Origin of the sequence: Mesorhizobium sp. 1M-11 (assembly GCF_001303895.1) — a bacterium.
Classification (GTDB): Bacteria; Pseudomonadota; Alphaproteobacteria; order Rhizobiales; family Rhizobiaceae; genus Mesorhizobium.
Map to the genome: position 1 here is coordinate 287042 of NZ_LJSD01000075.1, position 56574 is coordinate 343615.

At 61.7% G+C, this 56574-nt stretch carries 57 protein-coding genes (1 of these 57 running past the window's edge); 26 read left to right on the top strand and 31 right to left on the bottom strand.

The features are described from left to right. Positions 1-42 precede the first annotated feature (42 nt). Positions 43-651: a polyhydroxyalkanoate synthesis repressor PhaR gene (phaR, locus tag AO692_RS30820; protein ID WP_054313828.1), complete on the top strand. Its 609-nt coding sequence runs from the start codon at positions 43-45 to the stop codon at positions 649-651. 31 nt (positions 652-682) lie between these two features. Here the strand turns inward: phaR and AO692_RS30825 are convergent, their stop codons facing one another. Next, on the bottom strand, positions 683-2203 hold the full coding sequence (locus AO692_RS30825) for a malonyl-CoA synthase (RefSeq protein WP_054313970.1): 1521 nt from the start codon (positions 2201-2203) through the stop codon (positions 683-685). Positions 2204-2354: 151 nt separating this feature from the next. Here AO692_RS30825 and AO692_RS30830 point away from each other — a divergent pair, with 151 nt between their 5' ends. Then, positions 2355-3422, top strand: coding sequence for a dipeptidase (locus tag AO692_RS30830; RefSeq protein WP_054313829.1), 1068 nt, complete (start codon positions 2355-2357; stop codon positions 3420-3422). Between the two features lie 10 nt (positions 3423-3432). On the opposite strand, the gene AO692_RS30835 is transcribed toward AO692_RS30830, so the two are convergent. Further along, positions 3433-3678 (bottom strand): hypothetical protein, encoded by a 246-nt coding sequence (locus AO692_RS30835; protein ID WP_054313830.1) that lies wholly within the window; start codon positions 3676-3678, stop codon positions 3433-3435. A 211-nt stretch (positions 3679-3889) separates the two neighbouring features. Between AO692_RS30835 and betI the strand changes: the two genes are divergently transcribed. From betI to AO692_RS30865, 6 genes are all read left to right on the top strand, one after another. Then, positions 3890-4582: a transcriptional regulator BetI gene (gene betI, locus AO692_RS30840; protein WP_054313831.1), complete on the top strand. Its 693-nt coding sequence runs from the start codon at positions 3890-3892 to the stop codon at positions 4580-4582. Positions 4583-4686: 104 nt separating this feature from the next. Next, positions 4687-5739 (top strand): extracellular solute-binding protein, encoded by a 1053-nt coding sequence (locus AO692_RS30845; protein ID WP_244483570.1) that lies wholly within the window; start codon positions 4687-4689, stop codon positions 5737-5739. Then, positions 5739-7031 carry a flavin monoamine oxidase family protein gene (locus AO692_RS30850; protein ID WP_054313833.1) on the top strand — a complete coding sequence of 431 codons (1293 nt, stop codon included), beginning with the start codon at positions 5739-5741 and terminating at the stop codon, positions 7029-7031. The genes AO692_RS30845 and AO692_RS30850 overlap by 1 nt, the downstream gene beginning before the upstream one ends. 79 nt (positions 7032-7110) lie before the next feature. After that, positions 7111-8175, top strand: a complete 1065-nt coding sequence (locus AO692_RS30855; RefSeq protein ID WP_054313834.1) for an extracellular solute-binding protein — start codon at positions 7111-7113, stop codon at positions 8173-8175. A gap of 174 nt (positions 8176-8349) precedes the next feature. After that, positions 8350-9099 (top strand): YebC/PmpR family DNA-binding transcriptional regulator, encoded by a 750-nt coding sequence (locus AO692_RS30860; protein WP_054313835.1) that lies wholly within the window; start codon positions 8350-8352, stop codon positions 9097-9099. A gap of 150 nt (positions 9100-9249) precedes the next feature. Next, a complete protein-coding gene (locus AO692_RS30865; RefSeq protein ID WP_054313836.1) occupies positions 9250-9543 on the top strand; it encodes a SelT/SelW/SelH family protein in 294 nt (97 codons plus the stop codon). Positions 9544-9661: 118 nt separating this feature from the next. On the opposite strand, the gene AO692_RS30870 is transcribed toward AO692_RS30865, so the two are convergent. Both AO692_RS30870 and AO692_RS30875 read right to left on the bottom strand, forming a co-directional pair. Next, entirely contained in the window at positions 9662-10141 is a 480-nt protein-coding gene (locus AO692_RS30870; protein WP_054313837.1) for an anthrone oxygenase family protein, read from the bottom strand. 13 nt (positions 10142-10154) lie between these two features. Further along, the gene (locus AO692_RS30875; protein WP_054313838.1) at positions 10155-10994 is read right to left on the bottom strand and encodes an NAD(P)H-binding protein; all 840 of its coding nucleotides are present in this window, start codon (positions 10992-10994) and stop codon (positions 10155-10157) included. Positions 10995-11117: 123 nt separating this feature from the next. On the opposite strand from AO692_RS30875, the gene AO692_RS30880 reads away from it, so the two are divergent. Further along, positions 11118-11750 carry a TetR/AcrR family transcriptional regulator gene (locus AO692_RS30880; protein ID WP_054313839.1) on the top strand — a complete coding sequence of 211 codons (633 nt, stop codon included), beginning with the start codon at positions 11118-11120 and terminating at the stop codon, positions 11748-11750. On the opposite strand, the gene AO692_RS30885 is transcribed toward AO692_RS30880, so the two are convergent. Continuing rightward, complete coding sequence (locus AO692_RS30885) at positions 11736-13052, bottom strand: MFS transporter (RefSeq protein WP_054313840.1); 1317 nt, start codon at positions 13050-13052, stop codon at positions 11736-11738. The two genes, AO692_RS30880 and AO692_RS30885, sit on opposite strands and share 15 nt — an antisense overlap. A 120-nt stretch (positions 13053-13172) precedes the next feature. Next, complete coding sequence (gene rpmE / locus AO692_RS30890; RefSeq protein ID WP_054313841.1) at positions 13173-13394, bottom strand: 50S ribosomal protein L31; 222 nt, start codon at positions 13392-13394, stop codon at positions 13173-13175. 174 nt (positions 13395-13568) lie between these two features. Here rpmE and AO692_RS30895 point away from each other — a divergent pair, with 174 nt between their 5' ends. Continuing rightward, entirely contained in the window at positions 13569-15368 is a 1800-nt protein-coding gene (locus tag AO692_RS30895) for an ABC transporter transmembrane domain-containing protein (RefSeq protein ID WP_054313842.1), read from the top strand. Here AO692_RS30895 and AO692_RS30900 read toward each other — a convergent pair whose 3' ends face one another. From AO692_RS30900 to AO692_RS30915, 4 genes are all read right to left on the bottom strand, one after another. Next, positions 15369-16517, bottom strand: a complete 1149-nt coding sequence (locus AO692_RS30900; protein ID WP_054313971.1) for an amidohydrolase — start codon at positions 16515-16517, stop codon at positions 15369-15371. It lies immediately after the preceding gene. Positions 16518-16616: 99 nt separating this feature from the next. Next, the gene (locus tag AO692_RS30905) at positions 16617-17300 is read right to left on the bottom strand and encodes a nitroreductase family protein (protein WP_054313843.1); all 684 of its coding nucleotides are present in this window, start codon (positions 17298-17300) and stop codon (positions 16617-16619) included. A 77-nt stretch (positions 17301-17377) separates the two neighbouring features. Next, entirely contained in the window at positions 17378-18040 is a 663-nt protein-coding gene (locus AO692_RS30910; RefSeq protein ID WP_054313844.1) for a GntR family transcriptional regulator, read from the bottom strand. 34 nt (positions 18041-18074) lie between these two features. Beyond that, positions 18075-19562: a carboxypeptidase M32 gene (locus tag AO692_RS30915; RefSeq protein ID WP_054313845.1), complete on the bottom strand. Its 1488-nt coding sequence runs from the start codon at positions 19560-19562 to the stop codon at positions 18075-18077. Between the two features lie 135 nt (positions 19563-19697). Between AO692_RS30915 and AO692_RS30920 the strand changes: the two genes are divergently transcribed. After that, on the top strand, positions 19698-20051 hold the full coding sequence (locus AO692_RS30920; RefSeq protein ID WP_054313846.1) for a DUF1304 domain-containing protein: 354 nt from the start codon (positions 19698-19700) through the stop codon (positions 20049-20051). An 81-nt stretch (positions 20052-20132) separates the two neighbouring features. On the opposite strand, the gene AO692_RS30925 is transcribed toward AO692_RS30920, so the two are convergent. Both AO692_RS30925 and glmM read right to left on the bottom strand, forming a co-directional pair. After that, entirely contained in the window at positions 20133-20975 is an 843-nt protein-coding gene (locus AO692_RS30925; protein WP_054313847.1) for an outer membrane protein, read from the bottom strand. Between the two features lie 222 nt (positions 20976-21197). Next, positions 21198-22550, bottom strand: a complete 1353-nt coding sequence (gene glmM, locus AO692_RS30930; protein ID WP_054313848.1) for a phosphoglucosamine mutase — start codon at positions 22548-22550, stop codon at positions 21198-21200. A 250-nt stretch (positions 22551-22800) separates the two neighbouring features. Between glmM and AO692_RS30935 the strand changes: the two genes are divergently transcribed. Further along, positions 22801-23823, top strand: coding sequence for a hypothetical protein (locus AO692_RS30935; RefSeq protein ID WP_054313849.1), 1023 nt, complete (start codon positions 22801-22803; stop codon positions 23821-23823). Positions 23824-24057: 234 nt separating this feature from the next. Beyond that, the gene (locus tag AO692_RS30940; RefSeq protein WP_244483559.1) at positions 24058-24603 is read left to right on the top strand and encodes an antifreeze protein; all 546 of its coding nucleotides are present in this window, start codon (positions 24058-24060) and stop codon (positions 24601-24603) included. 51 nt (positions 24604-24654) lie between these two features. Here AO692_RS30940 and AO692_RS30945 read toward each other — a convergent pair whose 3' ends face one another. Next, complete coding sequence (locus AO692_RS30945) at positions 24655-25716, bottom strand: SO2930 family diheme c-type cytochrome (RefSeq protein WP_200911811.1); 1062 nt, start codon at positions 25714-25716, stop codon at positions 24655-24657. After that, positions 25713-26948, bottom strand: coding sequence for a parallel beta-helix domain-containing protein (locus tag AO692_RS30950; RefSeq protein WP_054313852.1), 1236 nt, complete (start codon positions 26946-26948; stop codon positions 25713-25715). The genes AO692_RS30945 and AO692_RS30950 overlap by 4 nt, the downstream gene beginning before the upstream one ends. Before the next feature lie 84 nt (positions 26949-27032). On the opposite strand from AO692_RS30950, the gene AO692_RS30955 reads away from it, so the two are divergent. Beyond that, positions 27033-27704, top strand: a complete 672-nt coding sequence (locus AO692_RS30955; protein WP_054313853.1) for a TetR/AcrR family transcriptional regulator — start codon at positions 27033-27035, stop codon at positions 27702-27704. On the opposite strand, the gene AO692_RS30960 is transcribed toward AO692_RS30955, so the two are convergent. From AO692_RS30960 to AO692_RS31025, 14 genes are all read right to left on the bottom strand, one after another. Then, the gene (locus AO692_RS30960; protein WP_054313854.1) at positions 27673-29244 is read right to left on the bottom strand and encodes a sodium:proton antiporter; all 1572 of its coding nucleotides are present in this window, start codon (positions 29242-29244) and stop codon (positions 27673-27675) included. The genes AO692_RS30955 and AO692_RS30960 overlap by 32 nt on opposite strands. Before the next feature lie 189 nt (positions 29245-29433). After that, a complete protein-coding gene (ftsH, locus tag AO692_RS30965) occupies positions 29434-31368 on the bottom strand; it encodes an ATP-dependent zinc metalloprotease FtsH (protein WP_054313855.1) in 1935 nt (644 codons plus the stop codon). 102 nt (positions 31369-31470) lie between these two features. Further along, positions 31471-32838 carry a tRNA lysidine(34) synthetase TilS gene (gene tilS / locus AO692_RS30970; RefSeq protein ID WP_054313856.1) on the bottom strand — a complete coding sequence of 456 codons (1368 nt, stop codon included), beginning with the start codon at positions 32836-32838 and terminating at the stop codon, positions 31471-31473. After that, positions 32838-33941, bottom strand: coding sequence for a tol-pal system protein YbgF (gene ybgF, locus AO692_RS30975; RefSeq protein ID WP_054313857.1), 1104 nt, complete (start codon positions 33939-33941; stop codon positions 32838-32840). The genes tilS and ybgF overlap by 1 nt, the downstream gene beginning before the upstream one ends. Before the next feature lie 274 nt (positions 33942-34215). After that, a complete protein-coding gene (gene pal / locus AO692_RS30980) occupies positions 34216-34719 on the bottom strand; it encodes a peptidoglycan-associated lipoprotein Pal (RefSeq protein ID WP_054313858.1) in 504 nt (167 codons plus the stop codon). 324 nt (positions 34720-35043) lie between these two features. Next, entirely contained in the window at positions 35044-36363 is a 1320-nt protein-coding gene (gene tolB / locus AO692_RS30985; protein WP_054313972.1) for a Tol-Pal system beta propeller repeat protein TolB, read from the bottom strand. Positions 36364-36397: 34 nt separating this feature from the next. After that, positions 36398-37549 carry a TonB family protein gene (locus tag AO692_RS30990; protein WP_054313859.1) on the bottom strand — a complete coding sequence of 384 codons (1152 nt, stop codon included), beginning with the start codon at positions 37547-37549 and terminating at the stop codon, positions 36398-36400. Positions 37550-37551: 2 nt separating this feature from the next. Further along, positions 37552-38010 carry a protein TolR gene (gene tolR / locus AO692_RS30995; RefSeq protein WP_054313860.1) on the bottom strand — a complete coding sequence of 153 codons (459 nt, stop codon included), beginning with the start codon at positions 38008-38010 and terminating at the stop codon, positions 37552-37554. Positions 38011-38022: 12 nt separating this feature from the next. Further along, positions 38023-38736 (bottom strand): protein TolQ, encoded by a 714-nt coding sequence (tolQ, locus tag AO692_RS31000; protein ID WP_054313861.1) that lies wholly within the window; start codon positions 38734-38736, stop codon positions 38023-38025. Between the two features lie 276 nt (positions 38737-39012). Then, positions 39013-39474 (bottom strand): tol-pal system-associated acyl-CoA thioesterase, encoded by a 462-nt coding sequence (gene ybgC / locus AO692_RS31005; protein WP_054313862.1) that lies wholly within the window; start codon positions 39472-39474, stop codon positions 39013-39015. Positions 39475-39477: 3 nt separating this feature from the next. After that, the gene (gene ruvB, locus AO692_RS31010) at positions 39478-40518 is read right to left on the bottom strand and encodes a Holliday junction branch migration DNA helicase RuvB (RefSeq protein ID WP_054313863.1); all 1041 of its coding nucleotides are present in this window, start codon (positions 40516-40518) and stop codon (positions 39478-39480) included. A gap of 43 nt (positions 40519-40561) precedes the next feature. Then, on the bottom strand, positions 40562-41182 hold the full coding sequence (ruvA, locus tag AO692_RS31015; protein ID WP_054313864.1) for a Holliday junction branch migration protein RuvA: 621 nt from the start codon (positions 41180-41182) through the stop codon (positions 40562-40564). A 13-nt stretch (positions 41183-41195) separates the two neighbouring features. Then, positions 41196-41702 (bottom strand): crossover junction endodeoxyribonuclease RuvC, encoded by a 507-nt coding sequence (gene ruvC / locus AO692_RS31020; protein ID WP_054313865.1) that lies wholly within the window; start codon positions 41700-41702, stop codon positions 41196-41198. A 90-nt stretch (positions 41703-41792) separates the two neighbouring features. After that, the gene (locus AO692_RS31025) at positions 41793-42326 is read right to left on the bottom strand and encodes a DUF1465 family protein (RefSeq protein WP_054313866.1); all 534 of its coding nucleotides are present in this window, start codon (positions 42324-42326) and stop codon (positions 41793-41795) included. A 553-nt stretch (positions 42327-42879) separates the two neighbouring features. Here AO692_RS31025 and AO692_RS31030 point away from each other — a divergent pair. Then, positions 42880-43257: a hypothetical protein gene (locus AO692_RS31030; RefSeq protein ID WP_054313867.1), complete on the top strand. Its 378-nt coding sequence runs from the start codon at positions 42880-42882 to the stop codon at positions 43255-43257. Positions 43258-43324: 67 nt separating this feature from the next. Here the strand turns inward: AO692_RS31030 and AO692_RS31035 are convergent, their stop codons facing one another. Both AO692_RS31035 and AO692_RS31040 read right to left on the bottom strand, forming a co-directional pair. Beyond that, positions 43325-44965: an acyl-CoA synthetase gene (locus AO692_RS31035; RefSeq protein ID WP_054313868.1), complete on the bottom strand. Its 1641-nt coding sequence runs from the start codon at positions 44963-44965 to the stop codon at positions 43325-43327. Between the two features lie 62 nt (positions 44966-45027). After that, positions 45028-45795: a sulfite exporter TauE/SafE family protein gene (locus tag AO692_RS31040; protein ID WP_054313869.1), complete on the bottom strand. Its 768-nt coding sequence runs from the start codon at positions 45793-45795 to the stop codon at positions 45028-45030. Between the two features lie 375 nt (positions 45796-46170). Here AO692_RS31040 and AO692_RS31045 point away from each other — a divergent pair, with 375 nt between their 5' ends. Next, positions 46171-46629 carry a GNAT family N-acetyltransferase gene (locus AO692_RS31045; protein WP_054313870.1) on the top strand — a complete coding sequence of 153 codons (459 nt, stop codon included), beginning with the start codon at positions 46171-46173 and terminating at the stop codon, positions 46627-46629. Between the two features lie 39 nt (positions 46630-46668). Here the strand turns inward: AO692_RS31045 and AO692_RS33270 are convergent, their stop codons facing one another. Then, a complete protein-coding gene (locus AO692_RS33270; protein WP_161808155.1) occupies positions 46669-46806 on the bottom strand; it encodes a hypothetical protein in 138 nt (45 codons plus the stop codon). Between the two features lie 193 nt (positions 46807-46999). Between AO692_RS33270 and AO692_RS31055 the strand changes: the two genes are divergently transcribed. From AO692_RS31055 to serA, 10 genes are all read left to right on the top strand, one after another. Continuing rightward, complete coding sequence (locus tag AO692_RS31055; protein WP_054313872.1) at positions 47000-47647, top strand: thiamine phosphate synthase; 648 nt, start codon at positions 47000-47002, stop codon at positions 47645-47647. Positions 47648-47895: 248 nt separating this feature from the next. Further along, positions 47896-49017, top strand: coding sequence for a tetratricopeptide repeat protein (locus tag AO692_RS31060; protein WP_244483571.1), 1122 nt, complete (start codon positions 47896-47898; stop codon positions 49015-49017). 134 nt (positions 49018-49151) lie between these two features. After that, on the top strand, positions 49152-49718 hold the full coding sequence (efp, locus tag AO692_RS31065) for an elongation factor P (RefSeq protein WP_054313873.1): 567 nt from the start codon (positions 49152-49154) through the stop codon (positions 49716-49718). A gap of 52 nt (positions 49719-49770) precedes the next feature. Next, positions 49771-50571 carry an inositol monophosphatase family protein gene (locus tag AO692_RS31070; protein ID WP_054313874.1) on the top strand — a complete coding sequence of 267 codons (801 nt, stop codon included), beginning with the start codon at positions 49771-49773 and terminating at the stop codon, positions 50569-50571. 185 nt (positions 50572-50756) lie between these two features. Beyond that, complete coding sequence (locus AO692_RS31075; RefSeq protein ID WP_054313973.1) at positions 50757-51449, top strand: hemolysin III family protein; 693 nt, start codon at positions 50757-50759, stop codon at positions 51447-51449. Positions 51450-51540: 91 nt separating this feature from the next. Next, positions 51541-52563 (top strand): MotA/TolQ/ExbB proton channel family protein, encoded by a 1023-nt coding sequence (locus AO692_RS31080; protein WP_054313875.1) that lies wholly within the window; start codon positions 51541-51543, stop codon positions 52561-52563. After that, positions 52564-53595, top strand: a complete 1032-nt coding sequence (locus tag AO692_RS31085; RefSeq protein ID WP_054313876.1) for a peptidoglycan -binding protein — start codon at positions 52564-52566, stop codon at positions 53593-53595. A 153-nt stretch (positions 53596-53748) separates the two neighbouring features. Next, positions 53749-54708, top strand: a complete 960-nt coding sequence (locus AO692_RS31090) for an outer membrane beta-barrel protein (RefSeq protein ID WP_082407683.1) — start codon at positions 53749-53751, stop codon at positions 54706-54708. A 202-nt stretch (positions 54709-54910) separates the two neighbouring features. Further along, positions 54911-56086 (top strand): phosphoserine transaminase, encoded by a 1176-nt coding sequence (locus AO692_RS31095; protein ID WP_054313877.1) that lies wholly within the window; start codon positions 54911-54913, stop codon positions 56084-56086. A 125-nt stretch (positions 56087-56211) separates the two neighbouring features. After that, on the top strand, positions 56212-56574 hold the 5' end (the start) of the coding sequence (gene serA, locus AO692_RS31100; protein ID WP_054313878.1) for a phosphoglycerate dehydrogenase. 1239 nt of this gene lie beyond the right edge of the window; 363 of the gene's 1602 nt are visible here — the first part of the coding sequence; its start codon is at positions 56212-56214; its stop codon lies beyond the right edge, outside the window.

The window sequence follows — 56574 nt, forward strand, 5'->3', positions numbered from 1 at the left end:
CGGCTGCTTACCAGCATGCCGGTATCCGCGGGAGGATGCTGAATGGCGGCGAAAGACGAACCGGTGGTCATCAAGAAATACGCCAACCGCCGGCTCTACAACACAGGTACCAGCACCTATGTGACCCTCGAGGACCTCGCCGAAATGGTGAAGAAGGGCGAGGAGTTCACAGTTCAGGATGCCAAGACCGGTGACGACATCACGCACCCCGTGCTCACCCAGATCATCTTCGAGCTGGAGAACAAGGACGGGCAGAACATGCTGCCGATTCCTTTTCTGCGTCAGCTCATCGCCTTCTATGGCGATCAGATGCAGATGATCGTGCCATCCTTCCTCGAACAGTCGATGATCGCCTTCTCCAAGGAGCAGGAGCGCTTTCGCGACCAGATGAAGTCGGCGCTCGGCAAGACGCCGATGGACATGATGAAAATGCCGACGCCGATGAAGGCGCTGGAAGAACAGACGCGGCGCAACATGGAAATGTTCCAGAACGCCATGCGCATGTTCACGCCGTTTCCAGGCGCAGGATCGGCCTCGCCGAACAGTGCCCCCGAGCCGGCGAAACCCGAACCTTCGGAAAAAGGGGACGATCTGCAGGAACTGAAGGAACAGATCGCCGCCATGCAGCGCAAGCTGGACAAGTTGTCGTAAGCGGCGCCTTCTCTCCCGGCAGGGAAGACCCCTATCCTTTCGCCGTGAAGGTCTCGGCAAAGCGCTGCCGCAAGAGGTTCTTCTGTACCTTGCCCATGGTGTTGCGCGGCAGTTCGTCGATCACGAAGATGCGGCGCGGCTGCTTGAAGCGGGCAAGCTTCGACGCCAGTCCATCAAGCAGGCGGGTCTCATCCAGTATCGCTCCCTTGCGCGCGGTGACGACACCGACCACGCCTTCGCCGAGATCCGGATGGGGCACGCCGATCACCGCCGATTCCTCGACGCCTGGAACCTCGTCGAGCAGCAGCTCTATTTCCTTCGGATAGATGTTGTAGCCGCCGGCGATGATCAGGTCCTTGGCGCGGCCAACGATGGTGACGTAGCCGTCGGCATCCTGCGTGGCGAGGTCGCCGGTGATGAAGTAGCCGTCCGCGCGGAATTCCTGCGCGGTCTTTTCCGGCATGTTCCAGTAACCCTTGAAGACATTGCGGCCCTTCACCTCGATCACGCCGATTTCGCCTGTCGCAACAGGCTTGCCTGTATCGGGTTCCGCAATCCGCACCGAAACACCGGGCAGCGGCTGGCCGACCGTGCCGGCGCGGCGCTCGCCGTCATAAGGGTTCGACGTGTTCATGTTGGTCTCGGTCATGCCGTAGCGCTCGAGGATGCGCATGCCTGTGCGCGCCTCGAAATCCCGGTGCGTTTCGGCCAGCAGCGGCGCACTGCCGGAAACGAACAGGCGCATATGCCGGACCAGGTCCCGCGTCAGCCGGGGGTCGGCGAGCAGCCGCGTGTAAAAGGTCGGCACGCCCATCATCGTGGTCGCGCGCGGCATGTTCGCAACCAGCTCGTCAATGTCGAGGCCGGGCAGGAAGATCATCGATCCGCCGGTGAGCAGGATGACGTTGGTGGCCACGAACAGACCGTGCGTATGGAAGATCGGCAAGGCATGCAGGAGCACGTCTTCCTTGCTGAAATGCCAGGCCTCGACGAGCGCCTCCGCATTCGAGAGCAGGTTGTCATGCGTCAGCATCGCGCCCTTCGAACGCCCGGTCGTGCCGGAGGTGTAGAGAAAAGCGGCAAGATCGTCCGGCCCGCGTTGGGCTGGCGCATAAATCTCAGGCTGGCCGGCGGCGCGCTCGGTCAGCGTGCCCGAGCCGTCGCCGTTGAGGGTAAGCAGCACTGCCCCGGCCTTGTCTGTCACCGGCCGCAGCGCCGAGGCGCTGGCACTGTCGCAGATCAGAAGTTTCGCGCTGGCATCGCTGACGAAATAATCGACCTCGGCAGCGGTATAGGCGCTGTTCAGCGGCAGGAACACCGCCCCCATGCGCATGGCGGCCGCATAGACGGCCAACGCCTCCAGTGATTTCCTTGCCTGCAGCGCCACCCGGTCGCCGGGTTGCACACCGGCGCCGGCCATCGCATGCGCGACGCGCGCGGACAGTTTCAGAAAGGCGGCATAGGAAACCTCGGAGCCATCTTTCAGCACAAGAAAAGTGCCTTCATTGGCTTCGTGTGGCCGAAACAGCGCGTCGTAAAGCGTATTCGTCAAGGGTGGCTCCGGCGGTTCGAAACGTATGCCCTCTTCCAGCATGGCTGGAATGCAGTGACAAGCACAAGCGGCTTGCTGGCATTTGCGCGCATGGGCGACGCGCCGTAAACAGGGTGCCTCGTCTTCCATGTCGACAGCCGAAAGTCCCCAAATGACCGAGACCGATCTGATCCCCGTCTTCGACGGCCACAACGACACGCTGCTCAAGCTTTATCAGTCCAGCGAAGCCGACGTCGAAAAACTGTTCATCGAAGGGTCGCCGGCCAGCTGGCATATCGACCTGCCGCGCGCCAGGAAGGGCGGGCTTGCCGGCGGCATGTTCGCCATCTTCCCGCCGCCACGGGAAGAGCGCAGGGCCAAGGATGATGGCGTGCCGGCCATGCCGTCCGACAACGAACCACTGCCGCCGGAACTGTCGCGCGAGTTCGCCCGGGAAACCACGCTTGGCATGGCATCGGTCCTGCTGAGACTGGAGCGAGCCGGCGCGCTCACCGTTTGCCGCAGCGCCGCCGACATTCGCGTCGCCATGGAAAAGAAGTCGATCGCGGCGGTCTTTCACATCGAAGGCGCCGAGGCGATCGACACCGACCTTGCCATGCTCGACGTGCTTCATGCCGCGGGCCTGCGTTCGCTCGGCATCGTCTGGAGCCGCCCGAACGCATTCGGCCACGGCGTACCCTTCCGCTTCCCGTCCTCGCCGGACACGGGCGACGGCCTCACCGATGCCGGCAAGGCGCTGGTCAAGGCCTGCAACAAACTCAGGATCATGATCGATCTCTCTCATCTCAACGAGAAGGGTTTCCGCGACGTCGCCAAGCTTTCCGATGCACCGCTGGTCGCCACTCACTCCAACGTGCATGCGCTTTGCCCGCATTCACGCAACCTCACCGACTGGCAGCTCGGCGCCATCCGTGACACCGACGGTATGGTTGGCCTGAACTATGCCACCGGTTTCCTGCGTGAGGACGGCCGCATGAATTCCGACACGCCACTGGAAGTCATGGTGCGCCACGTCGACTATCTGGTGAAGGCGCTCGGCGAAGATCGCGTCGGCCTGGGCTCCGACTTTGACGGCGCCATGATCCCGGCCGCGATCGGCGACGCCGCCGGCCTGCCGAAGCTTCTCGAAGCATTGGCCAAACATGGCTATGGCCGCGCCCTTATCGAAAAGATCGCCTATCGCAACTGGCTGCGCGTGTTGGAAAAATCGATCGGATAATCGGTCCTGTCTACTCGCCGCCAACCCGTTTCAGCCATGCCTTGCCGACACCGCGATCGCGGATGATCGGCAAGGGATCTTCCGCGTCCAGCCTGGAGCAGATGCGGTAGACCTCCAGGGTCTCGGCGTTCATCTCGCCACGCTTGTAGAAATACATGGCGGCTGCATAACGCGCGCGGCCCGACCAAAGCTGGCCGAGCGGCATGTTGATCAGCGCCCACTGTTCCGCCGCTTCCGTCTCGTCCTGTTCGGTCATCGTCGGCAGCCCAAGTTAATGACCTGTCAGAGCGGGCCATGGCCCGTCGTGGATCTTGGCACGGTCGTTCCCATCTTGTCCATATTGAATGAATGTTCAGCAAATTATATTGCGTTTTCACACTGACCCGCTAGGCTTTGATGCATCAGACTTTTCGGGCAAAGACTATGCGATAAAAACGATGAGATAGCGTGCCGGAGATGTTTCGCCGATGAAGACAATCGATCTCGAAGACGAGCCCATTGAGGCGGAGCGGCAAAGCAGCCCGGAAAAGCGTGGCCGCAAGGCTTCCAAGGAGGTGCGCCGCCAGCAGCTGATCGAGGCAACGATCGATTCACTTGCGAAGCGCGGCTATTCCGAAACGACGATGGCGGATGTGGCGGATGGCGCGAAACTGTCGCGCGGCATCGTCAACTTCCATTTCGAGAGCAAGGAAAAGCTGCTCGTCGCCACGCTGCAATATATGTACGACGAATATTCGGCACATTGGCGCAATGCCTACGACAAAGCGGGCGTCAACGCAGGCGACCAGTTGAAGGCGCTGGTTACCGCGGATTTCGACCGCGCCGTCTGCAACAAGCGCAAGCTGGCGGCGTGGTGCGCCTTCTGGGGCGAGGCGAAATCGCGCCCCACCTACCAGGCGCTCTCTGGCGCCCGCGATACCGATTATCAGAACCTCCTGTTCGACCTGTGCAGCCGTTTGAAGGCAGAGGCCGGCTACGGATTCGACCCTCACCATCTGGCGCTGGCGCTCAGCGCGCTGTTGGAGGGACTGTGGCTGCGTTTGATGATGGGGTTGGAAGACGTCACCCGCGAAACTGCATTGCAGGCGGCCAACGAATTCCTGCTGACGACATTCCCCAAGCACTACACGAGAGAGGCGAACGGCATTCGGAGACTTTGAGAGCAGAGGAGCGCTTCTCGAGGAACGAAGCGAACGACACAACAGACGGGCACCAGCCCGCGCAACCAAGGGGAACTGAAATGAAGACCAAGATCAGCCATTGGATGACTGCACTGGCCCTGGCGAGCACATTGATGACACCGGCAGCCGCGCATGCTGCCGGAAGCGATCTCATCATCTTCGACTGGGCCGGCTACGAGCTGCCGGAATTCCATCCGAAATACACGGAGAAGTATGGCGATGCTCCGACCTTCTCTTTCTTCGGCGACGAAGATGAGGCATTCGAGAAGATGCGCTCCGGCTTCAAGGCGGATCTTGCACATCCCTGTTCGCAAAGCGTTGTGAAATGGCGCGACGCCGGCCTGCTGCAGCCGCTTGACACATCGAAGATCGCGGCCTGGAAGGACCTCAACCCCGGCATCATGAAGATGAAGAACCTCGCCACCTCCGAAGATGGCACTGCCTGGTTCATGCCGTGGGACTGGGGCAATTCACAGCTCACCTACAATTCCGAAAAGGTGGACGAGAAGGACATCCAGTCGCTGAAATCCCTCGCCGATCCGAAATTCCAGGGCCGTGTCTCCATTCCCGACAATGTCGACGACGCCTATGCATTGGCCTCCCTGGTCATCGGGCTCAAGGACTGGACCCAGATGACCGACGAGCAGTTCAAACAGGCATCGGATTTCCTGCGCCAGGTGCACAAGAATGTCCGTCTCTACTGGACCGACACCACCAACATCGTGCAGGCGCTGACCGGCGGCGAGATCGATCTGGCCTGGGCCTGGAACGATGCCACCGCGCAATCGGTGCTGGCCGGCGCGCCCATCAAAGCCAAGCCCGACGCACAGGAAGGCATATCGACCTGGGTCTGCGGTTATGTCCGCCTGAAGGATGCGCCGGGCAATGCCGACCAGGCTTATGACTATCTCAACGCCATCAATGAGCCCGACGTCGCGAACGTGCTGGTGAAGGATTGGGGCTATGGCCAGGCCAATACCAAAGGGATGGCCGCTGTGGATGCGAAATTGCTGAAGGACAAGGGCTATGACGACGTCGACAAATTCGTCGACAAGACGCTGTTCCAGTCGCCCATTCCGACGGAACTCAAGCAGAAGATGATCGCCGAGTTCGAGAAGATCAAAGCAGGATATTGATGGTTCACGACGTCATCGTTGTCGGCGCGGGTTTTGCTGGCCTTTCAGCGGCGCTTGTCCTGCGCGATGGCGGACTGGACGTGCGGGTGCTGGAAGCGCGCGACCGCGTCGGCGGGCGGGTCGAGGCGCAGACCGATGCCCTTGGTGAACGCTACGACAGCGGCGGCCAGTTCCTGTGCGAAGACATGCCGGAGGTGATGGCGCTGGCGAAGCGCCATGCCAGGACATTGGTGCGAACACCTGTCGACGGCACCTTCACCTTACAGCCGGAAATGTCGGAAGAAGACGGCCAGGCGCTTTGGGACGCCAATGTCGCCATACGCGATCGGATGAATGCAATCGATCCGGCTGATCCGGCTGTTCGAGACCTCAGCGTGTGGGATTGGCTGCAGCGACAACCGGATGATGTCCACGCCAAATCGGCGTTTCGTTCAACGGTCGAAGGCCTGTGGTGTCAGCCGATCGATGCCATTCCGGTCTGGTACCTCATCGACAATGATCGCCGGATCACCAATGAGGTCTCGGAACTGCAGTATTTCCTCGGCGAGACGATGCATGCGCTGGCCGAAGATCTGGCCGCAGCCCTCGGCGACCGCATCCGGCTTTCGACGGCTGTGCGGCAAGTCCGACATGGTGGGAATGGCGTTACCGTGGTGACGGCTGAAGGTTCGTTTCAGGCAAGGCATCTCATCATCGCAGTGCCACCGGTGATGGCAGACCGCATCGTCTTTTCACCGCCGCTGCCGGCGACGCTCGCCAGGGCGCTTGGCGCCTGGCGCAGCGGCACGGTCATCAAGATGCGTATTCGCTACGCCCATGCTTTCTGGCGCGACCGAGGCCGCAACGGCATGGTTTTGTGGCGTGACATCCATGGTCTGTTTGTCTGCGATACCAGCAGGGACGACGCCCATCCGACGCTTGTGGTATTCGCCGGCGGTCCGTTGGCTTTACGGTTCCGCGCGATGGGGGATGCGAGTTTGCGTGCGGAAGTACTCGATCGGCTTGCCGCCGCACTTGGGCCGCAGATACTTGAACCACTCGACTTCGTCATGCGCGACTGGACCGACGACCCGTGGAGCGGCGGCGGCTACAGCGACATCGTCGCCGATCTTTCCGCGTACGACGCTGAGACTGTGCTTCGTGCCGGCGCGCCGCCCATTCATTTCGCCTGCTCCGAGCTCTCGCCTTCATTCCCCGGCTATGTCGAAGGCGCCATCATCAGTGGCCGCGTCATCGCGGAAACGGTTCGGAAAATGTTCGACCAGCCTGTCGGGCCTGGCTCGCGAGTATAATGAGCGACGCCCCTCGTCAGCCAGCGAAAACTGCTCTACCGTCCAACGTGCCGTCTTGCGATCGGGGAGCTCTCGCGTCATGGCCTTCAGTTTTCGCCGCATCGTCCTGGCCACAACGGTGGCCTGCACCGCTACCGCCGCGCTTGCCGCCGGCGGTGACCTCGTCGTCTTTGACTGGTCAGGTTATGAAGACCCGCTGCTGCACGCCGACTACACCGCCAAACAGGGCGCCGAGCCGAGTTTTTCCTTCTTTGGCGACGAAGACGAGGCCTTCGAGAAGATGCGCGCCGGCTTCAAGGCCGATGTCGGCCATCCTTGCGCGCAGAGCGTGGTGAAGTGGCGCGAGGCCGGTCTGTTGCAGCCGCTGGATACGTCGAGAATCACCGGCTGGAACGACATCAATCCCGGCCTGATGAAGATGAAGGATCTTGTCACCACGGCTGATGGCAAGGCCTGGCTGCTGCCGTTCGACTGGGGCACCTCGTCCCTTATCTACCGCACCGACAAGGTCACGCCCGAGGACGCGAAATCGCTGCGCATCTTCGCCGATCCGAAGTTCGAGGGGCGTGTCACCATCGGCGACAACGTCGACGATGCCTATGCGCTTGCCTCGCTCGTCATCGGGCTGAAGGACTGGACGCAGATGACGGATGCACAGTTCAAGGAGGCTTCCGACTTCCTGCGCCAGGTGCACAAGAATGTCCGCTTCTACTGGACCGACGACACCTCGATCAATCAGGCCTTTACCGGCGGTGAGATCGACCTCGCCTGGGGCTGGGCCGAGACCTATGTCACCCTGAAAGGCCAGGGCGTGCCCCTGGAAATGAACCGCGACACCAAGGAGGGCCTGTCCACCTGGGTATGCGGTTATGCGCTCCTGAAGGACGCGACGCATGTCGATGAGGCTTATGATTTCCTCAACGCCGTCAACGCGCCCAATGTGTCCAACCACCTCGTCACGACCTTCGGCTATGGCCATGGTAACGCCGTCGGCATGGCCGCGATCGACAAGAAGGTGCTGACCGAGCGCGGGTTCGACAATCTCGATGCCTTTCTGGACAAGACGCTGTTCCAGCAGCCGCTGTCGGCGGACCTGAAACAGCGCATGGTCGCCGAATTCGAGAAGATCAAAGCGGGATACTGATCCCGCGCTGTTCGCTCGTCTTGGCGTATCTGGACGTTTTGAGCCGATTTATTTATAAGCCCGCCATCCCGGCATCGGATCGCAACCGCTGCCCTATCAAATGTGTCAGATCGTTTTTGGCGCGCCATTCCGGCGCATGACGGTTCGACAGCCGCAAACGACCGCAGGGGTGCCATGGCAGGCCATTCACAGTTTAAGAACATCATGCATCGCAAGGGTCGCCAAGATGCGGTCCGCTCGAAGATCTTTTCCAAGCTGGCGCGCGAAATCACCGTCGCTGCCAAGCAGGGTCTCCCCGATCCCGCGATGAACCCGCGCCTTCGCCTGGCGATTCAGAATGCCAAGGCCGAGTCGATGCCGAAGGACAACATCGCCCGCGCCATTTCCAAGGCTTCCGGCGGCGATGCCGAGAACTATGAAGAAGTGCGCTACGAAGGCTACGGTCCCGGCGGCATCGCTCTCATCGTCGAGGCGCTGACCGACAACCGCAATCGCTCCGCCTCCAACGTGCGTGCCGCCTTTACCAAGGCGGGCGGTGCGCTCGGTGAAACCGGCTCCGTTTCCTTCATGTGGGATCGCATCGGCGAGATCGTCTATCCGGCCAAGGTCGGCAGCGACGACAAGGTGATGGAAGCCGCGATCGAAGCCGGCGCCGACGACGTCGAGACCGACGAGGAAAGCCACACCATCTACTGCGCCTTCGAAAATCTCGGCGAAGTATCGAAGGCCCTCGAAGGCGCTCTCGGCGAAGCGGAGTCGGTGAAAGCCATCTGGCGGCCGCAGAACAACATTCCGGTCGACGAGGAACGCGCACAGTCGCTGATGAAGCTGGTGGCGACACTCGAGGACGACGACGACGTCCAGAACGTCTACGCAAATTTCGAGGTCGACGACGCGACCCTTGCCAAGCTCAGCGCGGCCTGATTCAAAAACGCCCCGCACGCCGGGGCGTTTTCTTTTGTCGCGTCCAGCGCATCGGCCCGAAAGTCGGAACCGATTTTCGGAAAGCATGGTGCGCAGCTTAAAAGTGTTAGAGCGCGTCCGAGGGACGCGCGGCGCTCTACGAGGTTTTCAATGACCGACGCTCCCCGTCCTCGCATCGTCATCACCTATTGCACACAGTGCCAGTGGCTGTTGCGTGCAGGCTGGATGGCGCAGGAACTGCTGTCGACTTTCGCCACAGATCTCGGCGAAGTGGTTCTCATACCGGGCACGGGCGGCATCTTCACCATCACATGCAACGACGCGCTGATCTGGGACCGCAAGCGCGACGGTGGTTTCCCGGATGCAGCCAAGTTGAAGCAGCTTGTGCGCGACGTGATCGACCCCGAGCGCGACCTCGGCCATTCCGACCGCAAGAAGATGTGATCTACAGCATTCCCGGACTGATTTGCCTGCGCGGTCTTGGCAAGTCGCCGTGGGTAACCGCAACAAAAATCCGCCGCCTCGACCAGAGACGGCGGATACCCTAGCCAGCACCATATGCTTACATCAGCGCCGCGATGAAGGCGGCCAACGCGCCGGTGCATGCAAAGGCGCGCACATGGTTCCAGAACACCCAGCGATCGAGATGGATGGCCCACTGCTGCGCCGCGGCCTGGGTGTCGGGTGCGGTGGCCGCCAGCGCGTCGTTCATCGGCACGTTGATGACCATGGTGACGACGATGTTGCCGACCACATAAAGTGCCGCACCGATCAGCACCCAACTGGGACGTGCGACGCCCCAGCCGAGGAAGGCCGCCAGCACAAGGAACAGCGCCAGCAGCGCAGTGCCCATGAAGATGGACAGGAACAACGGGTTCTGGATCACCGTGTTGATGGTGTTCATAACCAACACGCCTTGCGGCACTGGTACCTGTGACAGCGACGGCATCACCGAATTGGAGTAGGCGAAGAAAAGCCCCGCCATGAGGCCGCTGCCAAGCGCGGCAATGAAAGTGATGGCAATCACGATTTGAGCAAGCATCTTTCTCTCCCTCTCAGAGATCCGCGTTCCACACGCCGGTGGCGGCAGTTTCGCGCACATAGATTGAAAAGTCTTTGGGCTCACGGCCGAGAGCCCGCTGGACACCGTCGGTGAGATATTCGTTGCGGCCGTCGAGCACTCGAACGAACAATTCGTCAAGCAGCCACACGATATCGGCCGGCGTTCCATACGCCGCGAGTTCGGCCTTGAACTCTTCAGGCGAGACGCGGCTGTAGGCAATATCCCGACCAGAACCGCGGGCAATCTCCGCGACCGCCTCGCGGAAGGTCAGGAGCCGCGGTCCGGTCAGTTCATACAACTCACCGATATGACCCTCGTTCGACAGGACCTCGGCTGCCACATCGGCGATGTCGTCGGCATCGACAAAGGGTTCGCCGATCTCGGCGGCAGGGACGGATATCTGCCCGGCCAGCACGCCGTCCAGGAAGGCGCTTTCGGAGAAGTTCTGCGCGAACCAGGAGCAGCGCAGGATCGTCCAGTCTGCGCCGGTGGCCTTCACCATCTCCTCCGCGCGCTGCGCTTCCGGTTCGCCGCGGCCGGACAGAAGCACCAGCCGGCGCACGCCACGGCTGACGGCCAGCATGGCGAATTCCTCGATGGCTTCAGCCGCGCCCGGCACTGTGAGGTCGGGATAGTAGTTGATGTAGACGGCGCCGACGCCTTCGAGAGCGCCTGCCCAGCTTGCCTTGTCGGTCCAGTCGAAGGCCGGGTTCGCCGAGCGAGAGCCGATGCGGACCGGGATGTTCCTGGCCTCGAGCCGCTCGGCCAGCCTGCGGCCGGTCTTGCCCGTGCCACCAAGGATGAGGACCGGCTTTGATGTCGTGTTGGTCATGTTTCTCTCCATGTCACAAACGTGAGCAATCCTCGCGTTTGCAAAATGTGATAAATCCTCATATTCTTTGAGTCAAGCAGGAATTTTCAGACAGCCGCCCGGCAAGCATTCGAGGAAACGATCATGGAAAGCGTATCGGCCATTGTTCAGGACACTCCCGGTCCGCGTCGTGAGCCGACGCAGAAACGCAGTCGCGAGCGGGTGGAGCGGATGCTCGCCGTCGCCTCGGCACTGATCGCGGAAAAAGGCAGCGACGCCTTGCGCATGGGCGAAGTGGCCGAGAAAGCCGGTGTTTCGATCGGTTCGCTCTACCAGTTCTTTCCCGACAAGAGCGCCATCATCCGGGCCCTTGCCGACCGCTACCAGAAGGAGAGCGAAGCGTGCATCGCGGAAGCTCTCGCGAGCGTGAAGGACCGGAAGGGTCTGGAAAAAGCCTTCTCGGAACTGGTCGATACCTATTACGGGATTTTCCTGGGCGAGCCAGTGATGCGTGACATCTGGTCGGGCACGCAGGCCGACAAGGCGCTGCGCGAGTTGGAGCTTGCCCACAGCCGCGCCAATGCCGGCATGCTGCTTGCAGTCCTCCTGCGTCTGCATCCGGACGAAGATCCGGCCTCGCTCGAAACCTCTGCCTTTCTGATCTGGCAGCTCGGCGAGGCGACGATGCGGCTTGCGGTTTCAGTCGATCGCGCGGAGGGTGACCGACTGGTTACCGCATACAAACGTATGGCATTGGGCGAATTAGCGCGCGACTGAAGCCGCGCGCTCATCCATTGCCGAGGCATGCTTGGTGTCGCGCATGGTCGAATAGACCAGCAGCGAAACGAAGATGACGCCGGCCAGATAATAATAGAACCACTGTTCGTGGCCCTGCTGTTTGAACCACAGCGCGATCGCCGGTGCCGTGCCGCCGAAAATCGATACCGTCAATGCGTAAGGTACGCCGACGCCGGTGGCGCGCACCGCGGTTGGAAACAGCTCGGCTTTCACTACGGCATTGATCGAGGTGTAGCCGGCGGTGAAGATCCAGGCGCCACAGATCAGCAGGAAGGCGACGAAGGGCGATGTCGTGGATGACAGCATCGTCAGGATCGGCACCGTCAGGATGGTACCGGCAACGCCGAAGAAGATCAGCAGAGGCTTGCGCCCGATGCGATCGGAAATCAGCCCATAGATCGGCTGCAGGATCGCAGCGAAGATCAGCGAACCGGCGATCACATAGGTCGTGGTGAGGTCAGACAGGCCGACCGTCTGCTTGACGAAGGTCTGCATGTAGGTCGTGAACGTGTAGAAGGCGGCTGTACCGCCGGCCGTGAGCCCAACCACGATCGCCACTTCACGCGGGAACTTCCTCAGCCCGCGCAGCGAACCTTCGCGCTTCTCCGTTGCCGTCGTCGCCACGAAAGCCTCTGTCTCGTGCAGTTGCCGGCGCATCACCGCCGAGAAGATCGCAAGCAGCGCACCAATGACAAAGGGAATGCGCCAGCCCCAGGCGACCAGTTGCTCATGCGTCAGGAAGACGTTCTGCAGGAGCAGCAGGACCAGGATGGCGCACAGCTGGCCGCCGATCAGCGTCACATATTGGAAGCTGGAATAGAAACCGCGATGGTTGGGATCGGCGACCTCGCTGAGATAGGTGGCGCTGGCACCGTATTCGCCGCCAAGGCTGAGACCCTCGATGACGCGAGCCAGCGCCAGAAGCACCGGCGCGGCAAAGCCGATCGTTGCGTAGGTCGGTGTGAACGCGATGATCAGCGAACCGAAACACATCATCAGAACGGAAATGGTGAGCGACAGTCGACGCCCGTAGCGGTCGGCAAGATGACCGAACAGCCAGCCACCGAGCGGCCGCACGATGAAACCCGCAGCAAACAGGGTCGCGGCGTTCAGTTGCTGGATGACAGGATCGTGCGATGGAAAGAAGGCCGGCGCGAAATAGAGCGCAAACGCTGTATAGGCGTAGAAATCGTACCATTCGACCAGATTGCCGATCGAACCGATGAAGATGGCTTTGATCCGGCGGCGAGCATCGTCGAAATGGAGAGCGGTATCGGACACATGACCTCCCTGCCCCCGATGGTAGGATCGGCCAGTTCACGTCCCGATGCAACCCGCGCATACACGCAACAAAAAACCCGCCTTGAAGGCGGGTTTTTCGGATCGTATCGCGTTTCCGGCTTAGATGCCGAGATTGGCGAACTTGTTCTTGAACTTCGACAGACGACCACCGCGGTCGAGCAGCGTCTGCTGGCCGCCGGTCCATGCAGGGTGCGTGGAGGGATCGATGTCGAGGTTCATCGTGTCGCCTTCCTTGCCCCAGGTCGAACGGGTCTGGTACTCGGTGCCATTGGTCATGACGACCTTGATGGTGTGGTAATCGGGATGGATTTCAGCCTTCATCGCTCTTGTCCTGGCTAGCTGGGACGGCGGCCCTGCGGCGATGCGCCCCTTTTTAAAACTCGAAGCCGCAGCTATTGAGGAGCCACGGCTTCAAAAACGGTCGGCGTGCCTATACAACAGGCGAAATTGAATCACAAGGCCGCGCCGGAGCCAATTCGGACAGGAACCGGGACGATGGCGGACCCTATCAGCGCCGACGAGCGCAGACGCTCGCTCAAGCCGCTCCGGCGCGTGTTTCCCTATATCACCCGCTATCGCGGCCTGGTGATTGGCGCCGGCATTTCGCTGGTGTTAGCGGCCGTCACAACCTTGGCGCTGCCGCTTGCCGTGCGGCGCATGATCGACAACGGCTTCTCCACCTCAGACTCAGCCTTTATCGCCAGCTATTTCGGCATGCTGATGATCATGGCGGCCGTGCTCGCACTGGCATCCGCCGGCCGCTACTATTTCGTCATCACGCTTGGCGAACGCGTCGTCGCCGACATCCGCCGCGACGTATTTTCGCATGTCACGACTTTGTCGCCGGCCTTTTTCGATACGTCGCAATCGGGCGAGATTGTCTCGCGTCTCGCCGCCGACACCACGCAGGTGAAATCGGCAGTGGGTGCGACGGCTTCGGTGGCGCTGCGCAATGTCATCCTCGGCCTCGGCGCGCTGGCGATGATGGTGGTGACCAGCCCGAAACTCTCCGGCCTCGTCATTGCGGCCATCCCGGTCATCGTGCTGCCGCTGGTCGCCTTCGGCCGCTCGGTACGCCGCCGTTCCAGGCAGGCGCAGGATACGCTGGCCAGTGCCACCGCCTATGCCAGCGAGCAGATCGGCGCCGTGCGCACGCTGCAGGCCTTCACCAATGAAGGCTTGGTCACCGGCCGCTTTTCTGCCGCGGTCGAGGCTGCCTTCGCCGCCGCCCGTGCCTCCGTGCTTGCGCGGGCGTTGCTCACTTTCTTCGCCATCTTCATGGTGTTCTCCTCGGTGGTCGCCGTTCTGTGGTTCGGCTCGCGGGATGTGCTCGACAGCACGCTGTCGCCCGGTACGCTTGGCCAGTTCCTGCTCTATTCGGTCTTTGCAGCCGGTGCCCTCGGCGCGCTTTCGGAAGTGTGGGGGGAATTGTCGCAGGCAGCCGGTGCTGCCGAACGGCTCACCGAAATCCTCGCCGAAAAACCTGGCATCGAGGCGCCGGCCCAGCCGCGTGCCTTGCCTGCCAAGGCCAAGGGCGCGATCGAGTTCGACGATGTCTCCTTCTCCTATCCAGCGAGGCCAGACCGCGCCGCGGTGCATGGCCTGAGTTTCTCGGTCAAACCCGGTGAAACGGTCGCCATCGTTGGCCCCTCGGGCGCCGGCAAGAGCACCGTGTTTTCGCTGATCCTGCGTTTCTACGATCCTGAGACCGGCGCAGTGAAACTCGACGGCATCGATCTGACGGAGACGGATCCGCTCGCGCTGCGCCAGCGCATCGCCATTGTGCCGCAGGACGTCACGATCTTTGCCGCCAGCGTGCGCGACAACATCGCCTTCGGCAGGCCCGGCGCCACCAGCGCCGAGATCGAGGCGGCGGCCAGGGCAGCCCTTGCCGAGGAATTCATCTTCAAGCTGCAGAACGGCTATGATACGCCAGTCGGCGAGCGTGGCGTCACTCTATCCGGAGGACAGCGCCAACGCATCGCCATCGCCCGCGCCATTCTGCGCGACGCGCCCATCCTGCTGCTCGATGAAGCGACCTCCGCGCTCGACGCGGAAAGCGAGACGCTCGTGCAGGAAGCGCTCGAACATCTGATGCGCGGCCGCACGACGCTGGTCATCGCGCACCGGCTGGCGACCGTGCTGAAAGCCGATCGCATCCTCGTCATGGACAGCGGACGCATCATCGAGGAAGGCACGCACAAGAGCCTCGTCGCCAAGGGCGGCATTTATGCCAAGCTCGCCAAGCTGCAATTCGAAACCGGCGCCAGCGCCTTCATGGGCGCGGCGGAATAGTCACCCCAAAAGATTGCGCGCCGTCCGCAGGAAGATCCTGGCGCCGATTGGGATGAGGTCGTCCGGAAAATCATAGTCGGGATTGTGCAACGCCGGATGCCGTTCGCCGGCACCCAGGAAGAACATCGCCGAGGGCGCACTGCGCCCGAAGATGCCGAAGTCTTCCGAAGCCCGCATCGGCAGACTGTCTCCACTGTGCGTGACACCTTCCTGTTCGAGAGCAATGTGCAGATGCTCGACCGCCGCCGGTGCGTTCATGCTGGCAACGAAGATCTCATGATAGTCGATTGCAAAGGTCAGGCCGGCTTCGCCGGCGACCTGGTTCACAAGCGCTTCGGCGGTAGCGCATAATCCCGCCATCCGGTCGTCGAGCCGCGTGCGCAGCGTCGCCCACACCTCCGCTCGGCCGGGCGCCACGCCGAACACCGCCTCACCCATCGTGGCATGGGTGACGGTCACCATGCCGAAATCGTCGTCGCTGAAAGCGCCACTGCCGAGCTTCGCCAGTGCCGGCATCAACTGGCTTACGGCCAACATCGGCGAGGTCCCGGTTTCAGGCATCGAGGAATGCGCCGTCTTGCCTTCGAGCACGATACGCATCCCACGCGAAGCGCAGTTGACGACCCCAGGCCTCAACCGCACCTCGCCGAACGGAATACCCGGCAGATTGTGCAGCGAAAAAGAAAAATCCGGAGCGATCTCGCCGAAACGCGGATCGGCCACCACGCCGACAGCACCATCGCCGGTCTCTTCCGCCGGTTGGAACATCAGCACGACCCGGCCCTTCTGCGGACGGTTGCGTCCGAGCTGGCGGCCAAGGGCGGCCAATATCGTGGTGTGCCCGTCATGGCCGCACATATGCGATTTGCCGGGTACCATCGACGAATGCTCCACGCCGGAGAGCTCTTCGATCGGCAATGCGTCGAGTTCGGAGCGGAAGAGAACTGTCGGGCCAGGCTTGCCGCTGTCGTAGACCATGGCGACGCCATGGCCGCCCAATCCTGTCAGGACTTTATCCGGCCCGGTATCGGCGAGAAAGGCAACCACCTCCTTGGCAGTCGCCTCTTCTTCGTTGGAAATTTCCGGATGCCGGTGCAACTGGCGGCGCCATGCTGTGAGCTCGATCAGATCCTGGTTGGTCAGGGACAACGCGGCCTCCACATCCGGCTTTCATCCGGACAAGATGCCGTCGGACGCTCCGGATCGGAAGAGGCAGCTACGGGAAAAGGGCCCTCCAGACGACCTCAATCAAAGGAAGGTGGCAATTTCTGCCAACGGCTTCTTCTCGACCGCATGTTGCGGGATGGTGGCGCCTTGTTTTGGATAGCCGACAACCATCAGGATATAAGGCTTGTCGTGCGGGTCACGGCCGCAGATCTCGTTCAGGAAACTCATCGGGTTCGGCGTGTGCGTCAGCGCGACGAGGCCGGCGCGGTGGATGGCGGTGATCAGAAAGCCGGTCGCGATCGAAACCGATTCCGGCACGTAGTAGTTCTTGCGCATGACGCCATCGGCGGAACGGCTGCGGCGTTCGCCGAAAATACAGATGAGCCAGGGCGCCTCTTCCAGGAAGGGCTTGTCGGCGTCGGTGCCGAGCGGTGCCAGCGCCGCCAACCACTCCTCGCCGGCCCTGCCCTCATAGAAGGCGCGTTCCTCGACTTCGGCCGCCTCCCGGATGCGCTTTTTGATCGCCGCATCGCCGATGACCGCGAAATGCCAGGGCTGGTGGTTGGCGCCGTTAGGGGCGGTGCCGGCTGCCAGGATACAGGTTTCGATGATGTCGCGTGGTACCGGCCGGGTCGAGAATTCGCGCACCGTGTGACGGGCGCGCATATCCGCATAGAAGGCTTCGGCATTCGCGCGCATCGTCTCCAGGGGAATTTCCTGAAAGTCCGGCAGCGGAATCGGCTGGTAATTGGTGGTCGGTTTCATCTGGCGACGCTCCTCAGATTGTCGGACAATATTGTCCGACAATCATGGAATGTGCAAGTCGGGTCGATTAGAGCCGTTCAGGCTCGCGCGAAATGGTCGTCGGACAGTTTCTGGATGAGTGTCCCCGAAGCGACGACATGCTCCCGCATCGCGGCTTCCGCCGTCGACCTGTCATCGGCCAGAACGGCTTCGACGATGCGACGATGCTCGACATTGCTGGCAAAGACATGCTCGCGGTCGACCAGCATGCGGAACTGCAGCCAGTAAAGCGAATTGGAAAGCCTGGTCAGCGTTTCGGTGAGAACGGCGTTGTCGGCAATCTCCGGGAACAACCCATGGAAGCGGGTGTTTGCGTCGGAGAATTTCGCCATGTCATTGGCCTCTACGGCCTCATCCATTTCCGCCTGTAGGGCAAGCAACCTCGCCGGCGCGACGTGCAGAACCGGAAGGGCAAGGCCAACAGCCAGCGCTTCCAGCGCGCCGCGCACGGCGAAGAGGTTGTCCACCTCCCTGCGCGACAGCCTGCGCACCGTGACGCCGCGATGTGGCTCGAAGGCCAGCAGTCCATCCACTGTCAGCCGCTGGAAGGCCTCGCGCACGGAAGATCGCGACACGCCGTATCGAGAAGCGAGTTCGGTCTCGGTGAGACGCTGACCGGGCACCAGATGACCGCCACGCACAGCCTGTGCGATGGCCGAGGCAACGTGTTGCGCGGTCGAAAGAGTATCGCGTTCGATCACGAAAAGCGGCCCACCATTGTTCTCGGCAAATCTATCATGATTTGCCGTAGCGCTGCTTCAGATGCGTGATGAAATGCGCCGCGTTCAGCTTCTCGCCGGTGGCACGTTCGAGAAGCTCCGGCGTGGAGTATCGCGAACCCTGCGACCAGATGCGCTCCCGCCGCCAGGCATTGATCGCATTGAAATCACCCCGGGCGATCTCCTCATCCGCGGCCGGATGTTCCTTGGTCAGCGCTGCCCATTGCTGTGCGGCCATCATGGCCCCAAGCGTGTAGGAAGGGAAATAGCCGAAGGCAGCGGAAGGCCAATGCACGTCCTGCATCGGTCCGTCGGCCGCGTTCTCGATGGTTGAAAGACCAAGATAGTCGCGCATCTTGGCATCCCATGCCTCCGGCAGGTCCGCGACCTCCAGCCGGCCAGAGACCAGATCCTGCTCCAGTTCGAAGCGCAGGATCACATGCAGCGGATAGGTGACTTCGTCGGCATCGACGCGGATCAGCCCTCGTTCGACCCTATGCACATGCGGCAGAATATCGTCCAGCGTCCAGGCTTCGCCGAGATCTTTCTCGACCACCGGCAGCGCCCAGCGCCAGAACGCCGGATTGCGGCCGAGCTGTTTTTCCACGAACAGGCTCTGGCTTTCATGCACGGCCATGCCTCGCGCCTTGCCGAGTGGCCAGTGCGACCACTCCTTGGGCAGGTTCTGCTCGTAGAGCGCGTGGCCGGTTTCGTGCAGCACCCCCATCAACGACGACAGGAAATCCGAAGTCTTGTAGCGGGTGGTGATGCGCACGTCGGTCGGCACGCCGCCGCAGAACGGATGGTGCGATACCGAAAGCGAACCGTGATTGAGGTCGAATCCGACGGCGGCCATCATGGCCAGGCCCAGTTCGCGCTGCTTTTCGATCGGATAGACCCCCGACAGCGGTTTCAGGGGCCGCTTCGCCAGTTTTTCGTTCTGGACAGCAAGAGCCTCCGGCACGAAGTCCTTCAAGAAGGTCTTGAGTTCGGCAAAAACCGGGGCGATGTCCGCAGCACGGTTGCCCGGATCGTACTGCTCCATCAGCGCGTCATAGGGCGACAGCTTGAGGACGGCTGCTCGCAGGCCAGCCTCTTCACGCACAAGCGCGACGATGTTTTCGAGCGCTGGGCGAAAGCCTGCCCAATCGTTCTTGGCACGCAGATCCCGCCACAACTGCTCTGAACGCAGTCGTGCCGCCGTTTGTCGTTCGACGAATTCTGCGGGCAGGCAAGTCAGGTTGATGTACTGGCGTTCGAATTCCCGCAACGCTGCCTGCTGATCTTCGTCGAGTGGCTCGGCCTTGGCTGCGACGATCCAGTCTGCGACTTCCGATGCGGTGGCCTGGCGGTGATACATGCCGGCCAGCGTCGCCATCGCCTCGGCACGCTTTTCGCCACCGCCGACTGCCATGTGGGTCGCCTCGTCGGCACCCAAAATGGCTTGCGCGTGTTCCAGCGCCTCAAGCTTGCGGCCGAGCTCATCCAGTTTCTTGAACGACATTGCTTCACCAGGAGATCATGAATGGTCGGCGCGAACAGACATCAAGCCAGCCGCAATCGCAAGCCCGTCCGCGCCTCTTGCGCGGCGTTACCGCCTGCGGGAACATGAAGAGGCATTTCATGAGGGAGGGGAACAATGGTTGCCACCGTGCTCATCGGCCTGGTTGCACTGATCCATATGTATATCGTCTATCTGGAGATGGTGTCCTGGGACACGCCGCGTGGCCACAAGGCATTCGGGCTGACGCCGGATTTCGCCAAGGCGTCCAAGGTTTTGGCGGCCAATCAGGGTCTCTACAACGGCTTCCTGGCAGCCGGTCTGATCTGGGGACTTTATCTCGGTGAGGCAGGCTTCCAGGTGAAGACCTTCTTCCTCGTCTGCGTCATTGTTGCCGGCCTCTACGGCGCAGCGACGGCAAGCCGCAAGATCCTCTACATCCAGGCCATCCCGGGCGCACTAGCACTGATCGCGCTATGGCTGGGCTGGTGAGGCGATAACCAGACGGCTTCTTCGCTCGAACGAAAAACCGCCCGGCGATACCGGGCGGTTTTCGAATTCTCGAGGCAGGAATTACTTCGTGTAAACCGGTTCCGGCTCCGGCACGTAGACAGGCGGAGGCGGCGCGCAATCCGACCGGCCACCAAACTGGTAACGCAAACCGGCGCGTACTTCATGCGTGTTGATGCCATCGTCGAAGCCGGGACCACCACCGACCTTGTAGCCGAACATGCGTCCGCCATTGATGTGGCTGAAGCGATAGCCGACATCGAGCTTGGTGGTATCGGTCAGACAGTAGGAAGCACCCGCCATGAGTGCATAGGCGAAGCGCCAGCTCGAGTGCCCCTCATGCTCGAATTCGCCGTCGGGATCCTTGTTGACCAAGGTGTTCCACTTCAGGTTCGCACCACCGATACCGGCGCCGACATAAGGCGTGATGCCGTGCCAGGTACCGATGTCGACATAGGCGTTGGCCAGAAGCAGCAGCGCCGAATAGGAGCTGGTGTCGCTCGAGGTACAGGGCAGGCCGGTGCCGCAGAAGCCTGACGTGCTGCCGTTGAACTTGGTCTTCGACCAATAGTCCAGCGTAAGGTCGGTGCGGAAGTATTTGGTGACCTGGTAGCCGACACCGCCGCCCACCGAGAAGCCGCCCTTCAGCTCATGGGTATCGAAATGACCGACCTGACCGAGAGGAGCGCCGTAAAGGACGTATTCCGGGCTGTCCATATTGGACTTGCGATACCCCAGATCGCCGCGAATGTACCAGCCGCCATAATCGGCTTCCTCATAGACCGGCGCCGCGATAGGCGGTGCTTCCACCACCGGCGGCTCGGCCAGATCCGCCGCCAGTGCCGGCGCGGCGAGGCCAGACAGCAGCAAGCCCGCGACGGCTGCCTTCCTTCCGAAACTGTACATCCTTGTCACCCTTGAGACGTCGGAGCACGGACCGTGCCCGAACATGATTGACCTCGGGTGTGGATAATGAATTGCAAAGGTTAAAAGGCGTTTAACCGTATCAGTTAACTATAATCGTCTAAAATTCTCTCGAAACGCTACTCGAAAGACTTCGTCGAAATGCACAAGACCCGCCAAAGCGGGTCCTGCGATTCAGCTAGAGATGAATGGAGCCCGCCCGTCTCAAGCAGCGCTGCGCGCTTCGGAGATCACGCCGACAATGTCGTTGACGACCTCTTCGACCAGCTTGGGATCGTCGCCTTCCGCCATGACGCGGATGAGCGGTTCCGTGCCGGACGGACGAATGACCAGGCGGCCCTTCTTGCCGAGGCGATTCTGCGCATCTTCGATCGCAGCCTTGACCGGAGCCTCTTCCAGCGGCTTGCCGCCCGAGAAGCGGACGTTCTTCAGCAATTGCGGTACCGGCTCGAACTTCTTGAGCAATTCACTGACCGGGCGGTTCTGCCGCTTGACGCAGGCGAGCACCTGAAGTGCCGAGACCAGACCGTCGCCCGTTGTCGAGAAGTCGGACAGCACGATATGGCCGGACTGTTCGCCGCCGACATTGAGGCCATGCGCACGCATGTGCTCGACAACGTAGCGGTCACCGACCTTGGTGCGGTGGAGCTGCAGCTTCATACCGGTCAGGAAACGTTCCAGGCCGAGATTGGACATGACGGTGGAGACCACGCCACCGCCGGCCAGACGGCCGTTCTGGTGCCAGGATTCGGCGATCAGCGCCATGATCTGGTCGCCGTCGACCACAACACCGTTCTCATCGACGATGACGACACGATCCGCATCGCCGTCCAGCGCGATGCCGATGTCGGCGCGAACCTCGTGTACCTTCTTCTGCAGCTCGGCCGGGTGGGTGGAGCCGCATTCCTTGTTGATGTTGAAGCCGTTCGGCTCGACATTGATGGCAACCACGTCGGCGCCCAGTTCCCAGAGCGCGGCGGGCGCGACCTTGTAGCCCGCGCCGTTGGCGCAATCGACAACGATGCGCAGGCCAGACAGCGACATGGCCCGCGGCAAGGTACGCTTGGCGAACTCGATGTAGCGGTCATGGACGCCATCGACACGCTTGGCGCGGCCGAGGCTGTCGGAATCGGCCAGGGCCATCTCGACATCTTCGTCGAGCATGGCCTCGATACGCTCCTCGATCTCGTCCGAGAGCTTGTAGCCGTCCGGGCCGAACAGCTTGATACCGTTGTCATAGTAAGGATTGTGCGAAGCTGAGATCATCACACCGATATCGGCCCGCAGCGAGCGCACCAGCATGGCAACGCCGGGCGTCGGGATCGGCCCGAGCAGGAATACGTCCATGCCGGCGGCGCATAGGCCGGCCACCAGCGCGTTCTCGATCATGTAGCCGGAAAGCCGGGTGTCCTTGCCGAGCACGGCACGGTGACGGTGGCTGCCACGCTGGAAGGAAAGACCGGCGGCCATGCCGACTTTCATGGCGATTTCCGCCGTCATCGGAAACTTGTTGGCGCGACCGCGAATACCATCCGTTCCGAAATAACGTCCCGACATCTACTATGAGTCCCTGGCTGTTTGCCCGAAGGCTGCTAATGCCACAACTGCCCCGTGCCAAGCCATCACTTTGTGTTATTCTATGTCATGAATCTTAGAAATGTGTTTCCCCGCCAAAAATGCGACGCAATGGTCACAAAGCTCGCCGATATGTGCGGGAGGAGATGCGGCTACCGCACTAGCGCAGGCACGGCTTGCGCGCTATTGCTCGCATGGGATTGATTGTGAGTGGCACAACGGAGAGAACGCTATGCTCATCGATCGACTTGCTACATTGACGGGCCTTGCCGTCTTCACCCTGTTCCTGGCCCAGCCGGCCAGTGCGCTTACGATGGCCGAGTGCAGCACCAAATATAACGCGGCCAAGGACGCTGGTACGCTGGGCGGCCAGACCTGGAACCAGTTCCGCAAGGCGCAGTGTGGTACGGATGCCAGCACCGCCACGGAAGAGACCAAGCCGGCGAAGAAGACGAAGGCCAGCACGGATGACAGCAAGCCTGCCAAGAAGACCAAGGCGGCCGCTGCGAACGATGATGACGCCAAGGGCTTGTCCGCCAAGGAATGCTCGGCCAAATACCAGGCCGCCAAGGCTGCCGATACGCTGAACGGCATGAAGTGGAACGATTTCCGCAAGGCCGAGTGCGGCCCCGGCGCCACCGCTGCCGTCGACACGAGCGCAAAGAAAACCAAGGCTGCGGCAAGCGATGACGAGGCCAAGGGCCTGTCCGCCAAGGAATGCTCGGCCAAGTACCAGGCAGCCAAGGCTGCCGGTACGTTGAACGGCATGAAGTGGAACGATTTCCGCAAGGCGGAGTGCGGCCCCGGCGCCACTGCTGCAGTCGCTCCGGCTAAGCCTGCCAAGGCGTCGACCAAGGCAGCCGACGCAGCCGACGGCAAGGGCCTGACCATGGCCGAATGCTCGACCAAGTATCAGGCCGCCAAGAGCGGCGGCACACTGGGCGGCCTGAAGTGGAATGATTTCCGCAAGGCCAACTGCAGCGCCGGCGCCAATGACGACGACACCGTGCCTGCTGCCGATGAAGCCACCTATACCAGCGAGCCGGAAACCCCGACCGCGAAGGCTCCAAGCGGCGTCAGGTTCCCGAGCGCGGTTGCGAAGAAGTATTCTTCCGAGTCTCCCGGCAAGGCCCGCATGCATACCTGCCTCGACCAGTACTATACAGCCAAGGACAACAACGCCCTCGGCGGCCTGAAGTGGATCCAGAAGGGCGGCGGCTACTACAGCCTCTGCAACGCCCGCCTGAAGAGCTGACCGGCGCTTCCCGGCGCCAAGAAAGCGTTAAGTCCAAGGAATCGCGCGGGTTTTGCTCGCGCGATTCTTTTTTGTCCCGACGGCAAGATTCTTCTGGAACAGAAGTAGAACAAATAGTATACATACCGAGTATTACTTCACTCACCGGAGGGGTTTATGCGAGTTCTCTATCTGGCGGCCACTGCCGCGACCATCATGTTCTCACTCGGCACTGCGCCAGCCAGCGCACTGACGATGAAGGAATGCAGCACCAAGTATCAGGCCGCGAAAGAGGCCGACACACTGAACGGAATGAACTGGACCGCTTTCCGCAAGGCGGAATGTGGCGTTGACGCCGCTGAAGCTGACGCCACCGCTACCGACACTGGTGCCACCTTGGCCGACACAAGCAATGCAGCAGCGGCGGCCACCAAAGCGAAAACGGCCTTCGTTTCTTTCAAGGAGTGTGGCGCACGCTATCAGGAAGCCAAGCGCAACAACGAGTTGGATGGGCGCGGGTGGGACGAGTACCGAACTGCGGAATGCGGCCATTCGCTGGACAAAAAGGAGGCGAAAGCCGTTTCCAATCCTGCAGAAGCGCCGTCTGGCGTTACCTTCCCAACCGAAATCGCTGCCGACTTCAAGGATGAAACGCCGTCGAAGGCGCGCATGCACTCTTGCCTCAAGCAATATCACGCCAACAAGGAAGCCGGCACGCTGAACGGGCTGCGCTGGATTCAGAAAGGTGGCGGCTACTACAGCATTTGCAGCAAGCGGTTGAAAGGTGATCAGGCAGCCTGATCTGCCGAACGAAAGGGCCTCGAACCTCGAGGTTCGAGGCCCTTTCGTCGTCTATCGCAACGAAGCGATCCATTCGGCCAGCAGTTTGACCGCATCAGGATCGGCGATATGACGCCCGAGTTCGGGCATCATCACGCCAGGCACCGTGCTCTCCACACGATAAGTCAGGATCGAGCGACCCGGCTCGCCCGGCACGATATCGAACTCGCGATCGCCCGAACCTCGGCCTGCCGCTGCCGGCCGTTTCAAAACACCGTATCGTACCGGAACATCCTCGCCATATGTGAGAAACAGCCCGGTATTGCTGGCTGGTCCCTCGGGGCGGTGGCAATGCGCGCAATTGACGTCGAGCCAGGTGCGGGCACGTTTATCGAGAGGAGCCGTGACATCACGCCAGTCTGCGGCGGCTGGGATTTCAGCAAGGTCAGGCGCCCCTGAGAGCATGCTTGCAGTCGTCCAATGGGTAATCTGGTTTTCAGACCCACCCGCATAGGCGTAGTCGGTGTTGAGATTGCGAGCCTTCGGGCCGAGCGGTGTGATCTTCCCGTTGAAGGCGTGGCACGCCTTGCACTGGCTCTTGTTGGGCACGGAATATTCGAAAGACAGCGGCATGCCGTCACCGCCGATCGTCGAGATCGCAACCTTGGCGCCGGCAATCTTCAGTGTCGCATCGGTCTGCTGGTCGTTCCAGAGATAAGCCCACGCCTGCCAACCGTCTGCATGACGCAACAGAACCCGAGTTTCGATCAGACGCAGTTTCTCAGCCGCCTTCCTGTAATCCGCGGGAAAGGCGAAGGTCTTGATCAACGCTGTGCCGACGGGGAAGTCGAAAGCCTCGACGGGATCGTATTTCGCTGCCTGTCCCTTCGGCAGATAAACGAAGCGGAACTTCTCCGCCCCGTCCGAAAACAACGGTGTCGCCAGCCGAAACGGCACAACACCCGATGCAGGCATCTGTTTTTGCAGATCTTCGAAGAAACCGAATTCCGACAATTGCTTCGGCGGCGTGGCAGCGAGAACGACCGTGTCGGAAATCGCTTGAGCAGGCGTGCCAAACGAAACAACTGCCGCCATCGCGGCAATCAACGACCGGACATACCCAAGGTTGTTCACGATCCGCCGTCCTGCGGCAATTTGACGGGCTGCGGCTCGGGCAGGCTGCCTTTGTAGCCCGAAATATCGGTGTCCGGCCACCATCCCCATGGCAGCAGAAGCTGCGAAAGCATCTTCAGATTGATGAAGCTCGTGCCTTCCTGCTCGTCTACATAGACCTGGTTTTCTGCTGACACCCAGCTGAGATATTCGGGAATCCTCGTCACCCCGTCCCAGACGACGTCCGGCACAGGCGTACCGGAGATATCCGCAATCATCTTGCCGACTTCGCCATCGGGCGCGTTGCCGCCCTCGCCATAGGCGTTGCCATGCACAAAGACGCCGCGCGGCACGAACATGTAGTTCTTGTCGTCGTAATCCTTGGGATAGGCCCCGATCAGCACATGCGTGGTGCCGTTGCCGGACAGGCGGTTGCCGAACACATGCACATTGCGGTTCGCCATCACCATGATGCCCGTACCCTTCGGTACCATGGCGACCGTGTTGCCCTTCGGCGCGAAATTCGCCGTATCGTTGTCAACGACGTCATTGTCGAAGACGCGGATGTCGTGACCACCCTGCACTGGCAGGTTGGGGAGATCGAACACCAGGATGCCGCCGGTATTGTGGGTCGCGACATTCTTGTAGACGTCAGCACGCATCGAGTTCTCGATCTCGATGCCGGCGACATTGTACTCGGCTCTCGAGTTGCGCACGATGACGTTCTCGCTCTGGCCGACATAGATGCCGGCGTCGGAAGCACCCCGCACGGTAACCTTGTCGATCAGCACATGCTTGGAGGAAACCGGATAGACGCCGTAGGAGCCGTTTTTCTCGTTCGGCCCGTTCGTCCACTCGACGCGCAGATTGCGGAACGTGATCTGGTCCGAGCCTTTGGACTTCACGCCGTCGCCCTTGGCGTCCTCAACGGCGAAGTTCTCCAGGACAACGCGATTCGAGGTGACGAGCAACCCCTCGCCCGACCCGGTCTGCTCCTTCAGTGAAAGGATGGTCTGGTCGGGCCCTGCGCCCCTCACGGTCACGTCGTCAACGTCGAGCGACAAGCCTTCGGTGAGTTCGATACGGCCTGGGCCTATCACGACCGTATCGCCCGGTTGCGCCGAAATCAGCGCCTCGACCAGCTTTTCGGTCGCGCCATCCCCGGCGTCCACCCTAAGTTCAGCCGCTGAAACAAGACCGGCCAGGCAAACTCCGCTCGCGAAAACGGCAGCCCGTATCAAGATAGAACGCATCGCCCTCTCCCTGCGCAGCGTCGATTTTTCGGAACAATGCGCCCACACTGGACAGCTGTCAACAAAGATGAAAATGTTTCACTTATGGATCGAACTGCCCTCTCGAAACCCGTCGAGCCGCGCCAGAACCGGGCGCTGAAGACACGTGCCGCTTTGCTCGAAGCGGTGGAGACCTTGGTCGCGGCCGAAGGACATGAGGCTGTGACAACCACCCGCATCGCCATGGAGACAGGCACCGCTGTGGGTACAATCTATCGCTACTTCGTCGACCGGGAAGCCTTGCTGCTTGCCGCCTATGAAGCAACCGTCAAGCGCATCGTCGCGCAATGCGCGAGCAAGCTTGAGGCGCTGCCCGCGGACCTGGCCGCAACGGACGCCGCGCACATTCTGCTCTCCCACTACCTGGAAGCGGCGGAGTCCATTCCCGCCCACACCGGTCTGCTTGCGGCCATGCGATCGATCCGCCCCATCGAAGCGGACCAGCAGGGCAACAACCAGGCCGGCATAACAGGTGATCTGCTTGTGCCATTCTTCGCCCGTTACGCACCCGGTGCACAAAATCTGAAGCCTGTGCAGTTGCGCTTCCTGAGCGTGCTCACCGGAACAATGGTCGATCTCTACCTCGTCACCGGCGATGGTGCAGATCGCGCCCGCCTGCGGGAGGAGATCGAAGCCCATGTGGTGCTGATGGTGGAACGGGCCGGCCGGGAGAGCGACGACGGGATCAGGCAGGCTCGCCTCGACCAACAGCGCTGAGTTCGGCCCAGTCGAACTCTTCCTCCAGCACATGGTATGCGTCGTCGCCGATGACGAAGGTCCGTCTGAGTTCGATGGCGCGGGCGCGGGCGGCAGCGATCGCTTGAAGTCGCAAGGCGCCCCCCGGTAGACCAGCCGCCTGATACGGCTCACCGCCGACCTCGCACAGCTCGACGACGGCACCGTATTCCTTGCGCAGCAGCTTGGCGGCTAGACCGTCTTCTTGCTCGATGGAAGCGACAGCGGCTTTATAAGCTTCGACGCGTCCGTATCGCACCTCCTGTCCGACGGGGTCATTGTCGGAAAGGCCAAGCCACAGGATCAACGGCCTCAATGTCAGGCCTTGCAAAACAAGCGTGCCGAAGACCACGGCGAAGGCCGTGAAAAGGATCAGGTCGCGATAAGGGAAAGGTGACCCGTCACGCAGCATCTCGGGTATGGAGAAGGCGGCGGCAAGGGTAACGATACCGCGCATGCCGGCCCAGGAAATCACGATCCCGCCCTCACGCGTCGGTTGCGCCATGGGTCGCGGTGGGTTGAAGCCGTATCGCTCGATGCGCCAACGGATCAGCCAGTTGTAGCTCATGACCCAGGTGAAGCGGGTCAGAATGACGACGGCAAGGATGACCGCAGCGAACAGCGCATAGTTGCCGCGCATATCAGGTGTCAGCCGTTCCCAGATCGGGCCGATCTGCATGCCGATCAGCACGAAGGCCATTGCGTTGAGGATGAAGACGACAGCCTCCCACACCGCATAGACCGGCACCCGCAGCCGGGCGGGCATATTTGGCCCGCGTGTGTTGGCGATCGTCATCGCATAGACGACAATGGTCAGGATACCCGAAAGGCCAATTGCCTCGGCGGCGATCCAGATGCCGAATGTCATGGCGAACTGGACGATGATCGAGGTCGGAAAGTCCTCGAAGCGCGTTGCCGGCACCAGCACGCTTGCCAGGAGGTATCCCGCCGCAACACTCCCAAAGACCGTCAGCAGGAAAACCGGCACGCCACTCGACAGCGAAAGCTCGCCTCCCAGCACGGCCATGACAGCCAGCTTGTAGAGCAGCAGCGCGCTGGCGTCGTTGAGCAGGCTTTCGCCTTCGAGGATCTTCAGAAGTCGATGCGGGAGTTTGACCTGCCGCATGACGGCTGTCGCTGCGGCAGCATCCGGCGGCGCCACAATGGCACCAAGCGCGATGGCGACCCCCCAGGGCATGCCCGGCACCAACCAGCGCGCCGCCAAAGCCACAGTGAGCGTCGTCAGGCCTACCGCCATCAACACGAGACCCGCCACCGGGATCCAGTTGTCCCGGAGATCGCGCAGCGAGGTGTCGTAAGCGGAATCGACCAGCACCGGCGCCACGAACAAGGTAAGCGCCAGATGCGGATCAAGCGTCCATTCCGGACTGCTCGGCAGAAATGGGATCATCGCGCCGCCTACGGCTAGAAAAGCCGGATAGGGCACGCCAAGCCGCCTCGCCAGCGCCGAAAGCAGCGCAGCGCCGAGCAGGAGAGCGATGATCCATTCGAATGTCTGCATGGCTTCCGTGCGATCCGTGCCCCTCGCTCGCCACGGCAGGTGAACCGCCAGCACGCGCGATCACAGCGACAATAGCGACGATTGCGGGGTTCGTCTGCTCTCGACCGGATCGAAGACGATCAGGTGTAGCGTCCAAAAAAGAAACGCCGCGACAAAGTCGCGGCGTTTCTCACTCAAATCCAGCCCGAACTAGTTCGACGGCTGCGGTTCCATACCGCCTTCAGGCTCGGGGCCTTTCTTGCGGCGGCCACCCGTACCGGCTTTCGGCACGGCCGATCCGCGCGAGGTCGGCGTATCGTCGCCAAGGTCGCGCGACGGTTTCTGGCCGGCGATCAATTGCTTGATCTCTTCGCCGGAAAGGGTCTCGTATTCGAGCAGACCCTCGGCCAATGCGATCCAGTCCTTCTTCTTCTTGGTCAGGATCGTCTTGGCGGTCGAATAGGCTTCATCGATCAGGCGGCGCACTTCGGCGTCGATGATCTGCGCGGTCTCTTCAGACACATTCTGCGTACGCGCCACCGAATGACCGAGGAAGACCTCTTCCTGGTTCTCGCCGTAAGCGACGTGACCAAGCTTGTCGGAGAAGCCCCAGCGCGTCACCATGGCGCGTGCCAGCTTCGTCGCCTGCTCGATATCCGACGAGGCACCGGAAGTGATGTTCTCCTTGCCGAACTTGAACTCTTCCGCCACGCGGCCGCCCATCATGATGGCCAGACGCGAGATCATGTATTTGTAGCTCATCGAATAGCGGTCGCCCTCGGGCAACTGCATGACCATGCCCAGCGCACGGCCACGCGGGATGATGGTCGCCTTGTGCAGCGGGTCGGCCGCCGGCACGTTGAGCGCCAGAATGGCATGGCCGGACTCGTGATAGGCGGTCAGCTCCTTCTCGGCCTGAGTCATGGCCGAGGAACGGCGCTCCGCGCCCATCATGATCTTGTCCTTGGCGTCCTCGAACTCCTGCATGGTGACGAGACGCTTGTTGCGCCGCGCAGCCATCAATGCCGCCTCGTTGACGAGGTTCATCAGGTCGGCGCCCGAGAAGCCAGGCGTACCGCGCGCAACCGTCTTCAGGTCGACATTCGGCGCCAGCGGCACGTTGCGGACATGCACCTTCAGGATTTTCTCGCGGCCGACGATATCGGGGTTCGGCACCACAACCTGACGGTCGAAGCGGCCTGGACGCAGCAGCGCCGGGTCCAGCACGTCTGGACGGTTGGTGGCGGCGATCAGGATGATCGATTCGTTGGCCTCGAAGCCATCCATCTCGACCAGCAGCTGGTTCAGCGTCTGCTCGCGCTCGTCGTTGCCGCCGCCGAGGCCGGCGCCGCGATGACGGCCGACCGCGTCGATTTCGTCGATGAAGATGATGCAGGGCGCGTTCTTCTTGGCCTGCTCGAACATGTCGCGGACGCGGCTGGCGCCGACGCCGACGAACATCTCGACGAAGTCCGAACCGGAAATGGTGAAGAACGGCACATTGGCCTCACCGGCAACCGAGCGGGCCAGCAGCGTCTTGCCGGTGCCGGGAGGGCCGACAAGCAGCACACCGCGCGGGATCTTGCCGCCCAGCCGCTGGAACTTCTGCGGATCGCGCAGGAATTCGACGATTTCTTCCAGATCCTGCTTGGCCTCATCAACGCCGGCGACATCCTGGAAGGTGACGCGGCCATGCGCCTCGGTGAGTAGCTTCGCCTTGGATTTGCCAAAGCCCATGGCCCGGCCGGAGCCGGACTGCATCTGGCGCATGAAGAATATCCACACACCGAGGATCAGGATCATCGGCAGCCATGAGATCAGGTAGCCGAACAACGTGTTGGAGCCGTCGGTCTCCGGACGGGCGTTGATGACGACATTCTTTTCCTCGAGCCGCGAAACCAGCGAAGGATCGCCTGGCGAGTAGGTCTGGAAGCCGGCGGCGCTGTCGGCATAGGTGCCGGAGATGCGCTCACCTGCGATCGTCACCGCCTTCACACGTCCCGAGGCGACATCCTGCAGGAACTGCGAATAAGGAACGTCGGTGGAGGCGCCACGCGTCTGCGGCGTCTGGAACAGATTGAAGAGAGCGATCAGCAGGACCGCTATGATCGCCCAGAGCGCGAGATTGCGATAGTTCGGATTCATCGATTGTCCCGTTGGCGCCCAGTTTCGGGCGCGGATACTTGAAGAGTTAGGCCTAACATAGGGAGAGCACACCCCCTTGCCAAGCATAAGAACATGGCTCGGTTAAGCATTAGCGTTGGCTTTCGAACCGGCGGGCATTCTCAGCGGCGACACGGGAATGGAGGCCGCGCCGACAAGTGTAGAGACGGCGCGCGCGACCTCCAGGTCGAAGCCGGACAGGAACCGCGCGAAGGGTGCAATGACGGGAACAGCCTTTGCTCCCGGCAACTGTCCGGATTCGCCCGGTGAACCGAGGCAAATACCGTCTCGCCAAACCGCCGGCGCGGCCGCATGGGCAGCGCGAAACAGGCTCGCAGGCGCCTCTCCTCCCTCGGGAACAAGGGTTGCCCGCCCTCTCTCACGACCGAGCGGAGCGATCACACAACCGTCAGCATCGTCGCCGAAAGTGATGCGATAGCGCCCATCCCAGAGGGTTCCATCCGACGGCGTCGAAGGAGCTGGCAGTCCGCGCGCTTCGCGGTAGAGAAAGATGCCGGCACGACGCGCATCGATCACCGTCCGCGACAATGTAGCGCGACCCACACCAGCCGACAGCAAGGCAAAAAGGCCAACAACACGATCGTTGTCCGGCAAGAACGGTGTTCCCCCCACCACGGCAAGCAGAACACGCAGGGCATGAAGTGCGGCGGGCTGGTCGGCCTCCGTTACGAATGCTGGAGCAAGATGGATCAGGCCTGGGGCCAATCGGCTGGCGTGGCGGTCAATCAGAACGGCGGCGCCACGGCTAAGCTCTTCGCGCTGATGCGCCGCCCTGGACGCAATGGCCAGGAGACCCTCGAGGCGATTTTCATCCTCGGCGAGCTTGGCGCGTGCACGAGGCCGCTCGAACGCATGGTCCAGATTGGTCGGGTCGTCGATCCATTCGAGACCGCTCGCTGTAAGTAGCTCACGCAGAGCCGAACGCCGTTCCGTCAGCAGCGGACGCAGGATCCAGACATCGCCTTCATAGAGGGTCGCCGGGGCCATGCCGGCAAGCCCGGGCCCTTCGTCTCGCGCCTGCCGCATGAGGACGGTCTCGGCCTGATCATCGGCCGTGTGGCCAGTCACGACGGTATCGAGCCCTTCGCGCCGGGCGACATCGGCAAGCAGCCGGTAGCGTGCCGCACGTGCGGCTGCCGGAATGCCGGTCGACGGTTTGGCACCCTCCCAGACGACGATGCGGTGAGCGATACCCAATCGGGCACAAAGGCCGGCAACGGCTTGCGCTTCTGTGGCCGAAGCAGGGCGCAGAGCGTGATCCACGGTAACGGCGATGAGCCGCGCCGAAGGCAGGAAACGGTCGAAATGGTTCTTGAGGAGAATAAGCAGCGCAGTCGAGTCACTGCCGCCTGAAATGGCGGCTACGGCGCCTTGGCCGACATCGATCCGCGAAAAAAGTCCAGGTGCAGGCAGCGAGCCTGCCTGCTGCATCAGCACGAGGCGAGCGCTCGCTCCTGCTTGACACGTTCCTTGAGCGCGCTGGAGGCGTCGGGGTAACGCTTACCGACCTCGGAGAAAGTGGCACAGGCGACGTCGCGCTGCTTCAGGCCCATCAGCGAGATTCCAAGCTTCAGAAGCATATCAGGCGCCTTCTTGGACTTTGAATAGCTCTTGCTGGCAGCGAGGAAGATCTCGGCCGCGTCGCGATATTTCTGCTGCCCGAGCAAGGATTCGCCCAGCCAATAATGGGCATCGGCTGCCTTGGGATCGGAGGGGTAGCGTTCGATATGCTGGCGGAAGCCTTGTTCCGCTGTTCCATAATCCCCCGAAAGCACGAACTGGTAGGAATTTCGGTAGAGTTCGTCGGGGCTGTTGGTCGATGGCAGCGAGGCAACGACCCCACCATCCTGACCCGTTGCCGGTGCCTGCTGTGTGGTGCCGGCTGAAGGCACATCGGACGGCGGCACCGCACTTACGACATTGCCGTTCTTGTCCACCGTGATGGTACCGAATGATGTCGGTGGCTTGCCGGTAACCGTCTTGCCCGGCTCGCCGTTACCGGAATCGATGATGAGATCGCCGACCTGGTCGCCGCCTTCACCCTGGCCACCGGGCTGCGGCGCCTGGCTGGCCGACTGGGACTGCCCGGAAGGCTGGCCGCCGGACGTAGCCGGCGCCGAAGGCGTGGCCGAGGCGGGTGCCTGTGCCACGCTGTTGCCGCCAGTGGCAGCGTCAGACTTCTTCTGGGGGGCAGCACCACCGCCCTGCTCGATCTGCTGAAAACGGAACTCGTTGTCTTCCTGCGTCTTGCGCAACTGTTCCTGCAGTTGCAGGATCTGGAAGTTCAACTCCTCGATCTTGCCGTTCATCTGCCGGATCTGGTCTTCCAGGCCAACCGAGCCGGACTGGGCAAACTGCACAGTCTCATTCTTGTTTTCCTTGCCACCGAACAGGCCCGGAAGCCCGAAACTCGGCAGACTGAAGGAAAAGCCGTCCTCGGTGGTCCGCACCGGCCCGGCTGCATTGGCGGGTGCAATCACACTCGCTGCGAGCAGGACAGCAAGCGTCCCGCTCAGGATTGTTCTAAAATGCATTGGTCTCTCGCCATCAGGGTCAAAACAGGTCATTGCCCGGAAATCGGCCGCCGCCTTGGGAACGGCTTGCCCACCCGAACGCATCCGCTTTTAGCAGGGCGCGAGACTTCGGCCAAATTTTGTTTCAACCCGATATTTAGAGCGCCGCGCATCCGTTCGGACGCGCAAAGGACGCTCCAGGACTTTGAACTGCGTATCGGCCAAGAAAAAAGGCGGCCACAAGGGCCGCCTTTTTGCGATTGGCTTCGATACACCGGCCGAAGCCGGCCACAGATCAGGAGCCGGCGCCCGACAGCGTGGTGACAGCGCGACGGTTCTGCGACCAGCACGAGATGTCGTCGCAGACGGCAACCGGGCGTTCCTTGCCGTAGGAAATCGTCTTCAAGCGGTTGGAGGCCACACCCTTGCCGATCAGGAAGTCGCGGGTCGCAGCCGCCCGGCGAGCGCCGAGCGCCAGGTTGTATTCGCGAGTGCCACGCTCATCGGCATGACCTTCGACGACGATGGCGTACTGGCCATACTTGTTCAGCCACTGGGCCTGGCGACCCAGCGTCTGCTGAGCGTCGGCACGGATCGAGGAAGAGTCGGTGTCGAAGAAGATGCGATCGCCGACATTGACGGTGAAGTCCTGTGCCGAACCTGGAGTGGCGGCGCCACCGCCCAGGCCGAGATCGGCCGCGCTGTTCGGGGTCTTCTTCGAAGCGCAGCCTGCTATCGCCAGCGAGGCGACCAGCGCGATCATGACCGGGTTCGTGGTAAGCTTTGCGATACGGCGCATGCCGCCTCTCCTTCGCATTCGAGTGATTTCGTTGATATGCCAGTAACCACGTTTGGGTTAACCGGCGCTCAAGAAACACGGTTAAAATTCTATTGCGGTCGCCGTCCGCGACCGTCGCCGCAGCTTCAGGTCCCGTAGACCACGACGCCACAGCACGCTTGACGCTGCACTGTACTGCCCGGGAAACGTAGCCGGCTTGCCGCCCCTACGCCGATCCTCAGACCATTCGGTCGAGGCTCTAGCCTGAAATGCGGCCAAAACGCGACCAAGTCACGAAAAAGGGGCCTCGCAGGCCCCTTTCCGATGCGTTTCAGGGTCGCCCCGTCATTCCAGAAGCGGCGACCATGCCGGGTCGGAGCCGAAGCCCGAGGTCGGGATCGGTTGCTCGTTGCGGCCGGTCAAGTCGACCGAATAGAGCTTCGGACCGCCGGCGCTGTCGCGGAAGAACATCAGCACACGGCCGTTTGGTGCCCAGGTCGGGCCTTCCTGCTGGAAGCCGGTCGACAGGATGCGTTCTCCCGAACCGTCCGTCTTCATCACGCCGATCTGGAACTGACCGCCACCCTGTTTGGTGAATGCGATCAGATCGCCGCGCGGCGACCAAACCGGCGTCGAATAGACGCCATCGCCGAAGGAGATGCGGTGTGGGTTGGAGCCGTCGGCGCCCATGACATAGATCTGGGAGCGACCGCTGCCGCCGCCGCGATCGGAGGTGAAGACAACCTGCGAACCGTCCGGCGAATAGGACGGCGAGGTATCGATTGCCGACGAGTCGGTGAGACGTGTCGTCGAACGGCTTCTCAGATCCAGTGCATAGATGTTGGAGTTGCCGTCATCGCGCAGCAGGCTCATGATCACCTTCTGGCCATCCGGCGAGAAGCGCGGCGCAAACGTCATGCCCGGGAAATTGCCGACGAGTTCGCGCTGACCGGTCTCCAACTGCAGCAGGTAGACTTTCGGCACACCGCTTTCATAGGACATGTAGGTGATTTCCTGCCGGTTCGGCGAGAAACGCGGCGTCAGCACGATCGAGGCGCCGTTGGACAGGAAGCGCGCATTGGCGCCGTCCTGGTCCATGATGGCGAGCCGTTTCTTGCGCGCGTTCTTGGCGCCGGTCTCGTCGATGTAGACGACCCGGGTGTCGAAGTACCCTTTTTCGCCCGTCAGGCGCTCATAGATCGCATCGGCGATGATATGGGCGACACGGCGCTGGTTGGCCGCGTTCGCGAAGAACTGCTCACCTGCCAGTTGCTGGCCAGCGAACGTATCCCAGAGACGATATTCGGCACGGATGCGGCCGTCCGCTTCCTTGTTGACGCGGCCGGTCACCAGCGCCTGGGCGTTGATGACCTTCCAATCATCGAAACGCGGGGTCTGGTCGGGGTTCGATATCTTCTCGATGAAGGCACCCTTGTCGATCGGCGCGAACAGGCCGGAGCGCTTCAGGTCCGCCGCCACGATGTTGGATATTTCCGTGCCGAGATCGCCGGACGACTGGAAGTCGGTGATGGCGATCGGCAAGGGCTCGACATTGCCCTTGTTGACGTCGATCTCCACCAACGCATGCGCCGGCAACAGTGCAAGGCCGCTCATGCCGGTGGCCATGGCGCCGATCAGAAAGAGTGTCTTGAAAAGATGCTTCATCGCGAATTCCTGTTTCATATCCGAGCGATAGACATCACATGCCCATGTCGCTCGGGTTGAACGTGACTTGAATTTCGGACCAGATGTCCTGCTTGCCTGCTGGAAGTACCAACCCCGCCTGATCGCATTTCTGGATCGCACGCACCGCGCTTTCATCGTAGGAACGATTGCCGCTGGAGGTCTGAACCGTCGGACGACCATCCAGCTTGCCCGACTGATCCACATTGAACCGGATGACCGCGACGAGGTTTCCGGCATCCTGCGCACCAGCCGGAATGGTCCAGCAGCCGCTGAGCTGATCGCGAAGAGCGCCCATTTCGCTGTTGCTCAGCTTCTGGCCATTGTTCCTGTCGCCGCCGAGCGACGACTGCTGGCTGGATCGTTTTGCGCCACCACCCGAAGGTTTGTCCTTGTTGAGAAGAGCGGATACCTTGTCGTTGAAGGCATCATCCTCCGACTTCTGCCTGGAAGACGCTTCCTTGACCGGCTTTTCCGAATTCTTGCGATCGGGTGCCTTGGCGGTCTCGGCCTGGGCCTGTTCGGGGCGTGGCTTGGCCTCCGGTGCCGGTGCCGAATTGGGCAGGGCAACAGACTCCGTCTGTTCCGAGGCAATGGCCTCGGCCACCGCATCGGGCTTTGCCGGCTCGGGCTTGGCCTCCGCTGGCTTCTGCTCGGCGGGCTTCGGTGCGGGTTCCGGTTCCTTCACCGGTTGCGGCTTGGGTTCCGGCTGCTTGACGGGGTCGGGCTTCACATCCTGCTTGGGCTGCTCGGCCGGCGCGACTTCCGTCGCCGGCGTCGGCTTCGGCTCTTCCTTCGGCTTCGGCGTATCCTCGGGCTTGGGTTTTTCCGTCGGCGTCGGCGCCTTGGGTGCCGACTCCGTATTCTCGACCGGCTTTGGCTTCGCAGTCGGTGTCACCGGCTGATCCGTGTCGACACTGTTTTCGCCGATCTTCTGGGCATCGGCGACGATGTCGGGCCGCTCGGTTGGTTTTGGTGCCGGCTTGTCACGCACAGTCGACTTCTTGTCGCCTTGCAGTGACTGCGCAACATCTTCCACCGGTACGATGTCCACCGGAAACGACTCGACGTTCATGGGCTGGAATGCAGGCGGAGCCCTGAGCGTGAACAGGCCAAAGCCGATCACGGCAGCATGCAGGATCACCGATGTGGTGAGACCGGCCTTCAAGGTTATTTGTCCTGTTCCTGCAAGGTGACCAGGCCGAGGTTCTTGTAGCCGGCGGCCGAGATGCGGGCCATGACCTTCATGACGGTGCCATAGTCGGCAGCCTTGTCGCCGCGGATGAAGATGCGCTCCTCATAACCGGTCTTGGCGATCGCCTCGAGCTTCGGCACGACTTCCTCGAGCGGAATCACCGTCTCCTGCAGATGGATTTCGCCAGCCTGGTTCACCGAAACGGTGATCGGCTGGGTTTCCGCATTCATTGGCTTGGCCTGCGTTTCCGGCAGGTCGATCGGCACGCCGACCGTAAGCAGTGGTGCCGCCACCATGAAGATGATGAGCAGCACCAGCATGACGTCGACGAACGGCGTGACGTTGATTTCCGACATCAGGCCGTGATGGCGGCCGCGACGCCTGTGGCCGCGTCCGCCACGTCCCGAACCACCTGAGCTGACTGACATTCCCATCGGCTTGTTTCCTCAGGCGGCCTTCTGGGCCACTTTCTCATCGATTTGGCGCGACAGTATGGCGGAGAACTCGTCGGCGAAGCCCTCCATGCGCACCGCGATCTTGCCGGCGTCGGACGACAGCTTGTTGTAGGCGATGACGGCAGGGATAGCGGCAAGCAGGCCGATGGCGGTGGCCAGCAGCGCTTCCGCGATACCGGGCGCGACAACGGCCAGATTGGTCGATTTCGAACCGGCGATGGCCTGGAACGACGTCATGATACCGACGACCGTGCCGAACAGGCCAATGAAGGGTGCGGCGGAACCGATGGTGGCGAGGAAGCCGAGGCGACCCTCCAGGCGTTCCATTTCACGCGTCAGTGCCAGATCCATCGCCTTGTCGATGCGGGTCTGCAGCGCGAGCGGCGATTTGGCGCCTTTCTCGAAGCTCTTCTTCCATTCACGCATGGCGGCCACGAAGATAGCGCCCATGCCCACGGTCTTGCGCTCGGCGAGGTTACGGTAAAGCTCTTCCAGCGACTGACCCGACCAGAACACCTGTTCGAAGCGGTTGAGCGCGACGCGCAGCCGCGCAAAGGAAACCAGCTTGTCGACGACGATGGCCCAGGTCCAGACCGAGGCGCCGATGAGGCCGAGCATGACCAGCTTGACCACCCAGCCGGCCTGCATGAACAGGCCCCAAATCGACAGTTGCGCGCCCGGATCGGCGAGTGCGATGTTTTCCATGGTTCGTTCCTTAAGAATCCGGGCCCCGGCTCGCCGCTAGCCCCTGGCGCTCTACCCCTTGTGGTCCGTTCGCGCGAAGCTTCCGGAAATGCCCCAAAAGGCGCCTTTCGCGGCCTTTTCACGGCAAATATTGGTGAAACGAAGGCATGAACGCCTCCAATCTTCACCTATGTCTTCATGAACTGTTATGGTTAAGGAGAGGTTAGGAATCGCAAGTGTTGTGCGACGCAGCATGCATGATGTGCCAGCGCCGGGTCACAATGGAGTGAAGGTCCCCTAAAGAGCCTTTGGCATGAAGGCGGCAACCCATTCCTTGGGAAAACGGCGCGGACGGCCATTCTCGCCGATGATCGCTGCCTCTACCCTGGCATCGACCAGCACGTCCGCATCGCGCTTGAGTTGCTGGGCCATGAAGATGCGCGCACCGGAAATGTCGTCGGTGCGGGTATCGACGGTCAGGATATCATCGATACGCGCCGGTGAACGGAAGTCGATCTCCATGCGGCGGACGACCCAGACGATCTTCTCGCCATGCTTGCCTTCGGCAAGTTCGGTGTGATGCACACCGGCCAGCCGCAGGAAATCCGAGCGGCCACGCTCCAGGAATTCCAGATAGCGGGCATGATAGACGACGCCGGAGAAATCGGTGTCGGCATAGTACACCCTCGCCATCAGCCGATGGCCGAATTCGGTCAGCGTCCCGGAAATGCCACCGAGCAGATCGTCCGCGCCAGGCATCGGTCAATCCCCTTCCTGGAAGAGATTGATCTGCTGCTGGGCAAGATCGCGCGGCACCTCCAGGCCGAGATGCCTCCAGGCATTGGCCGTCAGCACGCGCCCGCGCGGGGTTCGCTGGATGAAGCCCTGCTGGATCAGATAGGGCTCGATGATATCCTCGATCGCATCCCGCGGTTCCGAAAGACCAGCCGCGATCGTCTCGATGCCGACCGGCCCACCACCGAAATTCATGGCAATCATGGAGAGGTAGCGCCGGTCGAGCTGATCGAGGCCGAGCGCGTCGACTTCCAGTCGGGACAATGCCTCGTCAGCGACCTTGCGCGACACGGTCTCGGCGCCGGCGACCGACGCGAAGTCGCGCACGCGGCGCAGCAGCCGCCCGGCGATACGCGGCGTACCACGGGCACGACGCGCGATTTCAACAGCGCCATCATCGGCGATCGGCATGCTGAGGATGCGCGCCCCGCGCCGCACGATCAGCTCCAGTTCCTCGACCGTGTAGAAATTCAATCGCACCGGGATACCGAAACGGTCGCGCAGAGGATTGGTGATGAGCCCGAGCCGCGTCGTGGCAGCCACCAGCGTGAAGCGGGCAAGATCGATCTTGACCGAGCGCGCCGCCGGCCCTTCGCCTATGATCAGGTCGAGCTGGAAATCCTCCATCGCAGGGTAGAGGATCTCCTCCACTGCCGGGCTGAGCCGATGGATCTCGTCGATGAACAGAACATCGCGGTCTTCCAGATTGGTCAGCAGTGCCGCGAGATCGCCGGCCTTGGCGATCACCGGCCCCGATGTGGAGCGGAAATTGACGCCCATCTCGCGCGCCATGATCTGCGCCAGCGTGGTCTTGCCCAGTCCCGGCGGGCCGACGAACAGGACGTGGTCGAGCGCATCGCCACGGCCCTTGGCCGCTTCGATGAAGACTTTCAGGTTCGCACGCGCCGCCGCCTGGCCGACGAAATCGTCCAGCGTCTGCGGGCGCAGAGTCTGGTCGGCATCCTCGCCACGCTTTTCGGAGGAGATGAGACGGGGGGCGGTGTTCATGCCCCTCTCCTCGCACGACGGAAGGGTCCGAACAAGAAGCGCGTCACCGCGCCAGCTCCTTCAGCCCCAGCCTGATCAGCTTGGCGGAATCGGCTCCTTCGCCAGCACTCTTCAAGGCGGCAGCCACGGCATTGGCCGCGATATCGCGCGAATAGCCGAGATTGGTGAGCGCGGAAACCGCATCGGCGACAGGAGCGGCAGCGACGCCCTCGCCCAGTTCCTGCTTCAGCCCGATCGTGCCGGAAGCCTCGCCTGCAAAGGCCGGTGCCTTGGTCTTCAACTCGGTGACGATGCGCTCGGCCACCTTCTTGCCGACGCCAGGCGCCCGCGACACCATGGCGATGTCGCGCAGCGCGATCGCGTTGGCGAGGTCGGATGGCGACAACGTCGACAGGATCGCCAGCGCGACCTTGGCGCCAACGCCCTGCACATTGTTCATCAGCAAGCGGAACCATTCGCGTTCCAGCGCGGTCTTGAAGCCGTAGAGGCGGATCATGTCCTCGCGCACATAGGTTTCGATGTGCAGCACCACCGCCTCGCCAGGCCCGGGCAGTGCCGAAAGTGTGCGTGCGGAACAATAAGCGACATAACCGACGCCATGCACATCGACGAGGCAATGATCCTCCTCGATCTCGTCCACCGTGCCTTTCAGCTTGCCGATCATCCCGCTTGCCCCTTCACGCCACGGCCATGCGATAGGCGATGCTCTGCCGATGATGGGCATGGCAGATGGCGATGGCCAGCGCGTCGGCGGCGTCGGCGGTGTCGAAGGCTGCCTTGGGCAGCAATACCTTCACCATCATGTGGATCTGTTTCTTGTCGCCATGGCCGACGCCGATCACCGCCTTCTTGACGGCATTGGGTGCATATTCGGCCACCAGCAAGCCGGCACGGGCCGGCACAAGCATGGCGATGCCACGGGCTTGTCCAAGCTTCAGTGTTGCGGACGCATCCTTGTTGACGAAGGTCTGCTCGACGGCCGCTTCCTGCGGCATCAGCTGATGCAGCACGTCGGCCAGCCCATCATGCAATTGGCACAGCCGCGCCGCCAGCGCGGCCTTGTCGTCCGAACGCACGGTGCCCGCCGCGACAAAGCGCAGCGAATTGCCGAGGCTTTCGACGACACCCCAACCGGTGCGTCTCAGCCCGGGATCGATACCGATGATGCGAATCGCTTCCCCCATGCGCGGAGTCTACCTTTCGCGCAAAGCGATGCCAGCAAAATGTGAACAAACCAGAAACAAGAAGCCAAAGGCTTCGCACGAAGCCTCGGTTCAGCCGCCGGCGAAAGCCGTCTTGAGCAGCGTGATCTGGTCCGAGACCGGGTTGGAGCGGCGATTGGCCGGCTGCGCATGAACCGTTCCGCCACTGCCGTAGATTTCCTCGTCCATGCGCCGCACCAGCGACTGCAGGCGCAGCGATCGGTTGACGAGATCCAGGAAGTCGTCCGGCAATTCGCTCCAGCCGGCTGCCTCGCTGTGCGCCGAAGCGGTATCCAGCCGCACCTTTGATTTCTCCGACGCAACCTGATCGCGTGTCATCTCGCCGGAATTCGCAGCGCGCTGCAGAAGCAGCCAGGATGCGATCTGCATCAGTCGTGTGGTGAGACGCATCGATTCGGCGGCGTAGAGCGTCGCACCCAGCCGCGACAGCTTCTTGGCCTCCAGCCTGCCCTTGCCGTCGAGATACTCGGCCGTACGCTCGACGAGGCCCATGCCTTCGTCATAAAGCGGCTTGAACGATTGCGAGAAGACCCTCCGCTCGGCCAACTTGATCGTGTTCGCGCTTTCCTTGGAAGGCTCGCTCATTTCATGTTCCGTATTCGCATTCTTCCGGCCGAATCGGCGTCATGCCGCCGGTTTCCAAGCCTATATGACAGTGGCTAAGAAAATGCGCCGGGACTTCTCGCAAGGCAAGCACATGTTTAACAAACGGTTAACGCCGTCGTTTCCTGGCTGCCGCCGGCCTGACCGCCGGGCAAAAAAAGAGCCGCGATGAGGCGGCTCTCAGGAGTTTAACAGGGAGGCGTCAAACAAAGTGGCTCCAACCACTCGGTAAGAATCCAGATCACTGGATGCGCATAGTAAACGCTCGTAAAGCTTAATGAACCCTTAACAGGCGCCAAGATTTTTTAAGGAGCCTGGGCAAGCTGTGCCGTATCAGCACAACATCGGAGCCCCTCACCGGGCATGCCAATGTGAAGAACCCCACTCTCATTTCACCTCTTCCTGAAGTATTCTTGCCCTGCAAACCGGCAGCAGCGCGGCCCCACGCAAAGATGGGACGAATGCCGCTGAGCCATGTGTTTGCTCATGCGTCGCGTCGCAAGGACGAACGCGACGAAACAACGGGGGAACTATCATGCAAGGCGTATCTCGGAACTTCTTTGCGCTCGCCATTGTCTACGCACTGTGCGGCATGGCGTTGGGCCTGCATATGGCGATCAGCCAGGACCATACCGAAATGCCCGTCCATGCACACGCACTGGTGGCGGGCTGGCTGACATCCGCGGTCTTTGCCATCTTCTACCATCTGTTTCCGGCCGCTCGCGAAACAAGGCTGGCAACGATCCATTTCTGGCTGACGGCGCTAAGCGGTATCGGTCTGCTGGTGACGCTCTATTTCCTGCTGGCGGGAAACACGGCGATCGAACCGGTGGTCGGCATCTGTTCGATCCTGTTCTTCGCGGCGATGCTGCTGTTCGCCGTGATCGCTCTGCCTGTCCTGCGCAAGCCCTGAACGGACTGGCTAGGGCCGGCATTGGAACGCCGGGCGTCCATTCGGACGCCCGAAGCTCCGCATCGCGCTAGCTGGCTTTGGCCATTTCACGCAGGCGGAACTTCTGGATTTTGCCCGTCGAGGTCTTCGGGATCTCGTGGAAGATGATGGCCTTCGGCACTTTGAAGCGGGCGAGAAGGCCCCGGCAGTGCTCGATGATCTCGGCCTCGGTCGCTGACTTGCCCGGCTTCAGCTCGACATAAGCCACCGGCACTTCACCCCATTTGTCGTCGCCACGCGCCACCACGCCGCAGGATGCCACGGCCGGGTGTTTGTAGAGCGCATCCTCGACCTCGATCGAGGAGATGTTCTCGCCACCCGAAATGATGATGTCCTTGGAACGGTCCTTGAGCTGGATGTAACCGTCGGGATGCATGACGCCGAGGTCGCCGGAGTGGAACCAGCCGCCGGCAAAGGCCTCGTCCGTCGCCTTGCGGTTCTTCAGATATCCCTTCATGACGATGTTGCCGCGAAACATCACCTCGCCGATGGTCTCGCCATCGGCAGGCGTCTTTTCCATCGTGGCCGGGTCCATCACCGTCAGGTCTTCCAGCGCCGCATAACGCACACCCTGACGCGCTTTCCTGGTTGTGCGCGTTCCCTTGTCCAGCACATCCCATTCGCCATGCCATTCATTGACGACGGCAGGGCCATAAGTTTCGGTCAGACCATACAGGTGGGTGACGACGAAGCCGGCGTCAGCCATGCCGGACAGAACCGCCTCGGGCGGCGGGGCAGCCGCGGTGTTGAAGGTGACGGTTTGCGGAAATTCGCGCTTGTGCCCGTCGCCGGCATTGATCAGCATTGCCATGACGATGGGCGCACCGCAAAGATGGGTGACGCCATGGTCAGCGATCGCATCATACATCGCCTTCGCCCGCACCCAGCGCAGACAGACATGGGTTCCCGCTTGCACGGCCAGCGTCCAGGGGAAGCACCAGCCATTGCAGTGGAACATCGGCAGCGTCCAGAGATAGACGGCGTGCTTTCCCATGCCGGCGTGAATGGTGTTGGCATAGGCCATTAGCGCCGCGCCACGATGATGATAGACCACACCCTTGGGGTTGCCGGTGGTGCCGGACGTGTAGTTCAGCGAAATCGCGTCCCATTCGTCGTCGGGCATCGCCCATGCAAAATCCACCTCACCGCCCGCGACGAACGCGTCATAGTCGTGCGAACCGATGCGCTCACCCTTCGGATAGGGCGCATCCGCCCCGTAGTCGGGATCGTCATAGTCGATGACCAGCGGCTTCACCCTGGTCAGCGCCAGCGCCTCCTTCATCACGCCGGAAAACTCGCGGTCGACGATCAGCACCTTGGTCTCGGCGTGATCGAGCTGAAAGGCGATGACGGCGGCATCGAGGCGCGTGTTGAGCGAATGCAGCACGGCCTTCACCATCGGCACGCCGAAATGCGCTTCCAGCATTGGCGGCGTGTTGGAGAGCATCACCGTCACCGTATCGCCCTTGCCGATGCCCTGCGCGGCAAGCGCGGAAGCCAGCTTCAGTGAACGGCCCCAGAAATCCCGATAGGTAATGCGCTGGCGGCCGTGGATGATGGCGACATGGTCGGGATAGGTCTTCGCCGCGCGTTCCAGGAACGACAGCGGAGTCAACGGCTGGTGATTGGCCGGATTCTTGTCGAGATCCAGCGCATAGGGGTTCGTCATCCCGCCCTCCGAACGAGCAATATCCAATACTTCTAAGCATAGCCGGAACGCGGCGTCATCCTCTACGGAAGACTGACGATGCCGTCCCACAACAGCTTGATCGCCACCAGGGCAATCGTGGCGTAGGTGAAGGGATAGAACACTTCCGGCTGCATGCGCCGCACCAGCCAGGCACCGGCCAGCGTCGACAAAGGCGCAAACGGCATCAAGACAGCCGAGGCGGCAAGATTGGCGGCGTCGAACTGGCCGAGCGCAAAATAGGGAATGAGCTTGATGGCGTTGACGATGGCGAAGAACACCACGCCGGTTGCCGTCAGCACCTTCGGATCCATCCGCAGCGGCATCGTATAGACCTGAAATGGCGGTCCGCCGACATGGGCGACGAAACTGGTGAAACCGGCGATCGTGCCCCAGAATGCCGCAAGCGGCTTGTTCGGCTTTGAAATATGGCTGCTGCCATGCCTGTAGGTGACATAGAGCCAGCGCCCGACAAAGGCGATGGTGACGGCCCCTACTATGAAGCGCACCATGTCCGCGGTCACAAATGCCGCCGTCGCCCAGCCGATGCCGATGCCGACGAGTGCGCCCGGCAACATGTCGACGAGCGTTTTCCTGTCGTGCTGGCCCCGCCAGGTCCACAACGAGACGATATCCATCACCACCAGGATGGGCAGCAGGATCGCAGCCGCCTGCACCGGCGACATCGCCAAAGCCATCAATGGCACGCCGATCAGGCCGAAGCCGCCGACCCCGCCCTTGGTGAGCCCCACCAGGATAACCGCAGGCACGGCGACAGCGTAAAACCAGGGGTCGGTGAGCAGAGCTGACATGCCGGGGAGAAATGCCTGAGGAAATGGTCCTTGCTACCTAGAGCATTTCCGTTTTTCCCGGAAATGTTCCAGCTCTTTTTGTTTTGCGCAATTCCCGACGCAAAACAGCTGCGCACTTTTGCTGGAATTGCTCTAGCGCATCGGCCCGAAAATCGGAATCGATTTCGAAAGGCACGACACAACCAGCATCTAGCCTTCGCCGCAAGAAACCGCCCGTCAGCGACGCGCCGACACTAGCAGGAACATCGGCCGCTCCAGTTCTTCCACCAGCTCCGACCCGGCGGCGATCTGTTCGTCGGTCAGATGAGCGTGCCCAAATGGGCTTGCCGATACGCAGTCAGCCGCCTATTGCGGGAGCGAACACGGAGAAGCCCCATGGTCGAGATTGCCTTTCGCCGCGCCGAACGCACCGACGTCGCCGCGATCGTCACCATGCTCGCCGACGACATGCTGGGCAGCAGTCGCGAGGACACCGGCGAGCCCCTGTCTGAAAGCTATATGAGAGCATTCGAGGCAATCGACGCCGACCGCAACCAACTGCTCGCGGTCATGACCGAAGCCGGACGCGTGGTCGGCACTTTGCAGCTCACCTTCATCGCCGGGCTTTCCCGCAGGGGCTCATTGAGAGGGCAGATCGAGGCCGTACGGGTTGCCCGGGATCGACAGAGCACGGGTCTCGGCCAGAAGATGATTGAATGGGCTGTCGGTCAATGCCGGGAGCGCGGCTGCGCCATCGTGCAGCTCACCACCGACCGCAACCGCCACGATGCCCATCGTTTTTACGAACGCCTTGGCTTCAAGCAGACCCATTTCGGCTACAAAATCGATCTGTGACCGAAGCGCTCGCGGCGGTCTCCGAGGGCGGAGCGTGCGTTACAGCGCGTCTTTCACTGCCAATTCCTGCATCACTTTGGCCAGATCGCCGAGCATCTTGCCACCATCGCCGCTGAACGCGGAACCGTGCATCAAGGCGAGCGTTCGAGGGTTCAACCGCGTCAGCCCGTTCATCATGTCGGCAGTCCTTGTCGTCCACGGCGTGGCATGAGCGAAAGGTCCCGCGGCGGAGCGAAGGAATTGATCTCTCGCCGGACCGGCGATGGCGCAGGCGGTCCGAATGCATGCCTGTTCAACGACGCCGCATTCGTCTATGCCGCAATCCAACCATCTTCGCCTCGCATAGGCGAAACCGGAAACCGATACCGCCATGACCGAATCCACACCACCTGACCGTTGCCGCATCGTGCTCATTCCGCCAGCCGGCACCCCTGCCGAACGCGTTGTCGCCGCGCTCGCCGGTGGTGACATCGCTTCGCTGATCCTGCCCCAGGGTGATCGCGACGAGGCCAGTTTCCAGGCTTACGCGGAAAAGATCGTGCCCGCGGCGCAAGCCGCAGGCATCGCCGTTGTGATTGCCGGCGACAGCCGCATCGCCGGACGCGTCAAGGCCGACGGCCTCCATGTCGAAGCCGGCAAGGCGAACCTCGCCGAGGCCGTCGAGCGCCTGCAGGACCGCATGATGGTGGGGGTCGGTGGCGCCAAGACGCGCGACGATGCATTGGAACTCGGCGAAGAACGTCCGGACTATATCTTCTTCGGCCGCTTCGGCTACGATTCCAAACCGGAGCCACATCCGCGCAACCTTTCGCTCGGCCAATGGTGGGCCGAGATGATCGAAATTCCCTGCATCGTCATGGCGGGCTCCGATGTCACCTCGGTAGGGGCCGTGGCCGCAACCGGAGCGGAATTCGTGGCCTTGTCCGCCGCCGTTTTCGCCGACGATGTGGAACCTGCCGCCGTGATCGCCAAGGCCAACGCCCTGCTCGATGAAACAGCGCCACACCTCGGGGGCTGACAATGCGCCTGCGCTCTACCCTTGCCGGCGTGCTCGCTCTCGGTTTTGCCATCTCCCAGGCAGACGCCGAGACCGCTGAACCGCCGAAACAGGCACAGCCGCCCGCGCAGGAAACGACAAAGTCCGAGAACCCGGGAGGCGGTGCGCCCAAGCCGGAGGCACAGACCCCTTCGACATCTGGCGGCTCGACAGCTCCAAACGCTGCAACGCCGGTTCCCACCCCGCCGGCGAGTGCACCATCGTCCGCGGTGCCGGAAAACCCGGCACCCGCAAGCCAGGCCCCAGCGACCAACACGCCACAACCGGTATCGCCACAGGCACCGGCAAGCACGCCAGGGCAGCCGACGGCCCAAACACCCAAAGCCCCCGAGGCAGCAACGCCTGCCGGGTCAACGCCCTCCGCAGCGCCGCAACTGCCACAGCCGATACCATTACCCGGTTCAGCGGCGGCGAAGGGAGACCGCCCGATAGCCAATCCATTGCCGCAACCGGCGACGACAACCGAACCGGCGGCGAATGTCGACCCCGCCCGCTTCGGTGGCCGGCCACCGGATGCTGCCTATGGCGCCTATCAGCGCGGCCTCTACAAAACGGCCTACAATCTGGCGCTCGAGCGTGCCAACAAGGGCGACGCACCCGCCCAGACCCTGGTGGCGGAAATCCTGGCCCGCGGACTGGGCATGCCAGCCAATGCGGCCGAGGCCGCCAAATGGTACCAGCGCGCGGCAGAGCAGGGCGTGCCGGAGGCACAGTTTCAGTACGCGCTGATCCTGATCGACGGACGCCAGGTCAAGAAAGACGAAAAGAAAGCCCAGGTCCTGCTGCAGGCGGCGGCTGAAGCCGGCAATCCACTGGCGCAGTTCAACCTCGCGCAATTGCTGATCCAGAAGGATCCGGGCGAAGCGGGTCTGGCGAGAGCCGCAATTTACTACCAGAAAGCGGCCGAGAGCGGCCTGGCCGACGCCCAATACGCAATGGCGCAGATCTATGCCAATGGCGCCGGTGGCAAGACCAAGGATGATAACGAAGCGCGAAGATTTCTGGTTTTGGCCGCGCAGCAGAATTATGATACGGCCCAGCTTGACCTCGGCCAGTGGCTGATCGACGGGCGGGGCGGCAAGCGGGACCTGAGATCCGGCTTCAACTGGACGAAGCGTGCCGCCGAAGGCGGCAACGTGGCTGCCCAGAACAGGCTGGCAAAACTCTATGTGGGCGGCATCGGGGTCGACGGAGATCTGGTCAGCGCCGCAGCATGGTTCATCGTCGCACGCCGTGCTGGCCTTGCCGATCCACAGATGGACGACTTCATGCAGGGCCTGGACGAAGAGCAGACCAAGAAGGCACTGCAAAAAGCCAACCGGTTGCCCTAGTGACTTTGCATACAGGCTGGGTGGGCATACGGGCTGGCATTTTGCCGCCTCTCTTGCCTCTTTCAGCAAATTATGGTCTTGGAGGCGCCGAAATCGCCCTCTCGGCGCACCTCTTTTTTCCGGATCAATCAACCATGGCCAAGATCAATGGCAACGAAATCCGTCCCGGCAACGTCATCGAGCATGATGGCGGCCTCTGGGTGGCAGTGAAGACCAACGCGGTGAAACCCGGCAAGGGCGGCGCCTACAACCAGGTCGAACTCAAGAACCTCATCAACGGCACCAAGCTCAACGAGCGTTTCCGTGCCGCCGAGACGGTTGAAAAAGTACGCCTGGAACAGAAGGATTTCTCCTTCCTTTACGAACAGGGCGAGATGCTGGTGTTCATGGACGCCGAGAGCTACGAGCAACTCGAACTGCAGAAGGATTTCGTCGGCGACCGCGCCGCCTTCCTGCAGGACGGCATGACCGTTACCGTGGAACTCTACGAAGAAAAGCCGATCGGCATCGCGCTGCCTGACCAGGTGACGCTCACCATCACCGAGGCGGACCCGGTCGTGAAGGGTCAGACGGCGGCCTCGTCGTACAAGCCGGCGGTGCTGGAAAACGGTGTCCGCGTGCTGGTGCCGCCATTCATTTCGTCAGGCGAGCGCATCATCGTCGACACCAACGAGATCACCTACGTTCGCCGCGCGGACTGATTTCCGGGGCCGGCGCCCTGTCCGGCTTCCCTGCATTTAAGGACTGTCCAGCATGGCGCGTTCCGCCCTTCTCAATGTCATGGTCCAGGCCGCGATGAAGGCTGGCCGCTCGCTGTCGCGCGATTTCGGCGAGGTGCAGAACCTGCAGGTCTCGATGAAGGGACCGGGTGACTATGTCAGCCAGGCCGATCGCAAGGCCGAGGACATCATCTTTTCCGAACTCTCCAAGGCACGACCAGGCTACGCCTTCCTGATGGAAGAGCGTGGTACGGTCAGCGGCGATGACGATCAGCATCGCTGGATTGTGGACCCGCTGGACGGAACCACCAACTTCCTGCACGGCATTCCGATCTTCTCGGTCTCGATCGCGCTCGAACGCCAGGGGCAGATCGTCGCCGGCGTCATCTACAACCCGGCCATGGACGAGCTCTATACGGCAGAGCGCGGCGGCGGAGCCTTCATGAACGACCGCCGGCTGCGCGTCGCGGCCCGCAACAAGCTGTCCGACACGGTGATCGGCTGCGGCGTGCCGCATCTCGGCCGCGGGCATCATGGCAATTTCCTCATCGAACTGCGCAATGTCATGGCCGAGGTCTCCGGCATCCGCCGCCTCGGCTCCGCCGCACTTGATCTTGCCTATGTCGCCGCGGGCCGCATGGACGGTTACTGGGAAGACAAGCTGTCGCCCTGGGACATCGCTGCCGGCATCCTGTTGGTACGCGAAGCCGGCGGCTATATATCCGATCCGGATGGCGGCCAGGGCATGCTTGAAAGCGGCAGCCTTGTTGCCGGCAACGAGGCGATCCACCGCGCGCTGCTTGCGACGCTGAAGAAGCCGATCGCTCCGCGCTGACGCGCCGCGCGTCCGTCCGGGCGCGTAAAGGGATGCCCTGACACTTTTGAATCGACGCATTGGGCTGCTCAAAATCGGTTACGATTTTGAGCAGATATGTGAACTACGCCGCAGCCACGAAACCGTTACATAAGCTTGAAATACTCGCCAGCAACTCCCCAGATATGGCGGATGCAGGTGAAACCATGAGCGAAGGCCGGTCCGAGGTGGCTATCGACATCCCCTTTGTCGGGCGGTGGCACTACTCGCGCGCCGAGATGATCGCCGACGGCATCGTTCATGCTGTCGGCATCGTACTGGCGATTGCCGCGGGCGCAGCCATGCTGACATTGGCCGCTTTCCACGCTGGGCCGGGTGAATATGTTGCCGCGGTGTTCTACGTGGTGGCGCTGCTCACCGTTCTTTCGGTGTCGATGGCCTACAATCTCTGGCCCGTGACGTCACGTGTGAAGTGGCTGCTGCGCCGGTTCGACCATGCCGCAATCTATCTGTTGATCGCCGCTACCTATACGCCCTTCCTGGCTCAACTCAGTGACACGACGCTCGCCGGCTGGATGCTCGGCCTGATCTGGACCGCCGCCGTTACCGGCATCGCCATCAAGGTCTTCCTGCCGGGCCGATTCGACCGCCTTGCCATCGTTTTCTATCTCGCCATCGGCTGGAGCGGAATCGTTCTGGTCGAACCGCTCGTCGGGACGCTGCCGGGAACGGCCATCGGCCTGCTGCTCGCCGGCGGCATTGTCTATTCGCTGGGCGTCATCTTCTTTGTCTGGAAGGGTTTGCGCTTCCACAACGTGCTCTGGCACGGCTTCGTTGTCACAGGCGCAGGCCTGCATTTCGCGGCCATACTGGACAGTCTGGTCATCAACCGGCTGTGAGCCCCTATTTCAGCACCTTCCAATTTCGTCACATTTCCGTTTAGAGTCGCGGCAAATCCTACTCGGCGACGACATCGCAAACGGGGCCGGAATGACCTTTCTGAAATCCATTACAGCGGGCCGAGGTTCGGATGTGCTGAGCTACGACCCGCACAAGCTTTCCAGCCCGCAGGTGTTCGTGCTGACGATGGTGGTGTTTCTGGGCATCGTCGCCTTCATCGCCATTGTGTTGTCGCGCCAGATATCGACGGCCTTCGTGACCAATCCCGGCCTCAACGGCTTGATCGTCGGTGTGCTCGTGGTTGGTATCCTTCTGGCCTTTGTCCAGGTCGGCAGGTTGTTTCGCGAGGTGCGCTGGGTGAATTCGTTCCGGGCCGGTTCCGAAACGACCGAACCGGTGCTGCTTGCACCGATGAAGGCAATGATCGGGCGCTCATCCTCGCTCGCCTTTTCGACCAGCGCGATGCGTACCATGCTGGATTCCATCGGCACGCGCCTGGATGAAAGCCGCGACACCTCGCGCTATCTCGTCGGGCTGCTGGTGTTCCTCGGCCTGCTCGGCACCTTCTGGGGCCTGCTGCATACGATCGGCTCGATCAGCGACACGATCCAGTCACTCGACCCCGGATCGGGTGACGCGGCGGCTGTGCTCGATGCGCTGAAACAGGGCCTGTCGGCTCCCCTTTCGGGCATGGGCACCGCTTTTTCGTCCTCGCTGTTCGGCCTCTCGGGGTCGCTCGTGCTTGGCTTCCTCGACCTGCAGGCCGGTCGGGCGCAGAACCGCTTCTACACGGAACTCGAGAATTGGTTGTCTACGGTCACCGACCTTTCTTCGGATATCGGCGCATCCGATACGTCGCGTTCGGAATCGTCCGACGAATTGCGAGCCCTTTCGGAACGCCTGCGCCACATGAGCGAGAGCGACGGCTCCAATCCGCGCGTTGCTACCGCCATGGCCAACCTCGCCGACGGTATTTCCGGCCTGGTGAAGAACATGCGCTCCGAACAGCAGATCATGCGCGACTGGGTGGAAGCGCAATCGGACGAGCAGAAGGCCATGCGCGCCACGCTGGATAAGATTGCCGAGGCCCTGAAGAGCCGGGAGCCCAACTAAATGGCGCTCGCGAGAGGGCGACGCAGCTATCGCCACATCGACTACTGGCCGGGCTTTGTCGATGCACTTTCGACATTGCTGCTCGCCATCATGTTCCTGCTTTCCGTCTTCGTGCTGGCGCAGTTCCTGCTCAGCCGTGAAATTTCCGGAAAAGATGTGGTGCTCAACCGGCTCAACGCGCAGATCAACGAACTGACGCAGCTTCTGGCTCTGGAAAAAGGCAACAGCCAGGACGCCCAGGATTCGCTTGCCAATCTGCAGGCTTCGCTCTCCGCCGCGGAAGCAGAAAGGAGCCGTCTGCAGCAGCTGCTGGATGCAGGCTCCGGCGCAGGCAACGCCGCCAGCCAGCGTGCCACCCAGTTGGAAGGGGAACTGGACACCGAGCGCCAGGTCAGCCAGCGCGCGTTGAGCCAGGTCGAATTGCTCAACCAGCAGATCGCAGCGCTGCGCAAGCAGATTGCAGCCCTCGAGGACGCGCTGAACGCGTCCGAGGCGCGCGATCGCGAGTCCAACACCAAGATCGCGGATCTCGGCCGCCGCCTGAACGTCGCGCTTGCCCAGCGCGTGCAGGAACTGAACCGCTACCGCTCGGATTTCTTCGGCCGCCTGCGCGAGATCCTTTCCGACCGCGAGAACATCCGCATCGTCGGCGACCGTTTCGTCTTCCAGTCCGAAGTGCTGTTCCCCCTCGGATCGGAAGAGATCAACGATGCCGGCAGGGTCGAGATGAAGAAGCTGGCCGACGCGGTCATCGAACTGCAGAAGGAGATTCCGCCGGAGATCAACTGGGTGCTGCGCGTGGACGGACACACCGACAACCGCCCGCTTTCAGGCACCGGGCGTTTCAAGGACAATTGGGAATTGTCATCCGCACGCGCGACCTCAGTGGTCAAATTCCTGATATCCAATGGCGTTCCGGCCAACCGGCTGGTTGCCGCCGGTTTCGGCGAATACCAGCCACTGGACGCCACGGATACCGACGATGCGCGATCCAAGAACCGCCGCATCGAATTGAAGCTGACCGAACGCTGAGGCGGACAAGTTCCGAGCAGCGTATCCAGCCCAACAAAATCAAAGGGTAACGGTTCGTTATCCTTAACGGTGACTTAACCACTATGGTTAAGAATGCTCTCAGATGGGGCGTGATCGCGAGGGCGATCGGCGCGGGTTTGGGAGCTTGGATCCATGCAATTCGAATTGCGCGTTGCGCCGGCTTTAGAGCGTTTCCGCTTTTCGCGGAAACACGGAAACGCTCCAGATCTTTGTTTGTACGCAATTCCGGACGCAAGACGGCTGCGCACTTTTGCTGGAATTGCTTTGGCCGCCGCCGTGCTTCTGCCGCAGACCTCGGCGCTCGCTGCCGACTATGACCCACCGATCTATGTCGACCAGGCACCGGAGTATCAACCGGTCGAGGTCGGTTCGGGATGGTATCTGCGCGGCGACATCGGCTATGCCTTCAACAAGCCGTATGACTTTTCACAAACCCCGCCCAGTTTCTCCTCGAAACAGGTCCCATTTTCGGGAAGCGTCGGCGTCGGCTACCATTTCAACGACTTTGTCCGAGGTGAGCTGAATTTCGGCATTCTGCCAACAGCCAAATATTCCAACGACTACCAGAGCACCTGTGACGGCACGCAGACGGTGACGGTCACAAACAACAACACCACCCAGGTTTTTTCCGGTCGAAGCACACGCAACTGCCTGGGCTCCGACAACGCCAACAACAAGGCTTACGACGCTACCGTCAACGCCTATGTCGATCTCGGCACTTTTGCAGGTATCACGCCCTACATCGGCGGCGGCCTTGGTCTCGTATACAGCAGTTATCGTGCTGCCAAGGGCGACCGGAAGTGCAAGGATCAGACAACCACGTTCGGTAACTCCACCACGGTATTTGAATGTGATGATCCCGGCACGTATGCGGGCATAGTGACATCCGACAAAGATTTCAGTCTGTCCTATGCGCTGGCCGCGGGCATCGCGTATCAGGTCTCCAAAAACGTCTCGCTCGATGTTGGTTACCAGTACTATTCGGCACCAGGCATGAAATACATTTCCTACGACACCGCAAACGGTCCGGTGATCGACAAGGGAATGGATTATCATCAGGTCAAAGTCGGCCTGCGATACGACCTCTGGTAATCGCCACCATCGATTTTCAAAAGAAGGCAGGCCAGAAGCCTGCCTTCTTTTTTTGTGGTCTCACCCGCTTTCACGGTCACAAAACCGATATCCCGCAAACGACAAAAACTTTGTTCTTGACGCCGGCAGGCTGAAGTCCTATCGCCGTCCGTGGGCCACCCCTCCCCACCGAGGGGCTTACTATCTGGAAGGATAGACCACGATGACTGCTCTCCCCAAGCCGGACGTGCGTCCGGCAAATCCCAATTTTTCCTCAGGTCCCTGTGCAAAACGCCCCGGCTGGTCGGTCGAGGCGCTGAAAAATGCTGCTTTGGGCCGCTCGCACCGCGCCAAGATCGGCAAGGTCAAGCTGGCCGACGCCATCGACCTCACCCGTGAAATCCTGCAAGTTCCGGCCGACTATCGCATCGGTATAGTCCCCGCCTCCGACACCGGCGCTGTCGAAATGGCGCTCTGGTCGCTGCTCGGCGAGCGTGGCGTCGACATGGTCGCCTGGGAAAGCTTCGGCGCTGGCTGGATCACCGACGTGGTCAAGCAACTCAAGCTCCAGGATGCGCGCAAGTTCGAGGCGCCCTATGGCGAACTGCCCGACCTGACCAAGATCGATTTCGACCGCGACGTCGTTTTTACCTGGAACGGTACGACCTCCGGCGTGCGCGTACCCAACGGGGATTTCATTCCGGCCGATCGCAAGGGCCTGACCATCTGCGACGCAACGTCTGCCGCCTTCGCCCAACGGCTCGATTTCGCCAAGCTCGACGTCGTCACCTTCTCCTGGCAGAAGGCGCTGGGCGGCGAAGGCGCGCACGGCATGCTGATCCTGTCGCCACGCGCCGTCGAGCGGCTTGAGACCTACAAGCCGGCCTGGCCGCTGCCGAAGATCTTCCGCCTGACCTCGGGCGGCAAGCTGATCGAAGGCATATTCAAGGGTGAGACGATCAACACGCCGTCGATGCTGTGCGTGGAAGATTATCTCGACGCCTTGAACTGGGCGAAGAGGCTGGGCGGGCTCGATGCCTTGATTGCCCGCGCGGATGCCAATTTCGCGGCACTTGATGCTTTCGTGCAGAAATCGGCCTGGCTGGGCAACCTGGCTGTGGTTCCGGAGACGCGCTCGAACACCTCGATCTGTCTGTCGATCGTCGATCCGGATGTCACGGCGCTCGACGCCGACGGCCAGGCGGCCTTCGCCAAGGGCATCGTCTCGGTGCTCGACAAGGAAGGTGTCGCCTTCGACATCGGCCACTATCGCGACGCCCCTCCCGGACTTCGCATCTGGGCCGGCGCCACGGTCGAGACAGCCGATCTGGTTTCGCTGACAGCTTGGCTCGACTGGGCATTTGCGAACCAGAAGGCGGCGCTCAAGGCCGCGGCCTGACGCAGATTTGCGGCGGCCCCGGAACGTGATCCCGAAAAGTGGAAACCGGTTTTCGGAAAAGATCACGCTCCAACAAGGGGCCGCCCTTCCCCTGACGATCCAATTCACACTTCAAGGAGGCAGCAATGGCGCCCCGCGTACTCGTTTCAGACAAACTCTCCACCACCGCCGTCCAGATCTTCAAGGATCGCGGCGTCGAAGTCGACTATCTGCCCGATCTCGGCAAGGACAAGGAAAAGCTGCTCGAAGTCATTGGCCAGTATGATGGTCTCGCCATCCGCTCGGCCACGAAAGTCACCGAGAAGCTGATCGCGGCCGCGACCAGGTTGAAGGTCGTCGGCCGGGCCGGCATCGGCGTCGACAATGTCGATATTCCCGCTGCGTCGCGGCGCGGTATCATCGTCATGAACACGCCCTTCGGCAATTCGATCACCACGGCGGAACACGCCATTGCGCTGATGTTCGCAGTCGCGCGCCAGATTCCGGAA

What these genes read in the sequence shown, in the direction of transcription:
- phaR (WP_054313828.1), top strand. Translation starts at nt 43, where the DNA reads ATGGCGGCGAAAGACGAACCGGTGGTCATCAAGAAATACGCCAACCGC.
- AO692_RS30830 (WP_054313829.1), top strand. Translation starts at nt 2,355, where the DNA reads ATGACCGAGACCGATCTGATCCCCGTCTTCGACGGCCACAACGACACG.
- AO692_RS30835 (WP_054313830.1), bottom strand. Translation starts at nt 3,678, where the DNA reads ATGACCGAACAGGACGAGACGGAAGCGGCGGAACAGTGGGCGCTGATC.
- betI (WP_054313831.1), top strand. Translation starts at nt 3,890, where the DNA reads ATGAAGACAATCGATCTCGAAGACGAGCCCATTGAGGCGGAGCGGCAA.
- AO692_RS30845 (WP_244483570.1), top strand. Translation starts at nt 4,687, where the DNA reads ATGACTGCACTGGCCCTGGCGAGCACATTGATGACACCGGCAGCCGCG.
- AO692_RS30850 (WP_054313833.1), top strand. Translation starts at nt 5,739, where the DNA reads ATGGTTCACGACGTCATCGTTGTCGGCGCGGGTTTTGCTGGCCTTTCA.
- AO692_RS30855 (WP_054313834.1), top strand. Translation starts at nt 7,111, where the DNA reads ATGGCCTTCAGTTTTCGCCGCATCGTCCTGGCCACAACGGTGGCCTGC.
- AO692_RS30860 (WP_054313835.1), top strand. Translation starts at nt 8,350, where the DNA reads ATGGCAGGCCATTCACAGTTTAAGAACATCATGCATCGCAAGGGTCGC.
- AO692_RS30865 (WP_054313836.1), top strand. Translation starts at nt 9,250, where the DNA reads ATGACCGACGCTCCCCGTCCTCGCATCGTCATCACCTATTGCACACAG.
- AO692_RS30870 (WP_054313837.1), bottom strand. Translation starts at nt 10,141, where the DNA reads ATGCTTGCTCAAATCGTGATTGCCATCACTTTCATTGCCGCGCTTGGC.
- AO692_RS30875 (WP_054313838.1), bottom strand. Translation starts at nt 10,994, where the DNA reads ATGACCAACACGACATCAAAGCCGGTCCTCATCCTTGGTGGCACGGGC.
- AO692_RS30880 (WP_054313839.1), top strand. Translation starts at nt 11,118, where the DNA reads ATGGAAAGCGTATCGGCCATTGTTCAGGACACTCCCGGTCCGCGTCGT.
- rpmE (WP_054313841.1), bottom strand. Translation starts at nt 13,394, where the DNA reads ATGAAGGCTGAAATCCATCCCGATTACCACACCATCAAGGTCGTCATG.
- AO692_RS30895 (WP_054313842.1), top strand. Translation starts at nt 13,569, where the DNA reads ATGGCGGACCCTATCAGCGCCGACGAGCGCAGACGCTCGCTCAAGCCG.
- AO692_RS30905 (WP_054313843.1), bottom strand. Translation starts at nt 17,300, where the DNA reads ATGAAACCGACCACCAATTACCAGCCGATTCCGCTGCCGGACTTTCAG.
- AO692_RS30915 (WP_054313845.1), bottom strand. Translation starts at nt 19,562, where the DNA reads ATGTCGTTCAAGAAACTGGATGAGCTCGGCCGCAAGCTTGAGGCGCTG.
- AO692_RS30920 (WP_054313846.1), top strand. Translation starts at nt 19,698, where the DNA reads ATGGTTGCCACCGTGCTCATCGGCCTGGTTGCACTGATCCATATGTAT.
- AO692_RS30925 (WP_054313847.1), bottom strand. Translation starts at nt 20,975, where the DNA reads ATGTACAGTTTCGGAAGGAAGGCAGCCGTCGCGGGCTTGCTGCTGTCT.
- glmM (WP_054313848.1), bottom strand. Translation starts at nt 22,550, where the DNA reads ATGTCGGGACGTTATTTCGGAACGGATGGTATTCGCGGTCGCGCCAAC.
- AO692_RS30935 (WP_054313849.1), top strand. Translation starts at nt 22,801, where the DNA reads ATGCTCATCGATCGACTTGCTACATTGACGGGCCTTGCCGTCTTCACC.
- AO692_RS30940 (WP_244483559.1), top strand. Translation starts at nt 24,058, where the DNA reads ATGAAGGAATGCAGCACCAAGTATCAGGCCGCGAAAGAGGCCGACACA.
- AO692_RS30950 (WP_054313852.1), bottom strand. Translation starts at nt 26,948, where the DNA reads ATGCGTTCTATCTTGATACGGGCTGCCGTTTTCGCGAGCGGAGTTTGC.
- AO692_RS30955 (WP_054313853.1), top strand. Translation starts at nt 27,033, where the DNA reads ATGGATCGAACTGCCCTCTCGAAACCCGTCGAGCCGCGCCAGAACCGG.
- AO692_RS30960 (WP_054313854.1), bottom strand. Translation starts at nt 29,244, where the DNA reads ATGCAGACATTCGAATGGATCATCGCTCTCCTGCTCGGCGCTGCGCTG.
- ftsH (WP_054313855.1), bottom strand. Translation starts at nt 31,368, where the DNA reads ATGAATCCGAACTATCGCAATCTCGCGCTCTGGGCGATCATAGCGGTC.
- tilS (WP_054313856.1), bottom strand. Translation starts at nt 32,838, where the DNA reads ATGCAGCAGGCAGGCTCGCTGCCTGCACCTGGACTTTTTTCGCGGATC.
- ybgF (WP_054313857.1), bottom strand. Translation starts at nt 33,941, where the DNA reads ATGCATTTTAGAACAATCCTGAGCGGGACGCTTGCTGTCCTGCTCGCA.
- pal (WP_054313858.1), bottom strand. Translation starts at nt 34,719, where the DNA reads ATGCGCCGTATCGCAAAGCTTACCACGAACCCGGTCATGATCGCGCTG.
- tolB (WP_054313972.1), bottom strand. Translation starts at nt 36,363, where the DNA reads ATGAAGCATCTTTTCAAGACACTCTTTCTGATCGGCGCCATGGCCACC.
- tolR (WP_054313860.1), bottom strand. Translation starts at nt 38,010, where the DNA reads ATGGGAATGTCAGTCAGCTCAGGTGGTTCGGGACGTGGCGGACGCGGC.
- tolQ (WP_054313861.1), bottom strand. Translation starts at nt 38,736, where the DNA reads ATGGAAAACATCGCACTCGCCGATCCGGGCGCGCAACTGTCGATTTGG.
- ybgC (WP_054313862.1), bottom strand. Translation starts at nt 39,474, where the DNA reads ATGCCTGGCGCGGACGATCTGCTCGGTGGCATTTCCGGGACGCTGACC.
- ruvB (WP_054313863.1), bottom strand. Translation starts at nt 40,518, where the DNA reads ATGAACACCGCCCCCCGTCTCATCTCCTCCGAAAAGCGTGGCGAGGAT.
- ruvA (WP_054313864.1), bottom strand. Translation starts at nt 41,182, where the DNA reads ATGATCGGCAAGCTGAAAGGCACGGTGGACGAGATCGAGGAGGATCAT.
- ruvC (WP_054313865.1), bottom strand. Translation starts at nt 41,702, where the DNA reads ATGGGGGAAGCGATTCGCATCATCGGTATCGATCCCGGGCTGAGACGC.
- AO692_RS31025 (WP_054313866.1), bottom strand. Translation starts at nt 42,326, where the DNA reads ATGAGCGAGCCTTCCAAGGAAAGCGCGAACACGATCAAGTTGGCCGAG.
- AO692_RS31030 (WP_054313867.1), top strand. Translation starts at nt 42,880, where the DNA reads ATGCAAGGCGTATCTCGGAACTTCTTTGCGCTCGCCATTGTCTACGCA.
- AO692_RS31035 (WP_054313868.1), bottom strand. Translation starts at nt 44,965, where the DNA reads ATGACGAACCCCTATGCGCTGGATCTCGACAAGAATCCGGCCAATCAC.
- AO692_RS31040 (WP_054313869.1), bottom strand. Translation starts at nt 45,795, where the DNA reads ATGTCAGCTCTGCTCACCGACCCCTGGTTTTACGCTGTCGCCGTGCCT.
- AO692_RS31045 (WP_054313870.1), top strand. Translation starts at nt 46,171, where the DNA reads ATGGTCGAGATTGCCTTTCGCCGCGCCGAACGCACCGACGTCGCCGCG.
- AO692_RS33270 (WP_161808155.1), bottom strand. Translation starts at nt 46,806, where the DNA reads ATGATGAACGGGCTGACGCGGTTGAACCCTCGAACGCTCGCCTTGATG.
- AO692_RS31055 (WP_054313872.1), top strand. Translation starts at nt 47,000, where the DNA reads ATGACCGAATCCACACCACCTGACCGTTGCCGCATCGTGCTCATTCCG.
- efp (WP_054313873.1), top strand. Translation starts at nt 49,152, where the DNA reads ATGGCCAAGATCAATGGCAACGAAATCCGTCCCGGCAACGTCATCGAG.
- AO692_RS31070 (WP_054313874.1), top strand. Translation starts at nt 49,771, where the DNA reads ATGGCGCGTTCCGCCCTTCTCAATGTCATGGTCCAGGCCGCGATGAAG.
- AO692_RS31075 (WP_054313973.1), top strand. Translation starts at nt 50,757, where the DNA reads ATGAGCGAAGGCCGGTCCGAGGTGGCTATCGACATCCCCTTTGTCGGG.
- AO692_RS31080 (WP_054313875.1), top strand. Translation starts at nt 51,541, where the DNA reads ATGACCTTTCTGAAATCCATTACAGCGGGCCGAGGTTCGGATGTGCTG.
- AO692_RS31085 (WP_054313876.1), top strand. Translation starts at nt 52,564, where the DNA reads ATGGCGCTCGCGAGAGGGCGACGCAGCTATCGCCACATCGACTACTGG.
- AO692_RS31090 (WP_082407683.1), top strand. Translation starts at nt 53,749, where the DNA reads ATGCAATTCGAATTGCGCGTTGCGCCGGCTTTAGAGCGTTTCCGCTTT.
- AO692_RS31095 (WP_054313877.1), top strand. Translation starts at nt 54,911, where the DNA reads ATGACTGCTCTCCCCAAGCCGGACGTGCGTCCGGCAAATCCCAATTTT.